This window comes from Arthrobacter sp. P4_H3 (genome assembly GCF_056400885.1).
Genome location: NZ_JBFUKK010000005.1, coordinates 395,483 through 451,150, shown reverse-complemented (window position 1 = coordinate 451,150; position 55,668 = coordinate 395,483). Strand labels below are relative to the sequence as shown.

The window sequence follows — 55,668 nt, the reverse complement described above, 5'->3', positions numbered from 1 at the left end:
GCCGCCGCGCTGGCCGCCGTCGTGGCGCACTCGGTGGAAGTCACCATGCGCAGGGCCGAAGACATCAACGCGCGCGGGCCCGCGCCGGTTCTGTTACGCGTTCGGCAGTCGTGATCAGTTCCTACAACCCCGGAGCCCGCCATGGAAACCGAATTCGCCCAAGTCACCGGCCATGATGTCACCACCATCACCTGCGTATGCGGAAACACTGTGGGCGATGAAGGACTGATCCAGGCCAACTCCGACGGCATGCCGGTCCACCTTGGCGGGGACACGCCAGTGCCTGCAGGACTGGCCGCGTGGCCGGAGGACGAGGACCTCTACACCCTGTGCCCCGCCTGCGGCCGCGTCTACCACGACACCGTTATAGAAGAGACCGGAACCGCGCCAGTGGCCTTCAGAGTGGATGTCGCCGCCGCGCCCATTGCCGATGCCATCCGCATCCACTGGGAGCTCGACACCTAGGCACTGCTGTTTCCGGGATCCATCGACAAGGATATTGGCTGGGAATAGCCTTAGTCCGTCCGGGAATTACCCGGCGATGATGACGGAGAGGTGCCCGAAATGGGAAGCCAGGAGAATGTTGAACTGGTCCGGCGCGGATACGAGGCATTCAGCGCAGGTGACATGGGAACCCTTGGTGAAATATTCGCGGAGGACGCAGTCTGGCACGTCGCCGGAGACGGCGTGCTGTCCGGAAAGAAGGAGGGCCGCGACGCTATCCTGGCCTATTTCGGCGAACTCGGTGCCCGTTCAGGAGGCAACCTGAAGGTGACAGTTGAGGAGATCATCGGCGGGGAAACCAACACTGTTGCGGTGCAACACAACCAGGCAGAGAACGGCGGCCGGGCCCTGGACCAGGACGGCGTCATCGCATTCCGGGTGGCTGGCGGCAAGATCACCGAGGGACGGGAGTTCTTCCAGGACACCGCCAAGGGCGACGCATTCTGGGCATAGCCTCCCATGACGGGTCCCACCGCCGCCTGCCATCATCAGGACCGGCCCCGCTACCGTCTCTGATCCGTCAAACATTCCAGCGTGCAGCTGGGAAGTCGTGGTCTTCCGCCCGTCAGGAAAGGCGACGCCGAAACGGAGGACGCCGCCGCGGCTGCCCTCCGCATTCGGCCTGTAGCCGCCGGGACATGCCGGGGCGGGCGAGGCCTCGGCGGCGGTTCGGGAATGTACACGTAGTGAACACTCTGTTTGCCCGAGACCTGAAGTCACCCCGAACGATGTACCCGAGCTGGCCCAGCTGATCGACACCATCCTCGCCCACGGCTGGCAAACGCTGGAATGTAGCGTGGCACGGAGCGCTCGTAGCACCTGAACCTGTCGCCGAACTTGTTCGCCAGTAGCGACTCCTCACGGAGTACCTGCCGGTGGACGGCGGCCGAAAACGCGAGGGCGGCTATGGTCCACGCCTCATCCCGCATCAGGCCGATCCCCAGGTGAAGGAGGGACCAGCCGACGTACATGGGGTTGCGGCAGAGGGCATAGGGTCCTGAGGTGACCAGCACGCCGGGGTCCGCCAGGCGCGTCCCGCGGGCGGCCGCCCAGGACCAGCCGATTACGAAGCACCCCGCTGCCATGGCGCCGAGGCCAATGACCTGCTGACCGGCAAGGCGCTGCCCGCCGGCGTGTGGCCGCCGCATGCCCGGCCACTCGGTGCCCGGCGCAACGCGGTTTGTCCCGCCGCCCAAGGGCAAAGGCAGTACGCGCTGCAGCAGCAGGCCGGCTGCTATGCCCAGCAGGTTCTGCTCCGGCAGCGGAACATTCGAGGCGAGCGTCCGCCAGGACACGCTAGATCTGCTTCAGTGCCTGTTCCAGGTCCCGGATCAGGTCGTCAACATCCTCGAGTCCTACCGAGAGCCGGACCACGCCGTCGCTCAGCCCGATGGCCGCACGGCCTTCCGGCCCCATGGCACGGTGGGTGGTGGTGGCGGGGTGGGTGATGAGCGACTTCGCATCGCCGAGGTTGTTGGAGATGTCGATGATCCGCAGGGAGTCGAGCAGCGCGAAGGCGGCCTCTTTCGCCGTACGGCCTGCGGACGGCGACAGCTCCAGCGTCAGCACGGTTCCACCGGCTTTCATCTGCTTTGCTGCCAGCTCGTACTGCGGGTGTGACTTCAGCAGCGGGTACTTGACCCAGCTGACGGCGGGCTGGTCCTCAAGCCATTCGGCCAAGCGGAGCGCCGTGGCCGAGGAGTGGTTGACGCGCAGCGCCATGGTTTCCAGGCCCTTGGTCAGTACCCAGGCGTTGAATGCGGAAAGTGCCGGTCCGGTGTGGCGCATGAGCTGCTTGACCGGGCCGTCGATGAACTCCTTGGTGCCCAGGATGGCGCCGCCCAGGACCCGGCCTTGGCCGTCAATGTGCTTGGTGCCGGAGTACACCACCACGTCGGCGCCGAGGTCACCGCAGCGCTGGAGCAGGGGAGTGGCGAACACATTGTCGACCACCACTGTTGCTCCTGCCGCATGCGCCAGTTCGCTGACCGCGGCGATGTCCACGATCTCCTGCATGGGGTTGGACGGTGACTCGAAGAACACGGCGGTCGTCGGCTCTGCCAAGGCGGCCCGCCACTGGTCCAGGTCCGGTCCGTCGACGAACACCGTTTCCACGCCCCACCGCGGCAGGATCTCGTTAAGGATGACGAAACACGAGCCGAACAGCGAGCGTGCAGCCACAACCCGGTCGCCGGCGGCGAGCAAGGCGCCAAGTGCCGTGAACACGGCGGACATGCCGGACGCCGTCGCGAAGCACGCCTCGGTGCCCTCGAGCAGCCGGAGGCGCTCCTGGAAGGTGGCCACCGACGGGTTGCCGTAGCGGGAGTAGACGAACCGTTCGTCCTCGCCCGTGAAGGCGCGCTCGGCAGCTGCCGCGGATTCGTACACGAAGCCGGAGTTAAGGAAGATCGGCTCGGTGGTTTCCTGGAAATTGGTGCGGTCAAGGCCGCCGCGGACAGCCTGGGTGTCGGGGCTCCAGCCGGCGGCGTCGGGGTTGAAGGTCACTTAGTTCTTTCCGAGGTTGGTGGGCAGGCCGCGGTTCTTCCAGCCGTTGACGGTGCGCTCGCCCCAACGGTCCGGTTCGCCTTCGAAGCCTTCAAGGACGTTGTAGGCGGTGAAGCCGGCCTGCGTGGCGGCGATTGCGGCGGCGACCGACCGGGCGCCGGAACGGCAGAGGAATACCAGTTCGACGCCGGTGTCCTCCGGGGCCTGCTGCTTCAGCTGGTCGATGAATTCCGGGTTGGGGATCCCGCCCGGGAAAGTCCACTGGATAAAAAGGGGATCGTTTTCCGTGGCCTTGGTGTCCGGGATGCCGATGTGCGCCCATTCACCCTCGGTGCGGACATCCACCAGGACGGCGCCCTGTTCCAGTTTGGCCCAGGCGTCCTGGGGGCTCAGGTCTCCGGCGTAGCTCACGCGTGCCCCTCGAAAGCGTCGCCGGGGAAGTCGGCGTCGAGGTCGGCGTCGAAGTCGAGCTCGTCCACCGCGGTTGCCACAGCGGCGTCGGCGGCGGCGATGGCCGCGGGCAGGATCACTGCCTGCGCCACGATCACGCTCGTGCCGTTGAAGGTGGCCGCCGGGCTCCCGTGGAGGACGTAGCCTTCGGACAGTGCGGCGGAGATGCGCTCGCAGAAGGTGCGGTCATCGGGGCCGGTGATCAGCCGGTACGCCAGCTTTTCCTGGGGTTGGTCCTGGGCGGCAGCCGGGGCGGCGGCCGGAACCAGTTGGGCGGGGGCGTCAGACACGACGGGTCTCCTTCTCTCACGCTTGCAGCTCGAATTGGTCGATATGCCGAGTATTCACCTGAGGCACCCCGCCGCGAAAGGGAGGGTTGCCGACCGGCCAGTCAGGGCTTGCCACCGGTTCTCATTACTCCCCAAAAACGTAACACTTACGACGGCCGCCTGCACCGCCGTCGTCGTCATCTTCCGTAACGGGACCACGCGCAATGAGCAGTCAACCCGGAGCCTATTGGGGGTCACTTGCGGCCTGTACGTGACCCCGTGTTGCGGTTACAAATGCCGGTGCGGGGAGGATAATGACGGGAGATGAACCGCTGTAACGCCGGATGAAATCAGGCAGCCGTGAACAGATCCAACGGGAATACAGTCAGTCCCATGCTGCACTTCGGTTGGTTTGTGGGTCACGGATTTGGTGTCCAGGGCTGGGGCACTCCCGGTTACGGCATCGGTTACGACTGGAAAAAGCCGGCGCTCTACCAGCACGCCGTGCGGGAATTCGAACGGGCAGGGCTCGACCTGTTCATCATCGAGGATTCACTTACCGTGCCGGACACCTACGGCGGGAGCGCCAAGGTGTCGCTGGCCCAGGCGTCCTTCGCACCCAAGCACGATCCGCTGGCCCTCGTTCCGTACCTGCTCTCCGCCACGGAGCACCTCGGCATTGTTCCCACGGTGAGCGCGTCCTTCTACCCGCCGTTCACAGCTGCGCGGCTGCTGGCGACCCTGCAGCACTTCTCCAACGGGCAGCTGGGCTGGAACGTGGTGACCTCCGGCAGCGATCTTGCCGCGCAGAATTACGGCCTGGACCAGCAGATCGAGCATGACCTCCGCTACGAGAAGGCGGAGGAATTCGTGGACGTGGTGCGCCGGCTCTGGCGCAGTTGGGAGCCGGACGCCATCCTGGAGGACGCGGAAGCGGGCGTCTTCGCGGACCACACGAAGGTCCACCCGATCAACCATGACGGCGAGTTCTTCAAGGTCCGGGGGCCGCTGAACACCGCGCCGCTGCCCGAGGAGCCGGTGCTGGTCCAGGCCGGCGCGTCCCCGAGGGGCAAGGCGTTCGCGGGCGGCAACGCCGACGTCGCCATTGCCCTGGCGAGGGGTGTGGACGGCATGAAGGCCTACCGCGATTCGATCCGCGGCGAGGCAGCCGCGGCCGGGCGGAACGCCGACGACGTCAAGGTGCTCTACGTCCTCAAACCCACCGTGGTGGGATCCCGCGCCGAAGCTGATGAGCTGCGGGAGCAGCGGCGGCAGCTCACGCAGCGCGACATTGACAGCCAGCTGAATTCCATCTCCTACCTCTCGGTGATCGACTTCAAGCAGTTCGACCTCGACGCCCCACTGCCCGAACTCGCCACGAACAGCAACCAGGGCACCCTGGACCATTTCGCCAAGGCCGGTCCGCCCGGGTCCACGCTGCGCCAGCTCCTGCAGGCCCGCAGCGGCGGCGCCGGGGACAGCATCATCGGCACCGCCGAAGACATTGCGGACTACCTCGAGGAGACCGGGGCGCAGGTGGGCGGGGACGGTTTCCTGTTTTCCGGTTTCGTGGACCCGGCCACGGTTCACGGGGTGCTGGACCGCCTGGCACCGGTGCTGCGGCGCCGGGGGCTGCTCCGAACAAGCTATGGCGACGGCGGCTTCCGCCGGAACCTGCTGGACTTCTAGTCCCATGGGCAACGGCAGCGGCAACTTCCTGATCGGCACGGCCCACCTGCGCGCCAGGGACGTCGCGGAGGCAGCGGCCGATCCGGCGGTGAAATTCGTCCTGAGTACGGACGCACTGGAGCTGATCGGGCTCTCGCGTGAGGTGGTGCAGCAGGCCATCGAGTCCGGCCACCGCGTCTACGGCCTCAACACCTTGCTGGGTTCCGGGCGTGACACCGCTGTAGAGGACAAATCGATCCTTGCCTACCAGGTGCAGGTGGTGCGGTACCACAACAGCGGCGTGGGTGACCCCCTGGACCGCGACGAGGTCCGGGCCGTCATGCTGGCACGGCTCCTGGGCTTCAGCCGCGGCGGCTCCGGCGTCCGGCCCGAAACTGCCCGCTTCTATGCCGAAATGCTGAACAGGGGAGTGGTCCCCGCCATCCCGCGCGACGGGTCCGTGGGCTCGGCCGACCTGACCCATCTCGCCGCCGTGGCCGCCGTCGCCATCGGGGAAGGCCAGTCGGTGGCGCCGGACGGGAAGCTGGTGCCCGGCGGGCAGGCCCTTGCGGACGCCGGCCTGGTGCCGCTGGAACTGGCGCCCGGCGAGGCCCTGGCCCTGGTCAGCTCCAACTCCTATTCGATCGGGGTGGGCGCTCTGGTGCTGCACCGGATCCTGCGGCTCGCCGATCTCGCGGACACCGCGCTTGCGCTGTCGCTTGAGGCGACGGCAAGGCACGACGGCGGCGGCAACCTCAGCCCGTTTTCGCCGGCGGTGCAGGCGGCCAAGGCGGTGGACGGCCAGACGGTCACGGCAGGCAATGTCCGGCGGCTGCTCCGGGGCGGATGGCTGGAGGACCCGACGCGGGAGGCGTCAGTGCAGGACGCGCTCTCCTTCCGGGCCGCACCCCAGACCCACGGAGCTTTCCGGTGGCAGGTTACCGCCTTGGAGGACGCTCTGGAGGTGGAGCTCAACGGTCGGGGCGACAACCCGCTCGCCGATGTCGGCTCGGGGCAGATGGTGTCCGGCGGGAACTTCCAGCCCATGCAGCTTGCGCTGGCGTTCGAAGGCCTGCGCCTCGGGCTGGCCCATCTGGGAATCAGCAGCGAACGGCGGATCGCCAAGCTCTACCCGCCGCAGCGGCGCATCCGCCAGCGTCACCTCGAGGCCGCCAGGAACGGAGCCGCGCTGGAACCCGAAGAGCTGCCTGGACTGCTCTGGTACTCGGCGGCGGGCCTGCTGTCCGAGCTCAAGGTCCTCGCTGCGCCGGCGACTCTCGGGGCGCCCACGTTGTCCGCGGATGTGGAAGACCACTCAACGCTGGCTCCGCTGGCCCTCCAACTCCTGGAGCGCTCCGTGGACGCTGCTGAAAAGCTTCTCGCCATCGAGGCGCTCACGGCCGCGTATCTGCTGGGCGGGGCCGAAGCGCGGGCGGTGCGGCCGCTGGGAAAGGGGACGGGCCTCGTCGTCGAGCGCCTTTCGGGCCTGCTGGCCCGGCAGTTGCCGGCGGCGGCGCTGGTGGAAGAGGCGCGCATCGAACTGAACGGCGCCGTAGGCAGCGTGCTGGGCCGTGCCCTGAACGGTGACCATAACGGCGGGGCGGAAAGGTAGCCATGAGCACAATGACAGGCAGGCACGCGGTTCAAGACGCTGATGTTGCGGCGGATGCCGCGGCCGTCCTCGCGCAGGTGGGAAACACACCACTCGTGCCGCTGAACGTCCTGAGCAAGGGCCTCGGCAGCACCGTCTACGTCAAACTCGAATCCGACAATCCGGGCGGCTCCATCAAGGACCGGACGGCACTGAGCATGGTCCGCGCCGCTGAGCGCAGCGGCGAACTCCGGCCGGGGGCCACCATTGTGGAGAGCACCTCGGGCAACACCGGGATCGGGCTGGCGCTGATCGGCGCGCTGACGGGACATCCCGTCGTCGTGGTCACCGGGGACACCATCTCATCCGAAAAACTCGCGGCGCTGTACCGCTACGGAGCCAAGGTGGTGGTGACGGACTGGGCCGCACCGGCGGAGTCACCCGAGAACGCACGGACCGTCGCGGCACGGATCACGGCCGACCTTCCCGGTGCGTGGCGGCCGCAGCAGTTCGACAACCCCGCCAACCCGCTGGCCCACTACGAAGGGACAGCACCGGAGATCTGGGAGCAGACGTCCGGCAAAATAACGCACTTCGTGGCCGGAATCGGCACCGGCGGCACCATCAGCGGGAACGGCCGGTACCTGAAGGAAAAGACGGGTGGCCATGTTGAGGTGATCGCCGCGGATCCTGTCGGCTCGGTGTACAGCGGCGGCCACCCCGGCGAGATCCTGGTGGACGGTGTGGGAAATTCCTGGCCGGAAGCCGAGTGGCCCAAGATCTTCGACCGCAGCATCGTGGACCGTTTCCTGCGCGTTCCCAACAACGAGGTGTACACCACCGAGCACCGGCTGCTGAACGAGGAGGGACTGTCCCTTGGCCCGTCGTCAGGGCTTGCCGTTGCGGCTGCCATGAGGGTTGCGCTCGCCGCACCGCACGGTTCGGTGGTGGTGGCCATAGCCCCCGACGCCGGGAGCAACTACCTGAGCAAGGCGTTCAACCCGGTGTGGCTGGCCGATAACCACATCCATCTGGCCGCGGAATTCGTGGAGGAATAGCTCGCCTGCTTAGCATTACGACTCGGATACAGCTAGAGACAGACAGCCCGTCTCGTTGTACGCTTTTGAAACGTTCGCGGTTCCCGCATCCTCGAATAAGTATGCGGTGTGGTCACGGACGGGTCCCGGGCTCAGCCGGGACCAGCACTTATAAAGGAATAGCCAATGTCAATGGATGAGACTTCTTTTCCAGCATTGACCGATGAAGCATCGACTGGATTCCGGGGACACGAGTCGATCCCGCCATCGGACGTGAATGATCCGACGATCCGCGGACAGGCGTGGGACATCATCGAGTCTGTACTGGATGACGCCACACCGCAGAGCGAATGGGCGCGCGAGCAGTTGCGCAGCCAGATGGAATCGCACCCGGGGAACCCCGAGCGCGCCCTCCTGGAACACTTGATTGCTACCAGGAGCATCACGGAGGAGCCGTCTGACGCTTCCGAGCTGCCCGAGGCCAACCTGCCCAGCCCGGATCTGCCGACGCCCGATGAGGATTACGGCACCACCGTGCTGTTCACCCGGCGGAGCCGGCGCCGCATTGAGGCCATCCTCGGCGACAGGATGCTCCTCACCGCGTTCCAGCCCATCCACGAGCTTTCCAGCCGTAACGTCATCGGCGTTGAAGCGCTGACCCGCTTTGTCAGCGACGACGGCGCCAGCGCGGATCACTGGTTCAACGAAGCCGCAGCTGTGGGCCTCGGCCCGGACCTTGAATTCGCTGCCCTGCAGGCCGCGCTGGTCGCAGCGGAACAGCTGCCGGAGAACGTGTACGTCGCGCTGAACCTGTCGCCTGCCACCTGCCTTGACCCCCGGCTCCGGGCGTTCGTGGAGCAGTCCCAGCTGGCCGTTGACCGGATCGTCATCGAGCTGACGGAACGCCTTGCCGAGGACGAATACGATCCCGTAGTGGCCGCCCTGGCACCCCTTCGGATGCTTGGTCTCCGGGTAGCTGTTGACGGTGCAGGCGCGGGTTTCGGCTCGATGAGCCAGGTCACGCACCTCAGCCCGGACATCATCAAGCTCGACCGCAACCTCATCGCGGGGATCGACCAAGGCGCGGGCCAAAAGACCCTTGGCGCGGCCATGGTCGAGTTCGCCCGGCAGATCGGCGCGGACCTGGTGGCGGAAGGAATCGAAACCCAGGCCGAGCTCGACGCGGTCAAGGAACTCGGGATGACCGCCGGGCAGGGCTACCTGCTGGGCCGCCCGTCGGTCCAGCCGCTCGACTGGGCCGCCTGGCGGACCCCGGCCGAGCACGAGGCATCCATTTCGGGATCCGCCGGCCCGGCAACCTAACCCAAACGGGACGCTCTCTCAGTTTCTGTGGTCCGAAACGGGACGCTCTCTCAGTTTCTGCGGGTTAGTCGGCGCCGAAGAACGGCCGTTTCATGACAACGCGGGGCCAGGCATCCAAACCGTGGGCAGCTTCTTCGGCCACGATCTCACACAGCCCCGCTGACCACCGGTCCTCCGGAACCGGCTCAAAGCCCAGGCGTGAGTAATACGGTCCGTTCCAAGGCACATCCGCAAAGGTGGTCAAGGTGAGCCCTGGGAGGCCGACCCCGGCCGCCCAGCGTCCTGCTTTCTCGATGAGGGCTTGGCCGAGCTGTTTGCGGGTATGAAGGGCATGGACCGAGACCTGCTCGATGTGGGCCCACCCGTCCACCTCACGCACCAGGATGTAGGCCACCGGACGGTCGGAACTGTCCGTGGCAACCCAAGACAGACCCGCATCCGCGTAGGCTGCCAGCCCTTCGGAACTCAAGGGTGCGTCGTCGGCGACGGAGTCCATGCCGAGACCGCGGAAGAGGTCCCCTGCGCTGACTTCGATGGCCTGCATGGTGGTGAGGTCTCCGCGGTGTGCCCTTCGAATCATCACGCCATTTAATCAGGATTAGACCGCGATGAACGGATCCGACGACCTTTCCCGGGATCAAGTGAGAGAGCGTCTGTGTAAACCGTGCAGGAAGTGAGAGAGCGTTGGGGAAATTCGTGCAGGATGTGAGAGAGCGTCTGTATAGTGCCGGCTATGGATGACAAGGCAATTCTGCACCGTTACCTTCGCACCCGGCGCGACGACCTCCTGGGGAAGCTCGACGGGCTGGATGAGTACGACACCCGCAGGCCGCTGACGCCGACCGGCACCAATCTGTTGGGCCTGGTCAAGCATGTGGCCAGCGTGGAACTCGGATACTTTGGCGAGGTCTTCGGGCGCCCCGCCCCCAAGGCGCTGCCGTGGCTGGACGATGACGCAGAGCCCGATGCCGACATGTGGGCCACCCCGGGGGAGACCCGGGAACAGATCGTGGAACTCCACCGGTTCTCCGCTGAGCACAGCGACGCCACCATTGAGGCGCTGCCCTTGGACGCCGCGGGTTCCGTGCCGTGGTGGCCGGAGGAACGGCGGCACGTGACCCTGCACCAGATCCTGGTTCACATGTGCGCCGAAACTGCCCAGCACCTTGGCCACGCGGACATCCTCCGCGAGCTCATCGACGGATCAGCAGGACAGCGGCCCGGGGACCCCAACCTGACCACGCGGGCTCCCCAGGAATGGGCCGCCCACCGGGCCCGGATCGAGGCAGCTGCCCGCGCGGCAGCCGACGAAATGTGAGAGAGCGTCAGGAATAACCCGACGAAAAGTGAGAGAGCGTCCGGGGGGCACTACCCGATCGTGGCGAAGAGCTCGTTGAGCTCGGCGGTCAGCTGCTTGCGCAGTGCGGGCGTACCGATTTCTTTGCCGTCGATGTGGTTCACGGGAGCCAGCAGCCGGATGCTCGAAATCAGCCACACGGCGTCGGCATCAAAAAGGTCCCGGGGTTCCAGCGGGCCGTACCCGAGTTCCCAGCCCGCCGCCTTCGCGGCAGCGAACAGCGCGCCCTGCGACGTGCCCGGGAGGATGCCGCTGTCCAGCTGCGGGGTGATGAGGCGGCGTATCGTGCGGGTGCCGCCGGCGCCGTCGTCGGACGTGTCAAGGTGCGCGAGCAGGACCGTGGACGTGGGGCCTTCGAGGACCCGGCCGTCGGATGATGTGAAGATGACGTCGTCCGCCCCCTGCTTGTGGGCGTAGCGCAGGGCCGCCATGTTCACGGCGTAGGAGAGCGTCTTGGCGCCGAGGAGCAGCCACGGCGCCCGTTCGCCCACCTCGCTGTCGTAGCCGCGGTCCAGCAGGATGACGTCGATTCCGGTCTCCCGCTGGCGCCTTCCTGCCGCCGGAACGGGCGATGCCTGCACCCAGCACGTGGGCGTTGACGTGCCTTCGGTGCCACGGGTGCAGATCAGCTTCACCACCACCTCGTCCTCCTCCGGCGTGCCGGCCGGGTGCTGGGAACGGTACTCGCGAACCGCCGTCCCAATGGCGCGGCGCCAGGCGTCCCCTTCAGGAATCTGCAGGTCCATCGCCACGGCGGAACCTTCCAGGCGCTTCAAATGGGCGTCGAGTTTACGCGGGGTTCCGCCCACGGCCAGCATGGATTCAAAGACGCCGTCGCCGCGGGTGGCGCCCTGGTCGGTGGCCATCAGCTGCGGCTGCGAAGCATCGGCGATCCGGCCATCGTCGAACCGGGGGTCAAGGAATACCAGCACGATGGCCGGGGCAGCAGGAGTCATGCTTCCAGCTTAGCGTCGGCCCGGGATGCCGGCCCGGCGGCTGGCAGCCACAGAGCCCAACGGCGTTCCGTGCGTGTGCGGGATAGGCTGGGCTGAACGCCCGTTCCGGAACCGGTCCTGCGGGTGAGGAACCGTGGGGGTCTAGCCTGTGTTGTGGCCGTTTCCGCTGGCGGGCACCGCGCCTTACTGGCTCGTGCTGGCGCTGAGCATTCTTGACCTGGTCATCCGGGTGCTGGCGCTGGGAATCATTCCCGGCAACCGGCGCCCCACCACCGCCATGGCGTGGTTGCTGGGCATCTTCTTCGTGCCGGCCCTGGGCCTGATCCTGTTCCTGCTGTTCGGAAACTTCAAGCTCTCACGCAAGCGCCGGGCACAGCAGGATGCCGTGAACAAGCGCGTCCGGGCCGGCACGTCCCAGCTGGCCGCCGTCGAAAGCCGCTACAGCGGCCCGGAATGGGTGGCCTCGGCGGCGGAGCTGAACAAGACCCTGGGCTCCCTGCCCATGGTGGACGGCAACAGCGTGGAGCTGCTGCCCGGGTACCCGGACTCCATCAAAGCCATGGCCGCCGCCGTGCGTGAGGCGAAGACGTTCGTCAACGCCGAGTTCTACATCATGAGCACGGACCACATCACCGATGACCTCTTCGGCGCGCTGGAGGAAGCCGCCGAGCGCGGAGTGCAGGTCCGGGTCCTCTTCGACCACCTCGGCACCCTCCGTATCAAGGGCTACCGGAAACTCATCCGGCGCCTCAAGGCGAGCAAGATCCAGTGGCGGCCCATGCTGCCGCTGCGCCCGGTACACGGCCAGTGGCGCCGCCCGGACCTGCGCAACCACCGCAAGATCATGGTGATCGACGGCGAAATCGCCTTCACGGGCTCGCAGAACCTGATCGAGCCCTCCTACAACAACCCCCGGCACCGCAAGGTGGGGCGCGAATGGGTGGAGCTCATGGCCTGCCTGCGCGGGCCCATCGTCACCACACTCAACGTCGTCTTCGCCACCGACTGGCTAAGTGAGACGGACGAGTCGCTCGAAGACCAGCTGGAGCACCGGCCCGAAATGGCGCCGGGCAGGGTCACTGCCCAGGCCGTGCCCAGCGGCCCCGGCTTCATCACCGAGAACAACCTGCGCCTGTTCAACACGCTCATCTACTCCGCCCAGCACAAGATCTCCATCTGCAGCCCGTACTTCGTCCCGGACGATTCGCTGCTCTACGCGGTGACGACGGCGGCGCAACGCGGCGTCGACGTCGAACTTTTCGTCTCGGAAAAGGGGGACCAGTTCCTGGTCCACCACGCGCAGCAGTCCTACTACGAGGCCCTGCTGGAAGCAGGCGTGCGGATCTACCTGTACAAGGCGCCGTTTGTACTGCACGCGAAGCATTTCACCATCGACGACGAAGTGGCCGTCCTGGGCTCCAGCAACATGGACATGAGGTCCTTCTCGCTCAACCTGGAGGTTTCGGTGATGCTCCTGGGCGCGGACATCGTGGCCAAAATGCGTGCCGTGGAGGACACCTACCGGGACATCTCCCGCGAACTGACGCTCGAGGACTGGATGAAGCGGCCCATGGCGGTCAAGTACGTGGACAACGTCGCCCGGCTCACCGCCACCCTGCAGTAAGCGGGCGTCAGCTTTCGGGGAAGCCTGCGCCCAGTGCGGAGAGGACGCCGAAGGCCTTGGTCCGGATTTCGTCGTACTCCTCCTGGGGCGAGGAATCCGCCGTGATGGCGCCGCCGATGCCGAGGCTCAGTTCAGCGCCGCCGGCCCCGTCTGCGCGGATCACCAGGGTCCTGATGGCCACGGCCGTGTCCATGGCCCCGTTCAGCGAAAAGTAGCCGATGGCGCCCGAATAGACCCCGCGCGGCTCCCCTTCGAGCCGGTCCAGGATGGCCATGGTGCTGATCTTCGGCGCCCCGGTCATGGATCCGGCGGGAAAGCATGCGGCAACAGCTTCAGCACGCGGCAGCCCGGGCTTCAGCTTCGCGTCAATGGTGCTGACCATCTGGTGGACCGTGGCATAGCTTTCGATGGCGCAGAGCCTGCTGACCGTCACAGATCCGGCCACGGCGAAGTGGCTCAGGTCGTTGCGGAGCAGGTCCACGATCATGATGTTCTCGGCCCGGTCCTTGGGGGAGGACTCCAGGTCCCGCCGCAGCTGCTGGTCGCCGGCAGGGTCCGCGGCCCGGGGCCGGGTGCCCTTGATCGGCTCGGCGCGCATGCCGCCGTCGGCCGCTATTTTCAGGAACCGCTCCGGGGACGTGCTGGCCACGGTGAGCTCGCCGAACCGCAGGTAGCTGGCAAACGGCGCCGGGTTCTTGCGGCGCAGGGCCAGATACGCCTGCCAAGGATCCAGCCCCTCCGGGCCCTCAACATCGGCACGGACGGCCGTGGTCAGGCAGACTTCGTACGTGTTTCCCTCGGCGATCTCATGCTGGGCGTCGGCGATTTTGGCCTTGTAAGCGTGCTCCGTGTCGCGGCCCGTGAAGGCAGGGGCTGCGATGCTGCCGATTCCGACGGCGGTGCTTGCGGCGGCGGTGCTTGCCGCGCCCGCGGCCGCCGTGACCGCCGAGCGGGCGAGCGCCAGCCACTCCGGGGCGTCGGGTGCCTCCAAGGCGAGGAGCCAGGCGCTTTCCTCGAGGTGGTCAAGGACCACGGCACGGCCGGCGAAGATCATGGCGGCGTCCGGGGTGCTGGAGGGGACGTCGCTGCCGCCCGTTTCGCGCTTGAGCTCGTAGCCGAGGTAGCCCAGCCAGCCCAAGGTGAATTCGCAGTCGTAGCCCTCGGGCGCGCGGACGGCGCGGCGGCCCCACACGCTGTCGAGCCAGCGGAAGAACGGTCCGGCAGTCTCAACCGTGGCGGTGCCGGTGGTCAGCCGGGTCACGCCGGATCGGTGCCGGACGTCCTGGCCGTAGCTGCCGCCGTCGTCCGCCAGTATGCTGAAGCGGCTGCGCTCGGCGGCTGTACCGTCGGTCCGGAGGGAAGAGTCCAGCCACACGGCATTCGGCGAGCGGCCGTAGAGGGCAGCGAAGAGCCGGGCGGCGTCAGGGACACAGTCCAGCCGCTCGGCATGGAGCTGGAGGCCGCGCCGCACGGAGAGCTCGGGCAGCAGCGCGGGGGCGAGCGCGGGAAGGTACTGCAGTGCCAGGAGGACGTCGTCCGGGGCCGTGCCGTCGGCCCTGTTGAGGACCCGGATATCGGCGTTTTCGGGCACCGTATCCGCAGCAAGCCACTCCTCCTCCTGCGCTGCCCAGTGGTCCCAGAATGGTTCGTACGTGCTGCCGTCACGGGCCAGGGCCCGGGTGCGGCGGTCGTCGTCGGAGGACTCCGCCCAGATGACAGCGTCCAGCATCGGACGGGCGGAATCCGCCGCGGCGCCCACACCCTCCACGATGACGATCTCCGCCGGCAGGGTGGTGCGCGCCGGGCCGTCGTAGTGCATCTCCCAGTCCCAGCTGACCCATTCGGCAGCCTCCCCGCGGCTCAGCGGGGCCAGCACGGTGGTGACGTACCGCTCGATGCCCGCCGCCAGCCCGTTCCAGCCCGGGTAGACGTCCTCCAGATGGAACAGCGACACCTTGTGGTGCTCCCGCAGCCGGGCGGCAAGCTCGATGGCGAGGGTGGTTTTTCCTGCGCCGGACCGGCCATCGATGGCAATGATCACGGGTGCAGGGGTCATGAAATAGAGCGTACCTGCTGGCCGGACTGGTTCTGTTGCAGCACTTCCCGGCGGACATGCTCCACGATGCCGGGAACGGCGGCCCTGATGAGGTCCCAGGTGACGTCAAAGTCCGCATGACCGCCGTACCAGGGGTCCTCGATGCCCTGGTCCAGGAGGTCCCGGCCCGCCACAGCCGGATCGAAGCTGCGCAGCATCCGGATCCGCGCCAGCGCTTCGCCGTCAGGGGCGGTGGCCCGTAACCAGCCGTAATGGTCCACGTCGAGGGCCAGAATCAGGTGGCGGTCACGGAACCACTCGGGCCTCCACTCCCGCGCAATGTGCCCGCTGGAGGCGAGTTGGTGGGCGGCGAGCTTGCGGGCGGCCCGGGGATCGATGGGGCGGCCGGCCTCGTAGGCGGTGGTGCCGGCTGAATCCACGACGACGTCGCCGGCGAGCCCCGCTGCTGCGAAGGCCTCGGCCAGCATCAGCTCGGCCATCGGGGACCGGCAGATATTTCCGGTGCAGACCGCGATGATCCGGTATGGGCTCGACATTGAGGACATGGAGCAAGCATGGGGGATGGTGCCCCCTCTTGGCTAGTCACGGCACCTACGCCTTTACCGGCGGGTAAACAATGTTACGGAACGAGTCATATCGGACGCCGCGGAAAGCCGCCGACGGGAATCCCGCTCAGTCTTGTTGGTATTCCATCACGACGGACGCAGACGCATCCTCCACCATCTTGCGGGAAGTTTCACTTCGGCCATTCTCGCCGTATTCTTATTTGGTATACCAAAATAGAGTCCGAGGAGGTAATCAGTGGAGGCAGCACGTCCGCCGAAGAGCGCTAACAAGAGCAGCGATGGGACCGTCGCCGTGTGGGTGCTGGCTGCGCTCGTCCTTGTTTCGATCAACCTGCGGCCTGCCGTCACCACCGTCGCCGGTGTGATGGGGCGGTTCCAGGAAGCCTTTGGGGTTGAAGCCCGGCTGCTGCCGGTCCTGGGGGCATTGCCGGTTCTCGCCTTCGGCATCTCGGCCCCCTGCGGCCCCTGGCTGGCCGGAAAGCTCGGGGCGGGCCGGGCAGTGGCAGCAGCACTTCTGGTGCTGGCCGCGGCCTTGGTCATCCGGGTGTTGGTGCCGGGGATGCTCCTTCCCGGAACATTCCTTGCGGGCGCTTCGATCATGGCGGCGAGCGTGCTGGTACCGCAGATCGTCAAGGCGAACCGCGGCGGCGGATGGTGGACGGGGCTGTGCACCATGGGATTTGGGCTCGGTGCGGCGCTCGGGGCCGGACTGGTCCAGCCATTGCAGGACGCCCTTGGCGGAAGCCTGTCCGGCGCCCTGGCGTTCTGGGCCGTGCCGGCGCTTCTGGCCGCCGTCCTGATCGGCCGCCCCGGCTCGGGGGCAGCGAAGCCGGCAGCCGCCGGGCGGGGAACGCCGCAGGCAACCACCGGGATGCCGTGGTCCTCCGGAAAGCCGTTGTCGTCCGGCGTGCCGTTGCGGAGGCAGCGGACGGCCTGGGCGGTGACAGCCTTCTTCGGGCTGCAGGCCATGCTGTACTTCGCCGGTACCTCGTGGCTGTCCGTGTACCTGGTGTCCCGGGGCCTGGGGTCCGATGCCGGGGCGGGGCTGCTGGCATGGTTCAGCGTGGCCGGGCTTCCGGCAAGCCTGCTCGCGCCCGTGCTGGCAGCCCGCCCGGCGGTCCTCAGGCTCATGGCGCCGGCCTTGGGGATGCTGGTGGCGGCGGCGCTGCTGGGAGTGCTGATGGCTCCGGCGGAGCTGCAGTTCCTGATGGTCGGGCTCCTGGGGATCGTGCAGAGCGCGGGCTTCGGCTTGGGAATGGCCCTGATCGTGCTGCGGTCCGCGGGTCCCCGGAGTGCCGGCGGGCTCTCCGCCATGAGCCAGGGGCTGGGGTTCGCGCTCGCCTCTCTGGGGCCCCTCGGCGCAGGGTTCCTGCACGAGTGGTCGGGCGGTTGGGAAGTTCCTTTCTGGGTGCTTTCCGCCGCGGCGGTGCTCCTGGCCGTCGCCGGCTATTTGGCCGTCCGCGGGCCGCTGGTGACGGCCGGTGCGGCCAATCCGGAGCGACTGGGCGAGCCGGCCGACGTCGTGGGCTTACCCGGACCGCCACGCACGGAAAAGTAGCCGGTCCCTCCGCGGAGGGACCGGCTACTTTGTTGTCCGGGTTCGGCTTAGAGGAGCCGGAGCCCCTCCGCCACAACCTTCCCCCGGTGGAGGACCGTCCGGTCGGTGCCGCGGTCCATGACCGCGGAGGCCACCGTCTCGCCGTCGAGCAGCAGGAGTTCGGCCGGATCGCCGGCCTCGAGGCCGGGGCGGTGCGCCGTGCCCTTGAGCCGCGTCGCCGACGGGTCCAGGACACTGGCGCCGCCGACAGTGGCGATCGCCAGGGCATGCTCGATGAGCTCGTCCCGGCGGAAGCCATGCGTGAAGGCAAGCTGCCACGTCCGGTCGAGCATGTCCGCGTTGCCGTACGGCGACCAGTAGTCGCGCTGGCCGTCCTCGCCCAGGCCCAGCCGCACGCCGGCCTCCGCCAACAGCGGGATGGGCAGTTGTCCGGACGCGGCCGGAGCCACGGACGCCAGGGAGACGTCCAGCTCCGCGAAGGCATCGATCAGCCTGCGGGTGGTGGCCTCGTTGACGCTGCCTAGCTGGTAGGCGTGGGACATGGTCACCTTGCCCTGCATGCCCAGGGCGCGTGTCCTTTCCAGCACCAGGTCCGTACTGAAGACACCCAGCTCGCCGGGCTCGTGGAGGTGGATGTCGATGGGGACCTGGTACTTCTCCGCGAGGCCGAAGACAATGTCCAGGTGCTTCGCCGGATCGCGGTCCAGGCTGCACGGATCAATGCCGCCCATGACGTTGGCGCCGGCCTTAAGGGCTTCCTCCATGAGCGGCACGGTGCCTTCCTCAAGGAGCAGGCCGGCCTGCGGGAAGGCGATGATCTCGACGTCGGCCTGGTCCTTGAACTGCTCCTTGGCGGTGGCCACCGCCTCGAAACGCTCCAGCCGGCAGTCGACGTCCACCTGGGCGTACGAGCGCACGCGGGTGGTGCCTCGCGCGATCATCCGGCCCAGGGTGTCGTTCACCCGTTCCTGCAACGGAACCTCGGCCTGGCGCCAGTTCTTCCTGTCGTTCATCATCATGGCCCACACGCCCGGACCGCCGGTGTGTTCCCGGAACGGCAGGCCGATCCTGGTCGAATCCAGGTGCACGTGGACGTCGGAGAAGGACGGCACCAAGAGCCGGTTCCGGCCTTCCACTACCATCACGTCGCCGGGAACGGCGCGGGCAGGGTCATGGGGCTCGACGCCGGTGATCTGGCCACCTGTGCCCTCACCTACGGTGATAGTCACGTCGCTGAGTGCTTGCCCCCACGGGCGGACGGCGCGGATCAGGGTCTTCAATGTGGTGCTCCTTTGCTGATGGGTCTATTGCACACCGGCCGGGGCCGCGGCTGCCAGTCCTGCGTGGTGGCAGGCAGGGGCGGCCGGGCGGGCCGGTGCGGGGATTTCGCTGATGCAGCGCTGCTGCTGTTCTTCCGGCAAGGTGCCGATCAGCGGGCAGCGGGTACGGAAGACGCAGCCGCTGGGCGGGCTGGCCGGCGAGGGCAGGTCACCGCGGAGCCGGATCTTCACCTGCCGGCGTGCGGCGCGGGGATCCGGCAGTGGCACGGCCGAGAGGAGCGCCCTGGTGTAGGGGTGGGCGGGGTTTCGGAACAGCTCGTCGCGCGGGCCCTGCTCCACGATCTTGCCTAGGTACATCACTGCCACTTCATGCGAGATGTGCCGGACTACGGAAAGGTCGTGGGCAATGAAGATGTAGGAGACTCCGGTGTCCCGCTGGATCTCCTGGAGCAGGTTCACCACCTGCGCCTGCACGGAGACGTCGAGGGCGGACACGGGCTCGTCGCACACGATCACGGACGGATTCAGCGAAATGGCCCGTGCGATGCCCACGCGCTGCCGCTGGCCGCCGGAGAACTCATGCGGGAAGCGGTTGTAGTGCTCCGGCTTGAGCCCCACCTGGTCCAGCAATTCCTTGACCCGGTTCTTGAGGCCGCCAGGAGGATTAATCTTCTGGGCGACCATGGGCGCGGCGATGGCCGTGCCCACCGTCTGCCGGGGGTTGAGTGAGGCGAAAGGGTCCTGGAAGATCATCTGGACCTTCCGCCGGAAGTTATAGAGGTCCCGGCCGCGCAGCTGGCTGATGTCCACGCCGTCGACGACGATCCGCCCGCCGGTGGGATCCAGCAGCCGGGCCACCATGCGGCCGGTGGTCGACTTGCCGCATCCCGACTCACCCACGAGGCCCAGTGTCTGGCCGCGCGCCAAACTGAACGACACGCCGTTGACGGCCTTGACGGAGTGCTTTGCCGCACCCGGCAGGATTCCGCTCTTCAACGGGAAGTGCTTCCGGAGGTTCTCCACCTGGAGAATTGCCTGCTTTTCCATGGCGGTCCTAACGCGAATTCCGGATGGTGAGGATTTGGGGGTCGCTCAAATGGCAGCGCTTGCCGTGGCCGTCCTCGACCACAAGGTCCGGCCGCCGGCTGGCGCACACGCCGTCCCCGGCGAGGTCGGCGTAGTCGCACCGGGCGCTGAAGATGCAGCCCTTGGGGAGGTCCAGGAGCGACGGCGGCTGGCCGGGAATGGGGGTCAGCCGGCTCGCGGGGCTGTTCAGGGTGGGCATCGAATTGAGCAAGCCCAAGGTGTAGGGGTGCCGGGTGTCGTAGAAGATCCCGTCCACGGGCCCCGATTCGACGCACTGCCCGCCGTACATGACCAGCACGGAATCGCAGACCTCGGCAACCACTCCGAGGTCGTGGGTGATGAGGATGAGGGCCGAATTGGTTTCGTCCTGCAGCCCGGACATGAGGTCCAGGATCTGCGCCTGCACGGTCACGTCCAAGGCAGTGGTGGGTTCGTCGGCGATCAGCAGTTCGGGCTCGCAGATCAGGGCCATCGCAATCATGGCGCGCTGGCGCATGCCACCGGAGAAGTGGTGCGGGTATTCGTCGTAGCGCTGTTCGGGGCTGGGGATGCCCACCCTGCCCAGCATGTCGACAGCGGCCGCACGGGCCTGCTTTTTGGTCGCCTTGTTGTGGACCAGGTACGCCTCGGCGATCTGGTGGCCCACCGTGTAGAACGGGTGCAGGGCCGAGAGCGGATCCTGGAAGATCATCCCGATGTTCCGGCCGCGGAGCCGGCGCATGGCGGACTCAGGCAGCGTGACGAGGTCTTTACCCTGGAACAGCGCATGGCCGGTGACCTGTGCCGAGGTGCCCTTGAGCAGGCCCATGAGCGCCTGGCTGGTGACGGACTTGCCGGACCCGGATTCGCCCACGATGCCCAGCGTTTTGCCGCGCTCCAGCGAGAAGTCCATGCCGTTCACGGCGGAAACCACGCCATCGTCGGTGGGGAATTTTACGGACAGGTCCCGGACCTCAAGGAAAGCGTCCGACGCCGGTCCCGGGGTCCTGCGGTCGCTGCGGGGATTGGTGTGCAGCTGGGTCATTGGAGCCTCACTCGGGGATCGATGGCGGCATAGGCGAGGTCCACAACGACGTTCGCCACAATGACGAAGAAGGCCGCCAGCATGGTGATGGCCAGGGTCACGGGCAGATCGCCGGAAATGGCGGCGCGTACGGCCGTGAAGCCCAGGCCGGGGACGGAGAAGATCTGTTCGGTGAGGACGGCCCCGCCCAGCAGCAGGCCGATATCCATGCCGAGCATCGTGACCACGGGCGTGATTCCGGCCCGGACGCCGTGCTTGAAGGTCACTGTCCGGGGTGCCAGGCCTTTGGCGCGGGCGGTCCGGATGAAGTCCTCGCCGAAGGTCTCGATCATGTTGGTCCGGGTGACGCGGATGTAGGAAGCGCTGAACAGGACGGCCAACGCGATCCACGGCAACAGGTAGTTGGCCACCCACGCCATGGGTCCCTGGGGGCCGAAGGGACTGTTGATCTCGTTGGTGGTGAAGGGAAGCAGATGTAGCTGGTTGACGAACACCAGCAGCAGGAACAGGCCGGTGACGGGGATGGGCAGCGAGACACCTACGGAGGCCGCACCCACAATGAACTTGTCGGTCGGGGATCCCTTGCGCAGCGCGGCGAGGAGCCCCAGCCCGACGCCGGAAACCGTCCACAGTACCAGGGCGCCAACCGCCATGGACAGGGTGTAGGGGAGCGAGCGGCCGATAATGTCCGCGACGTTCTCGTTGGTCTGGAAGGACTTGCCCAGGCAGGGCCACTCACACAGGGACTGGGCTCCGGGAGCCCCGATCGTCCGCGACGAGAAGAGCCCGCGCATGTAGTCCGCGTATTGGACCAGGAACGGCTGGTCCATGCCCAGGGCCACCCTGGCCTCGGCCACGCGCTCGGGCGTGCATTCCTGCCCGCAGGCAGCCGCCGCAGGGTCTGAGGGACCAAGCTGGAAAAGCGTGAAGGTGATGAAGCTGACCGCGGTGAGCAGCAGGACCAGCGATCCGGCCCGGCGAAGAATGAAAGTGATCATTGTGGTGGTTGCGGGCCGCCCGGTGGTCCGGGCGGCCCGCTTCTCCTTCTGGACGAGGCCTGGTTAGTGCTCGACGCCGACGATTGAGAGGTCGATGCCGCCGAAGAAGTAGCCCACCTGGGCATTGCGGACGTTGGAACCGACCACGCTGTTGGTGTGGCTGCGGATGAGCGGGATGATCGGGTACGTCTTCAGGGCGGTACCGAAGGCCTCGGACCACTTCTTGCCGAGTTCCTCGGAGCTGCCGTCGGTGCTGCGCAGCTCGAACATGGCCTTGGAGACCTGCGGATCGAAGTAGCGGGAGGTGTTGGAGAAGCCGTAGCTGGTGCCGTCGTTGTTCGGGCCCAGGAGGGGGTCGGCTGAAGTGCGCACCGATGCCGGGTCGGCGCCGCCGCACCAGCCCGAGCGACCCAGGTCAGGGAGCTGTTCGCTGGCCATCATCGAGTAGTAGTTCGGCGCCGGAATCGGAACGAGTTCCACGTCGATGCCCAGGGCCTTCAGGTTCTGCTGGACCACGGTGCCCGTGTTCTTGTAGGCATCGCGGTTGTTGGCGTAGCCGTACGTGAGCGTCTTGGGGTAGTCCTTGCCTGCCAGGAGCTTCTTGGCTTCCTCCAGCTTGGGTTTGCCGCTGGGGTCGAGTTCCAGGTCCGTTGCGACATAGCCGCGCATCTTGGCATTCAGCGGGCTCTGGGTGAGTTCGCCGAAACGTCGTCCGCCGTACTGCACCAGGATGGACTGGCGGTCCAGGGCCAGCGCAATGGCCTTGCGGACGTCGGGGTCGGCGATTTTCTGCGTGTTCAGGCTCAGGACATCGTTGCAGCCGAGCAGCCCGGAAGCCACCCGGTCCTTGACCTTGGCATCGGCCAGCTTGGCCGAGTCGGAGGTCTGCAGGGCGCCGTTGGAATCCAGGGTGATGGCGTTAGGGTCCGAATCGGCCAACAGCTGCTGGCTGATGGTGGCCTGCGATGTGGACAGCGAGAAGCTGAAGGTGTCCGGCAATGCCGAGCGGTTGGGGTCCGTGGCGGGATCCCAGTGCGGGTTTCGAACGAGTTTGAGGGACTTGCCGCGGTTGTACGTCTCCACCATGTACGGGCCCGAGGACACCGGGTGGTTGGTGTAATCCAGCTTGCTGTCCTTGCCCTGGGGGACCGGCGCCGTGTTGGAGCGTGAGGCCAGCGCCGGGAACTCAGCGAACGGCTTCTTCAGGTGGAACACCACGGTGCGCTCATCGGGGGTTTCAACAGCCTTGAGCACAGCGGCAGGATCCTTGTAGGGGCCCTTGTACCCGCCGGCGTCGAGCGCTGCATTGAGTTCCTGCGGCGCCTGAGTGTAGACGTCCTGCGCGAAGGTGCGCTCGATCCCGTACTTGATGTCGGCGGAGGTGATGGGACTGCCGTCCTCGAATTTCACGCCGTCCTTCAGCGTGAAGGTCCAGCTGAGTCCGTCGGCGGAGACCTTGCCGGTGTCCGTCGCGAGGTCCGGAACAACAGTGGGCGGCTGCCCGGCGGTTTCCTTGGCCATGGTCAGTGTGCGGTAGTACAGCTGGCCGACATTGGCCGTCTGGACGTAGTTGCTGTTGCCGGGGTCCAGCGTCTGGAAATCGGAGGACATCAGGACGTTGATGTTGCCGCCCTTGCTGCTGAAACCGGCCTGGACAACGTTGGGCGCCAGTTCGGTGACCGACTCGGCGGGCTTGGCGGCGCCGGTCTGGCTTTGGCCTGCACCGCAGCCCGTGGCGGCCATGGCGATCAGCACGGAAAGCGCCAGTGCTCTCGTGGGGGTTTTCATGATGCTCCTCTTGAGGTTGGGTGAACGGAGGTGTGCGGGGATTGGGATGTGGCCGGCTGATGCCTGCGGGGGATCAGTGCCGGGAGGCTTTGGGATCCAGGGCGTCGCGGACGGCGTCGCCGAGCAGGTTGAACGCGAGGACGGTGACGATGAGCATGGCTCCGGGAACGGCAAGGAACCAGGGGTCACTGAGGTACCAGTTGCCGGACTGGGCGGCGTTGAGCATCTGGCCCCAGGACGGCGTGGGGTCCTTGACGCCGACGCCGAGGAAGGACAGCGCCGCTTCGGCGGAGATGTTCGTGGGGATCAGCATCGTGGCGTAGACCAGGACCACGCCCATGACGTTGGGAATGATCTGGCGGAAAAGAACACTGATGTGCGAGGCGCCAAAGGACCGTGCTGCTTCCACGAATTCGCGTTCCCGCAGGCTCAGAACCTGGCCCCGGACAATGCGGGCGAGGTATGCCCAGCCGAAGAAGCCCAGGATGATCACCAGCGAGGCCATGGGCAGGAAGCTGCCTTCGCCCAGCGGCGTATCACGGAGCCTGGACTGCAGGATGGGCGTCAGGGAGAGCACCAGCAGCAGGTGCGGAAATGCGAGGAACAGGTCCATGATGCGGCTGATGATGGCATCAGTCTTGCCGCCGAAGTAGCCGGCCGCAGCGCCGAGCACCGTTCCCAGGACCACGGAAACAGCCGTGGACAACAGGGCGATGGTGAGGGAGACCTGTCCGCCATAGGCAAGCCTGGCGAACAGGTCGCGGCCCAGGCCGGGTTCGACACCCAGCCAGTGCTGCGCGGACGGGTACATGTAGCCAGGGAGCGGCAGGCCCGGAGTCTGGAAATCGTCCAGCACTTCCGGGCTCGTGTTGGAGGTGAAGGGGTCGTTGCCAGACAGGGCGCTGAGCGCCGGGGCGAGGAGGGCGAACAGCATGATGGCCACCACGGCGCACAGGCTCAGGAGGGCAATCTTGCTCCGGCGGATCCGCAGCCAAGCGGTGGCCAGCAGCGACCGCGCCTCGGTGGGGGCGACGTTACCGGACATCCCGGACCGGGCCGGTCCGCTATTCCGGCCGGCCGGTGTGCCGTCGCTGGCGGGGGAAGGGCTCGCGGCGCCGGCTTCGGCGGTGGACTGTAGCTGGGTCAACGGGGACTCGTTTCGTGGTCCGTGGAGCAGGCTCCGGAACTTTTGTATACCAAAAAAATAGTAAGGCAACTCGAATGCGATGTAAATCACAGGCCTTTGCGGATGTTCTGGAGTTCCGGACACTTCTCCCGGATTCGCAGGCATCGGAGGTGCTCGTTGCTCGCCTGAGGCGGTGTGCGCGGAAGCCCGGCATGATTCGCAGGCCACTGCCGAGGCAGCCCTTTCCGGCCTGATGAGCGACAAATTGACTGAAAACGGCGACAAAATGCCGCTTTTGGAATACCAAAGCTTAGACTGTGCTGGACATCATCAGAGAAAGGGTCCCGTTGATCACGAAAATTACCGCCCGGCACGTCCTCGGCCACGAAGACGGCGGCCACGTTCTCCTGGAGGACGCCTGCGTGGTCTATCGGGATGACACCATCGAGTTCGTCGGCCGGGAGTACCGGGGTTTCGTCGATGATGAACGTCACCTGGGCGAGGCGCTCCTCATGCCCGGCCTGATTGACCTCGACGCACTGGCGGACGTGGACCACCTGCTGCTGGACAGCTGGGCCGGCCCGGAGCTTGCCGCCGGCTACCAGTGGTCCGAGGACTACTTCCGCAACCGCCGGGCCGATGTTTTTACGGCCGGGGAACGCCAGCAGATCCGCGAGTATGCCCTGATCCAGCTGGTCCTGCACGGCATCACCACGTATATGCCCATTGCCTCTGAAGTCCATTCCGGGTGGGCGGAGACCTTCGACGAGATCGCGGGGATGGCCCGCACCAGCCGGCGGCTGGGGCTGCGGGGGTACCTTGGCCCGGCGTACCGCGGGGGCGTGAACGTGCTCCGTGGGGACGGCGAACGCTCCGTGCTGTTCGACGACGGCGAGGGAGCGGCCGGGTTCGCCGATGCCGTGCGGTTCCTCGACTTTGCACGCGGGCTGGCCGATCCTCTAGTGCAGGGCGTGCTTCTGCCCTGCAGGATCGAGACCCTCGGATCCGATCTGCTGAAGGCCACTGCACAGCTTTCAGCGGAGCGCGACGTGCTGGTCCGGCTGCACTCCCTGCAGGGCCTGGTGGAACGCAGGATCATCCAAGACGCTCACGGAGTGACGCCGCTGGAGCTCATCGAACAGGCCGGCCTGCTCAACGAGCGGCTCCTTATTCCGCACGCCACCTACACGGACCGCAACCCCGCGGTCCACGGCGAGGACCGGGGCGAGTTGGCGAAGCTGGCGGACTCGGGCGTGAGCATCATCCACTGCCCGCTCACGTCCATGCGTTACGGCAGTACCCTGGACTCGTTTGGGGCATACCGGGAGGCGGGAATCAACATTGCGCTCGGTACCGATTCCTTCCCGCCGGACCTCATCCGGGGTATGGATGCCGGGGTCCAGCTGGCGAAGCTCCTGGCCGGGGACACGGGCGCAGGGGATGTGGCCGGATACTTCGACGCCGCCACGCTGGGTGGTGCCCGTGCGCTCCGCCGTCCGGACCTGGGGCGGCTGGAAGCGGGTGCCCAAGCGGACCTGGTGGCCTTTTCACTCGCTGATTTCCGCGACGGCGTCAGGGATGACCCGCTGCGAACGCTCCTGCTGAACGGAACCGCCCGCCAGGCCGTGCTGTCCGTGGTTGCCGGGAGGACCCTGATGGCGGACGGTGAGATTGACGGCGTCGACCTCGGATACTGGCGCCGCAGGGGGCAGGAACTCTTCGACAAAATGAAGGCCGCATACACGCTGCGGGACGCGTCACGCAGGAGCACGGCCGAGCTGTTTCCGCCCGTGTATGCTCGGGTGGAACACTGAGCGGGGTCGTGCCTCCGGCTCCGGAGGTGCCTGTATGGAGGGGAATGCGAACGTGGCCAAGCCTGTGCCCGAAACGCTGAACGGCCGCGACGACGAAGCCCGGGCCGAGCACGTCTACCAGCTGGTCCTCGAAGGCATCGTGGCCGGAAAATATGAGCAGGGCATGCGGCTGCGCGAACGCGAACTCTCCGAGGTCTATGACGTTTCACGGATTCCGGTCCGGGAAGCCATCCAGCGACTGCAGCAGGACGGCTTCGTGGAGACGTTCCCGCGCCGCGGCGCGGTGGTGCGCCGGCTGACCCTCACCGACGTCAACGAGCTGTTCGACGTCAGGCTCTGCCTGGAGACTTTTGCTGCGCGGATGGCAGCCATACGGGTGTCCGGGGGCGAGTCCGGCCGCCTGCTTCAGGAGTTGCTGGACGAAACCCGGGACGCGATCGACGGCGGGCGGACGGACGACGTCGTGCGGCTCAGCGCAGAGTTCCACGCCGAAATCGTCCGGCTTTCCGGCAGCCGCCTCCTCATTGAATCGGTAAAACCGCTGTTTGGGCGGATGCGCTGGATCTTTGGCCTCGCGCACAACCGCAGCAACGAACTCCAGCGGGACGAACACATGGAGCTGTGCAATGCCATCCTTGCCGGCAAAGCGGATCTGGCGTATTCACTCGCGTACTCGCACATCGAGCTTGGCCGCGAGCCCGTCCTGGCAGGGCTGGCCCAGACGCTGGAACCCTGACACCGGCTCCGTTGCCGGCGGTGTGAAACTTCATTACTGATCCGGTCAAATTGGCTGTTTGCGGGAACAGACTAACGGACCTCTCAGTTATGAGTACTGAGGATAAAAAATGAGCACTACGTGTACGGCACTTGTCATTCCGGTCCGGTTGGACGAAGCCCTACGAACCGTGGCCATCGACGCCACTCCGGATGTCTTGCGGGAGTTGGTTGGGGGACATCTGGAGTCCGTAAGCCGCGGCGACTGGCATGTTTACCTCAACGCCGAAGGCCACTCCATGAACCTGCCGCCGAACATCCGGGCAGCCCAACTCATCCACGAGGCGGGGCTCGACCTCTCGGACGCGGCCCGCGGAACAGCTGTCTTCCTTGGCCGGACCGGTCCCGGCGGCGAAGCTGACGTCCCCGAACACCTGCTGCGGCGGGCCGCGGAAATGTTCGGATCCCCGCTGGCGGCATAGGGGCAGGGTGCGGGGCGGCCCCGCGCTTCAGGCTGCCCGGACGAGCGGGAGCTCGTCCCAGTTGGTGGTGTACCGCGGCGAGAGCATGCTGCGTTCCATGGACCAGTCGGGTCCGCCCCGGATGCCGGCATGGCCCAGGCCGACGGAACCCCGTCCGTACTTGCGGCTGATGTCCTCCAGTAAGGTTCCGATGCCGCGTTCCTCATGCGGGTTCGCGAATACCGGCAGCGGCGCCTGCCGTCCGCTGGGGCGGAGGTCGGTGACCATGATGCCGGCGCGGACGTACTTGATGCCTTCCTGGATCCGGGGGAGCAGCGCATGCGAGGCCTTCGTGAGCAGCACCGGATCCGCGGTGGGCAGGGGAAGCGTCACGGTGACACTCGGGTATGACGTATCCAGCGGGTTGTAATGCGAGGTGCCGGCGAACGCATTGAGGACCTTGGCCTGGAGCCCGTGTTTGGCCAGGCGGGCGCTCGCCTGCTGCGCATACACGCTCATGACTTGGCGCAGGTCCGCCGCAGTAGTGATGGGCGTTGAGAAGGACCGGCTGAAGATGAGCTGGTCACGTCCGATGCGCTCTTCTTCCATGGGGATGCAGGGAGTGCCCTGGAGTTCCAGGACCGTGCGCATCAGCACCACGGAGAAGCGCTCCCGGATCCGCACCGGATCGGCGTTGGCAAGGTCGAGGATGGAATGGATACCCAGGCCGTTCAGGCGCTTGGTGAGCCGGCCGGCCACACCCCAGAGTTCCATGACCGAGAGCCGGCTCATCAGCGCTTCGCGGGCCTGGGCAGGCATGGCATCCCAGTGGCACACGCCGTTAAGGCCGGGGTTGTTCTTCGCCCATTTGTTGGCCAGCTTCGCGAGGGTCTTGGTATTGGCAATCCCCACGCAGACCGGCACCCCGACGTTGCGGCGGACAGCCGCCTTGATGGTGTGGCCAAGCCGCAGGAGCTCGTACGGGCTGCCTTTTACTCCCAGGAAGGCTTCGTCGATGCTGTAGACCTCCAGCCAGGCCGAGTACCTGCCCAGGAGCTCCATGACACGCGAGCTGATGTCGCCGTAGAGCTCGTAGTTGCTGGACCGGGCCACCAGCCCCCATTCCTTCACGCGGGGCGCGATCTTGAACCACGGCTCGCCGACGGGGATGCCGAGGGCCTTGGCCTCGGGGGACCTGGTGACCGCGCAGCCGTCGTTGTTGGATAAGACAACCAGGGGGCGGCCTTCCAGCGACGGGTCGAAAGCGCGCTCCGCCGACGCGTAGAAACAGTTGACGTCCACCAGGGCAATCCGCCGGCCCGTGTCCGGCGCGCGCGCGTCAGACATGGTGCAGGCACCGCGTGGCGACGCCCCAGATAACAAGATCCGACAGGTCTGGAACGCGGATGTCCGGATACCGGGGGTTGTCCGCCTGCAGCACTACTCCGGATGCTGTGATCCTCAGCCGCTTGATGGTCAGCTCGCCGTCCAGGACGGCGATGACCACCGATCCGTCTTTCGGGTCCAGGGCGCGGTTGACGATGAGTTCGTCGCCGTCGCTGATCCCGGCCCCCTCCATCGAGTCCCCCGATACCCGCACGACGTAGGTGCTGGTGATGTCCTTGATGAGGTGTTCGTTGAGATCGATCCGGCCGTCAAAGTAGTCCTGCGCCGGCGAGGGGTAGCCCGCCGCGACCCGTACCGGGGAGATCAGCACCGACAACAGGGAAGTGCCCGCATCTATCACACGGGGACCGATAACTATGCCCACAACACACCTTTATTCGAATATATGTTTCCTTCAGCCCTTGGCTGGATGTCTTTGACGTAGCCTACGGGCGGCCTACGACAGTCACCCACGGCTCGTCGGAAGTGTTATCTGGAGTGTTGTCCACGAGTTCACGGTTCAGTCAATTTGGCCTGTTAGACCGGATGCCAGCACATGAGTTCGTTTCCAAGGAGCCGCCATGCCCTGGTCCGTTCAACGAGTGATCCAGCACGAAGGGGAGGAATCCTGGACCGTCATCGACCCCTCGTACGACGTTGTGGCTCCAGTGGACCGGTTCCTTGCTCATTTGGAAGCCGTGGACAGATCGCCCGGGACGGTCAGGTCTTATGCCTTCGATCTGCGGGACTTCTTTACGTTTCTCGAGCAGGCCCAGGTGCGGTGGCAGGACGTGCAGTTGGAGGACTTTGGCCGCTTTGCCAACTGGCTGGGGCTCGCTCCCGCCGAGCGATCGGGACAACTGCGGCGTCTGACGCGCCGGGCGGAGCATTGTTCGGCGACGACGATCAACCGCAAGTTATCTGCGGTCGGATCGTTCTACCAGTTTCATCAGCAACACGGGGCGAGTTTCGAATTCTTGCCGCTGTCGCGTCGGCGTGGCAGCGGCGGATCGTGGAAGCCGTTGCTTGCCCACCTTGGCGGTTCGGCCCGGCCGGGGAAGGAGCTGAAGCGGAGGGCGTCGGCCCGGATACCGCGGACGCTCAGCCCGGGTCAGGTTTCGGTGGTCATGGAGGCGTGCGACCATCAACGGGATCGATTACTTTTCGCCCTGCTGGCTGGATCCGGGATGAGGATCGGCGAAGCACTTGGACTACGGCATGAGGACATTGACGCCGCTGAGTGCATCGTCAGGGTGCGGGCACGGCGGAACGCCAACAACGCCAGGGCGAAGACTGGCGACCGTGACATTCCAGTCCAGCCCGGTCTGGTGCGGATGTTCGCAGATTACCTGTTCGACGAATACGGGACGCTGGATTGCGACTATGTGTTCGTGAATCTTTGGGCGGAGCCCGTGGGCCGTCCGATGACTTATCAGGCGGTCCTTGATCTGGTCGCCCGGCTGCGGGCCCGTACGGGGTTTCACTTCACACCGCACCAGTTCCGCCACACGTATGCCACGGACCTGCTTCGCCGGAACGTCCCGTCCGAGGTGGTCCAGAAACTCTTGGGCCACTCGTCGGTCGCGACCACGATCGACACCTATTCCCACCTCGAGATCCGGCACGTGCGGAAGGCGCTGGCATCGGCGGGCTGGCTGCCTGACAGGCCGGAGGCCGACGGCGACACTCTCGCTCCGCTGAAAGGGGACGGTCGATGACCCGGCGCGAAATCAGAGGTGGTTCCACCGGCCCGGGCGACGCCCTGCCTCGGATGCGCCTTGCGCTTTCGCCACGGTTTGATGCCGCTGTGATTGTGCTCGATGACACTGAGCTGGCGGGAAACCTGTTCCCGCTCTGCAGCATTGGCGGGTGCGCCCGGTTCCTAAGTACCAAGCAGTTGTGTCAAACGCACCTCTACCGGTGGAACAAACTCGGCCAACCCGGTCTCGACGAATTCCGGGCCCAGTCCGGGCCAGCAACAAGGCCTGAAAGGTTGGATCTGGGCGGCTTGCCGGAAAGGCTCCGCATCGAGCTGGCCTTGGCGATCCAGCTCCTGGCTTCCAGCCCGAGGGATCGGCAACGGTTCCGGTTGCAGGACCTCCGCGGCCTGCTCGGCAGGCTGAGACAACGGGAAGCAGGGTCGTTACTGATCGATTCCGGCGATCAAATCACCGAGCTTCAGGGTGCTTCTTCGGCGGTGCGGCGGGCGTATGCGGCTCTTTCCTCGGCTCTGGAACAGTTTCTGGAACCGCCCAATGCGTCCTCTGAGTTCGAGCGCGATGTCTGGCGGCTGGAGGTCATGGGGTTCAGGGGCAGGACCGGCCAGCAGGGCAGGTTGCGGTTCAGCACCATGCCGCAGCCGTGGCTGAGGCTGCTCGCGAAGCGGTTCATGCGCTGGCGGATCTCCACCGGGACGAGTTATTCCCAGCTCAACCGGGATATGACTGCCTTGCAGCGGCTGGCGGACGCTTTCACCGAACATGCCGGTGCCAGCGGCGCGGTGCAGGACTTCACCAGGGAAAGCATCGAGGTCTACCTCAACCTGTTGCTTCGACTCCGCCTCAGTCCCGCCAGCCGCAGCTACTCCCTGAGCTCGACTGCCTTGTTCCTGCGGGCGGTCCGCGAAAACAACTGGGAACCGGCGCTGCCGCCATCTGTCGGGATTCGAATGGGAGACCATCCGCGCCGCCCGGCGGCACTGCCTCGGGCACTTCCGGAGTTCGTCATGGCCCAAATCGAGGACACCAAAGCGCTCGAGCAGTTGGAGCAGCCGCACCGGCTCATGATGCAGATACTCATCCGCACAGGGCTACGCCTTTCCGATACATACCGCCTGGAAATCGACTGCCTCCTCAACGACAACCAGAACGCCCCCTACCTGCGCTACTTCAACCACAAGATGTCCCGCGAGGCGACATTGCCGATCGACGACGAACTCGCTGCCGCGATCACCCAGCAGACAACTGTCGTCCGAGCCGTCATGCCGGAAGCCCGCTACCTTGCCCCGGCCCCAATCTCCACAAACGGCGACCGGCCATGGAACCCCGGAACCGCCGCCGGCCACATCCAGGCCTGGCAGACGACGATCGGGCTCCATGATGAACAGGGCCGCCCGTTTCGCTTCACCGCCCACCAGCTTCGCCACACCTACGCCACACGGCTCATCAACGCCGATGTCCCGCAGGAAGTGGTCCGCCGCTTGCTGGACCACGAATCCCACGAGATGACCGCCCGCTACGCGCGGCTCAAGGACGAAACCGTCCGCCGGCACTGGGAACAAGCCCGGAAGATCAACATCCACGGCGAAATCCTCCGCCCTGAGCACGATGACGCGATCAATGACGCGGCCTGGATGAAAGAAAACCTGGGGCGGGTCACCATGGCCCTGCCCAACGGGTACTGCGGGCTGCCACTGCAACAGGCCTGCCCCCACGCCAACGCATGCCTGACCTGCCCGGTCTTCGTCACCACCCCCGACTTCCTGTCCGAGCACTTGAACCATCTACGCTCGACGAAACGGCTCATCGCCCAGGCCGAGACGGCAGGGCAAACGCGAGTCGTCGAAATGAACCGACACGTCGCGGCCAACCTGGAAAGCATCATCGGCACTATCCAAAGCACCGGGGACGGGAGCAGTAACGATGCGAACTGACAACACCCACCACCTCCTGGCCGCTGCACGCCAACGATCAGACAAGGCGCGTCAACAAGTGGAGGAGGCGCTCAAGCAACTGGACCAAACCACGCACGCCGCAACCGTTAGCGAGCTCGCCCGGACAGCGGGCGTGTCACGCTCCTGGCTTTACACCCAGCCGCACCTGTTGGAGCAGCTCCAGCAGCGGACCCGACCGGGCAGAAAATCCCCAACCGCGTCGTCTGTTCGGGCGTCCGAGGCATCCATGCACCGACGGCTTCAGCTTGCCCACCAACGCATCCGGCAGCTGACGGACGAGAACCGCCGTCTGCAGGATCGGCTGGCACGGGCGCATGGAGCGCTGCGCGAGGCCCGGCGTTGACGTCGCAGTAGTCCCCGCGTCTCCGTGCTCTTGATCGTGCACAGTCCTGGCCTGTGAATCGCAGCGGTTTTTGGCGTCGTTCTATCTGCGGGTGTCCGGGTCGTCGCAGCGCCGGCAAGGATTATCGTCGCGGCTCTGGCGCAGGGCATGCGACTTCCTGAGCTTGAGGGTTACTCGATTGTCACCGAGCGAACTCGCAAGCGAACTTTCTTAGCGCAGCGGATCAGTACTGGGAGCGGTATCGCCAGAGGTGGGGTAAGTGAAGGTCAGGCCCGAAGGCGTCCACAACGTCCTTGAGCGTCTCGGGGCCTCGGCTGTTGCTGAAGACCACGTCGTGACCGGCCTTCACTACGTGACCGGCTATGGCGCGGGAGAGCGTTCCCTCACCTACCATTCCGAACTTCATGGGCTTGTTCCTTCGCTGGTTGGGGCTGCCCGGCCCACCGCCATCCGTGCGTGCCGGGGGCGGTGAGTCGGCATATGAGCGTGTGATCTGTGTCGCAGAAGGCCGGGGGCCTGGCCGGGAGCCCGCGATGTGAGCGGTTGCGTCACTCGCCGCCTGTGCGGCATCGGGTCGAGGAGTGGGGCGTGCGGGGACTCGATCTTAGAGATCGAGTCCCCGGACCGGTCGCCGGATTGGTCGATCTGGTCCCGCGGGCCCGTTACTCCCTTGTTGTCTCGGCCGGTCCGGATCGGGAGCGGCGCTTTGACGTGGGTTCAGCCGAGAAACTTAATGCTGAGGGAGAAGTTCTTCTGCCGCTGGGCCTGACCGAGAAGCAGCAGACCCGCTCCTTCCAACCAGTGCGCGGTCTTTAGGTTACCGGTGTCCAGCGGGCGCAGTCCGAGGCTCTCGACGAACGAGGACACGGACGCCTTGGCGTTGGCGTCGTCACCGGCGATGAGCACATCGAGGGGGCGGCCCTCGACCTCACCGGAGGCGAGGACGCCGCCGAAGAGCGTGTTGAACGCCTTGACGAGATGCGCGCCCGCAGGGGCGGCCTTGGCGATCTCCTGTGCGGCGGAGCTGTCGTCGGGGGTGACGAGCGCGGTGAACGTGGTGAGATCGAAGGGGTTGGTGATGTCGACGATGACCTTGCCGGTCAGCGCGTCCCCGTACTGGCTGACAATGGATGAGGCGCTGGCGTACGGCACAGCCAGGATGACGATGTCACCGGTGAGCGCGACGCTTGCGATCGTCCCTGCTGTGGCGTTGCCGCCGAGTTCCCCGGCCAGGGCGGCGGCCTTGGTACCGTCACGGCCGACGACCTGGACGCTGTGGCCGGCAGCGACCGCCCGGGTGCCGAGAATTCGGGCCATGGTTCCGAGACCGATGATACTGATGCTGCTCATGATGTGTGCCTGCTTTTCATAGTCGGAGCTGAAGTTGTGTAACGGGGTGGGAGTCGGTCAGACGTGCGCTGCGGTAGCGCGTTCGGCCGCCTGGGCAAGGCGGACGACGACGGACTTGAGTTCGGTGGAGATCTCGCTGTCGTCGAACGGGTGGGTGTCGGCGAACCGTGTCAGCGAGTCGGGAATGGAGAGGGTGATGTCCTCAATCACGTTGGCCTGCGCGGCTGTGGCTGCCTTCCGGGCATCTTGGTGTGCCCAGACGCCGCCGTACTGGCCGCCCGAGGCGCCGATGACGGCGACGGGCTTTCCGGAGAGGGCGCCGGCTCCGTAGGGGCGGGAGAGCCAGTCGATGGCGTTCTTCAGAACGGCGGACATGGTGCCGTTGTACTCGGGGACGAAGAGCAGGAGGGCATCGGCACGCGCGGCGGACTCCCGAAGCGCTGCGGCGTGCTGCGGGATGCTCCCCTCGCTGTCGAGGTCCTCGTTATAGAAGGGCACCTGATCCAGGTTTTCCTGTATGGACAGCTCGACTCCCTCAGGCGTGAGCTTGGCGGCGGCCTGGGCGAGCTGGCCGTTGTGTGATCCGGCGCGTACGGAACCGACGAGGGCAAGGATGTGGATTGACATGGCGTCTCCTGGTGCTGCTTGGTGAGGCACGCGTCCGGGCGGACGGTGCTGGTTCAGGGTGAGGGGCTCTGTGTGGAGCGGGGCGGGCCGGGCGGCGGAGCGATCTGCCTCCCGGCCTGGCAACCTGCGCCTGCGACAGGCGCGGGTTCGGCTGGGCGCGTGGCTTATGCAGTCAGGGACAAGGCGGCCACGGTTGCCACGGAGACCAGGCCCAGGACGGCGGGTGCCATCGCCGGGCCCCGGGTCTTGGGGTTGGCGTAGTCGCCGGCGCGGCGGTGGTAGGCGATCGCTCCGGCGAACACGACGGCCAGGCCGGCAGCGGCCGCGATACCGAGCGGGTGCCAGAAGACTCCGACCGCCAGTCCGATCGCCGCGGCGGCCTCGGCCAAGCCGATGAACCGGGTGAGGGAGGCGCTGGCGCCCATGTGTTCCTGCAGTTGGCGCGGGATATCGCCCTTGAGCCTGATCTTCGGGATGCCCGCGCCCAGTGCGGCGAGGGCCAGTAGAGCGCTGAGAACGATGGCTGTGATGGTCACGGCAAAACCTCCAAGTAGTTTATGTGTTAACCAAACTGTAGGCGCCAAATGGTTAACATGTCAACCATGGGGTAACGTGGCAGGTATGAGTGATCAACGTTGGCTGGACGACCGGGAGCAGCGTGCCTGGCGCAGCCTGATGACGATGCAGGCCGACCTGTCCCAGTACATCGAGAGGCAACTGCGCCAGCGCAGCGGTCTGTCGAGCGCCGATTACCAGGTGCTGGCCCACCTGTCGGAGGCACCGGAGGGCCGGCTGCGGGCATTCGTGCTCGGCGACCTTCTGCGCTGGGAGAAGAGCCGGCTCTCGCAGCATCTGACCCGGATGGAAAAACGCGGTCTCGTGGGCCGTGAACGCTGCGCGGCGGACCAGCGCGGCGCCGTCCTGGTCATCACGCCGCAAGGTCGCGAGCTCATCGAGGCTGCCGCCGCGCCACACGTGAGCGACGTGCGCAAGGTTCTGATCGACCACCTCACGCCGGAGCAGCTCGACCTCATCTGCGGACTCGGCGACCAGGTGCGGGCGCGACTGGCAGAACTCGAACAGGAATCATGAGCGCTGGCTGCCTCCACGCGTAAGCATCCGTTCATGGGTTGGGCGGCCGGCCTAGTCCTGACCCGTCCACAGCTCGTCACCATCGCTGTGGTGATACATGCGCCGAATGGCTCCGCTCGTAACGATCCAGGCGATGCTTCCATCCGGTGTGACTTCATCGACCCATCCTGCCGTGTGGGGCGGGGTCTGGCTGCGGGTCCACACCTTCTCGCCGGTGACCAGTGTGGTCCAGTCGGTGGCTAGGACCAGCTTCCGTCGTGAGGTTCCTGACTCCGGCCTCGCCAGCAGCAGGGAATGGTCGCCTGCGCTTGCAAGTGTGTGTTTGTGGTGCAAAAGAGGGGCTCCTTCTGATCCGGCGCGAGTGCGCGAGTGTGCTGGCGGAAACGCCAGCGGAATGAGCCCGGAATCCCCGCCTCTGGGATTGTTTGTCCAGAGACGGGGACCTGATGGAATCTGTGCCGATCTTTTCCATCCAGTGTCTGTTTGTTGCCGATCGGGGACGCCGGGTTGTTGGGTCGGTCAGCGTACGAGGACGGGTTTTTCGGCGTTGGTGGCTGCTGATTTGAATCGGCGCGCTGTGACGATGATAACTGCGGTGACGCCGAGAACTGCGGGAATAGTCAGGAGCACGAAATTCATCTGTAGGGGAAGGCCCGACGCGACCAGAGCGCCTCCGAGAATGGGACCTGCTATGGCGCCGATTCTCCCTGTGCCGGTGGCCCAGCCGACGCCGGTGCTGCGGATGTGGACCGGGTAGAACTCCACTGCGAAGGCATGGATGATGGCCAGGATCCCGATCACTGCGGCTCCAGCAGTGAACAGAAGGACATTTAGCATGAACGCGTTGGGCTTTATGGACAGAAGGACTAAGGACACGATGGCCAGGGCGAAGTAGCCAACGAGGGTCTTGCGGTAGGAGGTCCGTCCGGCGATCCAGCCGCCTGCGATTGAGCCGAACAGGCCGCCGGCGTTGAGGATAACGAGCGTCCACATGGCAGGGCCGAGCTCGAAGCCGGCGTTTTGCATCAGCTTGGGCAGCCAGGTGTTCAAGGCGTAGCTGAGGACCATCGTCATGATGAAGAAGACCCACATGAGTGAGGTCGCCAGGGCGTTCCCGTGAGTGAAGAGCTGCGCGATGCGGGACTTGCCGGAGGCCGGGGTCGGGAGTGCGATTACTGTATTCGGACTCCAGCTGGGTTCGATCTGCTTCATCACCGCGTCCAGGCGTTCACGCTGGCCGACGTGGGCCAGGTATTCCGGGGATTCAGGAAGGTGCTTGAGCACTACGGGCACCAGCAGGATGGACAAGCCGGCCACATAAAACACTCCGCGCCAGCCCAGTACCGGCTCGATGTAGATGGCCAGCAGCGCTGCGCCGACTCCTCCAACTGCGTAGAACGCCGAGACGGTGGCTACGAAGAACGCCTTGGACTTGGTGGGAGAGAGTTCTCCCGTGAGCGCCATGAAGTTTGGAACCAACGCGCCCAGGGCCACGCCTACGACGAAGCGCAGCGCACCCAGTACCAGCGGGGTGTCGGCGAACGCGCACGCGAACGCAGCGATACTGGCGAGGATCAGCCCGGCGACAATGAGTTTGCGGCGGCCGTACTTGTCAGCCAGTGGTGCGACCACGAGCCCGCCGGCGAACATGCCGGCAAGGGCCATGGAACCCACGACGCCGAGGGTGACGGGGTCAGTGCCCCAGTCCTTCATCAGGTGGGGGATGACGGAGCCAAAGGATACAAGGTCGTATCCATCGGCGATCATAAGCAGGGCGCAAATAGCGGCTGCCTTGAGGTGGAAACGGGAGATTTTGGCGCTGCCGACGACGGTGGCGACACTGATTTGGGACATGGGGATTCCTTGGGAGGGGAGTTCCACCGTGCGGGGCGCGCGGTGGGGGCCGGCCCAGCCTCAAAGGGCCGGCAAATTGCGTGATTAGTTTTGGAGCTGTGCTGCTTTGAGTGTGTTGCGGAGAAGTTCGGCGATCGTCATCGGACCGACACCGCCGGGGACCGGGGTGATCTTTGACGCGATCTTGCTGACGGCGTCGAAGTCGACGTCACCGATGAGCCCTTCTGCGGAACGGTGGATGCCGACGTCGATCACGACAGCCCCTGCGGAAATGTGTTCAGCGCCGATCAGGTGGGGAACACCGGCAGCGGCAATGACCACCTCGGCCTGGCGCGTGACGGCCGCCAGGTCCTTCGTCTTCGAGTGCGCGATGGTCACTGTGGCGTTCCTTTGCAGCAGGAGCTGGGCCAGCGGTTTTCCGACTAGGTCCGAGCGCCCGACGACAACAGCGTTGGCGCCCTGCAACTCAACACCCTCGTCCTCGAGCAGGGAGATGACTCCCTGCGGCGTGCACGGCAGCAGCCCTTCCACGCTGCGTGCCAAGCGCCCGGCGCTGGTCGTCGTCAGCCCGTCCACGTCCTTTTCCCAAGGGATCCGGTCGATCAGGGCTTTGGCATCCAGATGCGAAGGGAGGGGAAGCTGGAGCAGGATGCCCGAGACCGCGGGGTCGGCTGCGAGTTCGTCCAGTGCCGCAGCTACCTGTTCCTGGGTGGCATCCTTTGGCAGCCGGCGGTGGAGGTCCTCGATGCCGGCCTCCTTGGAGAGCTTGCGTTTGCTGCCTACATAGACCTCTGAGGCCGGGTCATCCCCGACCAGAACGGTCGCCAGACCGATGGGCCGGCCCGTGGAACGTTTGAAGCTTTCCACGTCGGCGCGCAGCTCTTCCCGGATCTTCTTGGCGAGTGCTTTGCCGTCGATGATGTGTGCTGTCATGGTCAGAACACAATCGTTGTGTTGCCGTCGCGCATGACCTTGTCCTGGCAGTGCCACGTGACCGCACGGGAGAGTACGCTTCGTTCGACGTCGGCTCCGAAGCGCATCAGCTCCGGGGTCGATTCACGGTGGGAGACGCGGATGACGTCCTGTTCGATGATCGGTCCCTCATCCAGGTCCTTGGTCACGTAGTGGGCCGTCGCTCCGATGATCTTGACCCCGCGGTCCTTGGCTTTCTGGTACGGTCCGGCGCCGATAAACGCGGGCAGGAACGAGTGGTGGATGTTGATCACCGGGACCTTGACTTCGTCGAGGAATTCCGCGGAGATGATCTGCATGTAGCGGGCAAGGACTACGAGGTCCACGTTGCCGTTCAGGAGTTCCAGGTGCCTGCGCTCTGCGTCCTTCTTATCCCCGCTAACGGGTACGTAGAAATAGGGGATGTCGAACGGGCGCACCTGGTCAGCCAGATCCGGGTGGTTGGAGATGACCATGACGATGTCCATGGGGATTTCCCCGCGGCGGTGCCGCCACAACAGGTCCAGCAGGCAGTGGTCGGTTTTGGATGCGAAGATCGCGACCCGCTTGCGCTTGGATGTGTCAGTGAGTTTCCACTCCATCTGCAGCGGTTCGGCGAGTTTTGTCTGGATGTCCGCTTCCAAAGTCTCCCGCTTAGCGGCGAACCCGGGAAGGTGGAAGACCGTGCGCTGGTACAGCGTGCCGTTTTCGGGCCCGGTGGTGAACTGGTCGAGGGATACGATGTTCGCCCCGTGGGCACCGAGGAGCTGGGTCAGCTTGGCGACGATTCCGGGCTGATCGGGGCAGCTGACGTTAAGGCAGCCAATATCGGCGGTGCCGCCAGTTGCGGCGGGCTTGGCCGGGAGGGTGGTGCTAGACAGTTGCAAGGAGATCACCTCGTGACTTGTCGGTCTTGTAGGGGGCCGGGCGGACGATGGCCCGGATCGCTTTTTGGGGGTGGCCCGGGGCTCCCCATATGACGGTTACCTCGGTGCCGGGCTCGGCGTGCTCCACATCGACGGTTGCCAGCGAGAGCATCTTGCGGAAGTAGTAGGAGTATCCGCGTGATGTCGCGACCCCGACGAGCTGGCCGTCGATCTCGACCCGGTCTGCCCACATGAAACCTCGCTGGTCACGGGGCATTTCCATGAAGTCGTAGTGGTCCCCTTCATGGAAGAGGGATGCCTGGACATCGGCGACGTCCTCGCCGTTCCACTCAAGGGTCCGGATGACCCTGTTCGGGAATGCCTTTTCGGCGGTCAATGCAACGCGGCCAAGGAACTCATGTTCGGTGTTGACGACCTTGCCCCATCCCAGTTCCACCGGGCTGCGGTAGTACTCGCTGATGTCGTGACCGTCGTAGCTGCCCGCGATGTAGGCAGGCTGGGCGAAAGCCGGCATCGCGGCACGGAAGTACTCCAGGTACTCGGCCATGTCTTCGTCGAAGATGGCCGGGATGTAATCCGTGGCGATGGTGGGGAAGCAGGCCTCAAGGTGGTTGATAAGGGCGACCCGGCCGCCCAGTTTACGGATGCCGTGGTCTTTGCCGGCTTCGAGGACAGCGTTGTAGATCTTCTGGGAAATTTCCTTGGGTCCCTGAAGTTCGAAGCCGACCTCACCTGCCATGCCCTGGCGCAGTGCGTAGATACTGTGCCCGGCCACGGTGATGGGCACGACGTGCATGTACTTTGCTTCCAGGAGGTCCCGGGAGTCGGTGAGCTCGTGCAGAACTTTGACGGCGTTGGGGCCGGAGACCTGGAAAATGAACCAGTCCTCTTTGGTTACCTGCGCGTCGTAGCCGCCGCGTTCCAAGTTGAATGCGGCCCAGAAACCGCCGCGGCCATGGACTACGAATTCTTCCTCGCCAAAGCGGGTGAGGACGCCTTCATGAATGACTTTGCCGTCCTTGTTCGTGTGGATCGCGTGCTTGGACTGGCCGATGTCGAACTTCTTGTAGCTGTTCACGGTGATGTCGGAAAACAGCCGGAGCGCGTCGGGACCGGTGAACCGGTGCTGCCACAGGAAGGACCAGTCGCCGATGTAGCAGGTCTCCTTCCACGACATGCTCTCGTCAAGCCAGTTCGTGTACTCCGGCTGCCCGAAGCGGCTCCACGCGTAAGTCTCCGGTGCCGTGCGCATTGAGTCGACGGTGTACTTCATCGTTGCCACCTCTAATAGCTAGGTCGGCCAAAGGCTTGTTGTCTGCTCGGAGTGCCGGCTGACCGGATATCAACTTTGACCTGGTCGTTCTGTGGTGTAGATCACCACTTCTTCAAGGCTAGATTTCCCAGCGATATTTAGCAAATAGAATATAGATATGCCGATATAGATACTCTCTATACAGAGCAGGGGGAATCCTCTAGCCTTGCTGTATGGACGAACCGGGCAAGTATGATCTGAATCTTCTGCGGGTTTTCCTGCTTGTATACGAGACACGCAGCGTCACCGAGGCCGCGGAAATCCTGGCCATCAGCCAGCCATCCGTGAGCTATGCGTTGTCGAAGTTGCGCAAACTCTTCGGAGATCCGCTTTTTCACCGCGGACCGAAGGGCCTGGAAGCGACACCGACGGCAAGTGGTCTCTATCCGGAATTGAGCCAGTCACTCCGGATGATCGACTCAGCGGTTCAAGGCGTCTCCGAATTCGATCCTGCCAGCACGTCCCACCGGTTTCGGCTCATGATGACCGACCTCGGCCTCATGGCACTGTTTCCTTACATCGTTTCGGCCGTGCTGGAGGCCGCGCCGAATGTTCGTCTCGACGTCATACCGCTGGATATCTCCCAGCTCCACGATCGACTACGGCGCAACGAAATCGATGCGGCCATTGGGATCCCGGCAATGCTTGAGGGCGACGTGCTGAGTGAGCACCTAATGGACATGCCCTACGTGGGCGTCTGTGCCAGGACGCACCCGCGCATCTCCGACACCCCATCGATGGAGGAAATCGCCGCTGAAAAACATGTTGTCGTGTCGAAGGCGTTGGGGCACGAGCACGTCGTACACAGGCTGGCCGAACTGGGCGTCCGTGACTCCGTCACCATCACCCTCCCAAGTTTTGCCGTGGTGGCGCAGACCCTTGCCGTGACAGACCACATCAGCGTCGTACCCAAAGCCCTCGCCGACATCATCGAGTCCCACGGATCGGTCCGCCAGTTTGCGCTCCCTTTCAACATCGCACCCGGCCGCGTCACCCTGTACACCTACCGACGCGACGTTCCATCTCCTCCCGTGGACTGGCTCCGTGAAATAATCGCCACGTCCCTGACGCAGTACCCCTACCCGAAGTACGTCAGAGGGGCTGCCTTACGTGGCGTGCAGCAAGCAATAGCAGTCGACTAGCCGGCCCGGAAGCCCGCGTGTCCGAGCCGTTGGACCTCTAAGTGGCGGATTGTGGACATGCACCAGCCGTCAGCACACCCAGCAGGGCGCCCATCTCGAGAAACTCCCTGGCCGGTTGTGAGGCCCGGCCATGATCCGCAGCCGAACCATGGCCGACCCTGGCCATACGCTCCAGCCATGAAAACTATGAAGAAGGCATGCCCGCTCTGCCACGGGGCGGCACGTCAGCCCTGTCCAGGCGCGTGGGTCTGGACCACGCATGAACGTGCTTCAACCTTCTCCATCTTGGCGTCAAGGACACCTGTCTAGGCAGTAAAACCGCAGTTCAGACGCCCCAAACCCACCCCAGGCTAATGGGAACATATGTTCGATAACTTCAGTGTAGACCCTGGCCCGGACATTGCAGAGACTCCGCTGGCTTGACCACGTCCTGTTCCGCCGGACCCGGGAGTGCTTCACTGGAAGATACGACGCCGGCCACAGCGGCCTTTCGCCGCAGTTGGAGGTACCCGGATGCGCAAGATCATCCTGATGATGTCGGTCTCCCTGGACGGATTCTTCGAGACGCCCGACCGGGACATCAGCTGGCACCTGGTAGATGACGAACTCCTCCGCCACGTGAACGAGCAGTTCCGGACAATGGGAGCCTTCATGTTCGGGCGGATCACCCATGAGCTGATGACGGGGTACTGGCCCACTGCCGACCAGGATCCGGACATCTCGGCCCCTATGCTCGAGTTCGCCGGGATCTGGCGGGACATGCCCAAGTTCGTGTTCTCGCGGACCCTCACGCAGGCGGGCCGGGACGCCACGGTGATTCACGACGTCGTTCCTGAACAGATCGCGGAACTGAAGGCGCAGCCCGGCGGTGACATCGCCCTTAGCGGCGCCAACTTGGCCGCCACTTTCATGCGGCACGGACTGATCGACGAATTCCGAATCCTCGTCCATCCCGTGGTCCTGGGGCAGGGCCGGCCGCTCTTCGAGGCCCCTGACGTCCGGATGGACCTCAGGCTCAAGGGGACGCGGACGTTCGGTAACGGTGTGGTTTTGCTTCATTACTTGAGCGACGGCGCCTGAGGGTCTGCCCGGGCATGACCGTTTGCCGTATGACTTGCCAGGCTCTCCGCGCTCATGCCTACGGTGGGGTGATGCGAACCACGATCGCGGTGCTGGCCGCGCCGCTCCTGCTTCTGAACGCGAACGGTGTCGCGGAGGCCCAGGAGGCAAAACCGCCGGAGCCCACCACGATCATCAAGTGCGAGGAAGCGGCGACCGGCGGCACGGCACCGCTGTACGACGGCAAGTCCGCGTCGTACATGTACGACGAGCGCTTCAAACCGGGGCCGGGTCTGACCGCCCAAGAGCTCAGCGACCATACGCCTCAGGGTGTTGCCTGGTGGAAGAACTGGGACGGCAAGGGCAATGACCTGCTGCTCGTAACAACCTACGGCACGGGCAAGGCACACATCGTCGGCCTCGATCCGAAGGCTCAGAACAAGACCGTGGGGACCGTCGACATCGAGCCGAGGAACGGCACGGAGCAACAGACCCACGCCGGTGCCCTGGCGCTGAACGACAAGTGGGTATTCGTCGACGGACCCAAATCAGGCGACTGGCACATGATCCGCAAGTACAGCCTGACCGATCTCAGGAAGGCGATGACGGCGGGAAGCGGCTCCGTCAAGCCCGCCGGCGAAGACCGCAAGGTCTACGGCGCGTCCTTTATGACCATCGACGGCGGCCATCTGTACGCGGGCAAGTTCAGCAAGGAAAGCCGCGACTGGATGTACAGCTACACGATTACGGACGACGGATCCCTGACCTTGGACAGGAAGGAAGACGGCAACGGCTTGCGCTGGGAGGTGCCCCAGTGGACACAGGGCGTTGCAGCCGCCGAGGGACGCTTCCTCTTCAGCACCTCGAGCGGCCGCAAGTACCGCAGCAACCTCTACGTCACGGACAAGGCCGAAACGAACCTCGACAGGGCCTCCGTACGGTGCTTCCGCGCGCCGAGCATGGCGGAAGGGATCACCGCCACACCGGATGGCGAGGCGTACCTGCTGTTCGAATCAGGTTCGTACAAGTACAACGCTTCCAGCGGGGATCCTGCGATCAACGTGATCGACGGCGTGCACAGGGCCAAACTCAGCACCTTGACGTCCTTGCCGGGTGACAAGGTCCGTCTGGGAACCCTGCACAGCGTCGAGCAGGAGGACATCTTTGGCGATGACGAAATCCAGATCAAGGTCGAGGATCAGAACCTGGGAAAGTCCGTGCAGATAGCCGGGGGCGACAAGACGGACATCGACACGACAATCCAGTTCACCGGCAAGGTTTCAGTGAAGCTCTATGAAAAGGACGTCGAAGGTGACGACTACCTGGGCCGGCAGGTCCTCGAACCCGGCAGCGACGACGGGATTGTGGAGTTCACGAAAGACGGCGCCAGGTATCGGCTGAGCTACAAGATGACGTGAGCGCTCGGTAGGGTTTCGCCCATGAGTACGCCGTGGAGGGTCCGTCAGGCACGCGTCGAGGACGCTGCCGGGATGGCGCGCGTGAATGTGCGGTCGTGGCGTGAGACGTACCGCGGGCTGATGGCGGATCACGTCCTTGACGACCCGGCGTTGCTGGCCTCCCGGGAACGGTTCTGGACGGCCATGCTCAGCGATGAGCGCTTCCGCGCGAACCGCGTCGCGCTGGCCGAGCGCGACGGCGACGTGATCGGGATCGCGATGGCGGGGCCCGCGCAGGGCTCCGGGGCGCAGCGGGGCACGCAGCTCTATGTGTTGTACGTCGTCGCGGCGGAGCATGGGACCGGTGCGGGGGCCGTCCTCCTGGATGCCGTCATCGGCCCGCACGATTCGGCAGCGCTCTGGGTCGCTGATCCGAATCCCCGGGCGCAGGCGTTCTATCGCAAGCACGGGTTCGTGGCGGACGGGACCGTTGACGTGGAGGACGGCGTGCGAGTGATCCGCATGGTGCGGATCCCCTCCGGGCCGGTCTAGCATCAGTCGTCGAAGACATGCCAGCAGATGGCGCTCCGCCGTTGTTGATCGTCGAGAACGAGTTCACGCACGGCGGCAGGGAGGTGCGCCCGCTGCCACTCCCGTTCCCTGGCCCTGGCCTGCGCTGCATCGTCGGACGGGACGCCTGCGCCGGTTGCCCTGATCGCGTACGCAGCAGCACCCAGGTCATGGGCGGCGACGTGAGCCACCGCAACCGCCTGGCCCGCCGACAGTGCAGCGAACTTCGCGGGGTCGGGCATCCCGCGCGCCGCGGCGTTCGCCTGGAAAGCAGCCCGGTGCGCATCACCCATGGGCACCTCACCGCGGATCCAGGCCCGACCGACACCGATGGCATCGCGTGGCCGGCTGTCACCTGGCTGATGCTCCTCGAATAGATGCAGCACGTGCTCGGCGCACAGGAGGGCCCAGTCAGCCAACAGCTGGTGGTGTTCGTCCGTCAGAGTTCCCCCGCGGCGGATGGTGATCAGCCGGGGGTCACGCTCTTTCGGGAGGATCGGCACAGTCCCATCCTAAGGTGCATTGCCCAACGGAACCGGGGCTTTGAGCGCCAGGCTTTTTAGTGGATCACCCGATAGCGCACGTGGGTGACGAGGCCGGTACCGCTCACTTCCGTCGGCTCCAGCCTGACGTTCGCGACGCCGTCGAGCAGCCGCTCGCCCGCCCCCAGGATCATGGGCGAAGTATGGAGCCGCAGCTCGTCGATCAGCCCTGCCGAAAGGTATTGCTGGACAGTCTGTGCTCCGCCGGCGATTGCCACGTCCTTGCTGCCGGCGGCTTTCCGCGCCTGGGCCAGCGCCGATTCGATCCCATCGGTCACGAAGTTGAAGGTGGTGCCGCCCTGCATCTCAAGAGGCTCGCGTGCATGATGGGTGAGAACGAACACCGGTGCGTGATAGGGCGGCTCCTCGCCCCACCATCCCCTCCAGTCCGCATCCCACGCCCCGGGTCCGGGCCCTGCGAACATGTTCCGTCCCATGATGAAGGCGCCGGCCGCGAGGATGCCTTCGAGGGCGGCGGCGTTGGCCTCGGGTTCTTCAAACTGCCACCTGTGCAGGAGCTCTCCGCCCTCGCCCAGGGGCTCCGCCACGCTTTGGTTCGGGCCGGCGAGGAATCCGTCGAGGGAGATGGTCAGATCGCACGTGACTCGGCTCATGCGCCCATCATGCCACCACTCGGCGGTCCGGGACCGGCTGAGCGTCCAGTAGTTAACCCGGGGGCGGAGACCACCGGGGAAAGCGGGGCCGAGGTTATTTTCGTCACGGTTTCTGCGTCCTGCCGGGTTCCGGGTTTCGCTGCCCCCATACTGAGATTGACGCGGTGATTTCCGGCGCCAAACCAGTCAGGAGGAAGAGCATTGAATACTGTGATGACCGTAGTGACGAACGAGTATTTCCCTGCTGCGGCGGTGCTCTTCGGCGTTGTGATTTTTTGGACGGTGGCCCTCTTCGGCGGCCTGTCACTCCTCAGCACCAACCAGCCCCCGATCGCCACGCTCACGTGGCTGCTCTTCGTCTACGCCGCAGCGGTTCTTTCGCCCCTGGCAGGACTGCTGGCCATGGTTGACCTCCTCCGCCGCTGGCTCCGGAACCGCCGTTCCGCCCGTGCCGAGGGGCGCGTGGCCGGAACCGAGTCCGCCTAAGCGAACCGGAGAAAACGGGTAGCGTCCACTCGCCCGTTGCGGGGTGGAATCTCCTAAAATTGTTATGGGGCCGGCGGCGAAAAAGCCCGCTGAGACCCGGGCTGTCCCCAGTCGCCGTCGGCCCTTCCGACCGGCGCGCTTTTGTCCAGGGCAGGACTCCCGGTGGTGGTTCCTCACGCCCGCGGAATGCCTGCGTTGCAGACAGCGACTGCGGTATTCTGGTTCCGGGTTATGCAGGCAGCCTCCGGATACTTCGCTGAGGACGTCCCATGGGCCCAGAATTCCTCGTCACCGCTTCCCCCGCGGGATTTCCCGCGGCTTCTGCCCCTTCCGCCGTTCAGGTGATTGCCGCAGCTGCAAGACCTGCCCCGGGGGCCACGTGAATGCGGGGCGCGGCCGCCTTGCCGGGATCGCGGAGCGGCGCATCTTCAGGTCCTTTGACTCGTTGTGGTCCGTTCCCACCGATGAGCTCGAGGCACTGGCGGACCTGCTGAAGGATCACTGCAGCACCCCCGGGCCGAACCACGCCGGCGTGGTGAGGCCCGTGGTCATGGCCGAGCTGGCACGGCGGAGCGGGACCGACTGCCAAAGGCGCCCGCGCCCGGACGGTTCGGAACACTAGCGGGTCCATGGCGCCAGGGCCGAAACGCCGGCGGCGGCCTCATTCAGGCAGGCCGGCACCCCACAGCGCCTTGCGGAGCAGGGCCTTGAGCTGGGCCGACTCCTCGGCGGGCAGGCCGTCGAGCACTTCCGCTTCAGCCCTGCGGGCAGCCTCGCCGGCCTGCTCGAGCAGCTTTCCCCCCTTGGCGGTGGCCGTTACGGTCTTGGCGCGGCGGTCCTGCTTCCCGGGCGCCCTCACTACGAGCCCGCGCTTCTCCAGCTCATCCACCAGGGCCACAATCTGGCTGGGATCCAGGCTGAGGAAGTCCGCCATTTCGCGCTGCGTCGGCTCCAGTCCGCTGTTTGCCAGGATCAGGACCGAGTAGGAACGTTCTTTGAGGTCGAACTCGGCCAATGCCCTGTTGTTCAGCACGGACCCCGCGGCATGCAGCTTGGCCAGCAGGAAGCCCAGGTCCTGGCTGATGGACGCGGCCACAAGCTTGTGCGCCTGTTCGGTCCGCTGACCGCCCTGTGTCTCGATCGTCATGGCCAACTCCAATGATCCTCAAAATAAATCGTTGACATTTTCAACTATCCATATTTTCATGGATACAGAACAGCATCCCACGCCGACGGCCAGGATGCACAAGGTCAGCTAGCAAAGGAGCAGCCATGAGCCTGTCAGGCAAAGTAGCAATCGTCACCGGAAGCGGTCGGGGCCTGGGCCTGGCCTACGCCCGGGAACTCGCCCGCCAGGGTGCCGCCGTCGTCATCAACGACGTCGACGCCGAGGTGGCTGCGGAAGCAGTCCGGACCATCGAAGCCGACGGCGGGAAAGCCGCCGCCGTCGTTGCTCCGGTCGGAAATACGGAGGTTGCCAAACAGCTGGTGCAGGCAGCCGTCTCGGAGTTCGGCCGCCTGGACATCCTGGTCACCAACGCCGGCATCCTGCGGGACAAGAGCCTGCTGAAGATGACCGACGAGGACTTCGACGCCGTCATCAACGTCCACCTCCGCGGCACCTTCACGTGCGTCCGGGAAGCGTTCGCCTACTTCAAGGAGAACGGCATCGCCGGCCGGATCATCACCATCGGCTCGCCCACCGGGCAGCGCGGAAACTTCGGCCAGACCAACTACGCCGCCGCCAAGGCCGGCATCGTTGGCATGGTCCGCACCTGGGCGCTGGAAATGAAGAAGGCCGGCGTGACCGCCAACGCCGTCATCCCGGTGGCCGCCACGGCCATGACCAAGACGGTCCCCTACTTCCAAAAAGCTGTGGAAGCAGAGGAGCGCGGTGAGGCCATGCCGGCTTTCTTCCGCCACGGACTCGGTTTCGGAACGGCCGACGACGTCTCCGGACTGGTGGCCTTCCTCGCCTCCGATGAGGCGGCCGGCATCACGGGCCAGGCCATCGGCGCCGGCGGCGACCGGCTGCAGCTCTGGACCCATCCCGAGGCCGCGGCCACCGAATACCGCGAGGGCGGCTGGCGCTATGAGGACCTCGTAACGAACTTCGGCCCGCTCTTCGGCGGCAAGCTGCAGTCCGTGGGCGAGGAATTCCTCCCGCTGCCCGAGGAACTGCAGCCGGAGGCACAGCCTGCCGCAGCTCCTGCGAAGGTCGGCTAGCCATGGCTGCTGCCCGCTACGAGCTCGGCATTGACGCCTCGACGCTCGACGCGATCGACATGCACGTCCACCTCGAAGTGGACGGCCACGGCCATGAGTCCTTGCCGCCGGCCCTCACCGAGGCTTCCGCCAAGTACTTCAAGTCCGAGGACCGCACCCCCTCGCTGGACCGCATCGCCGAGATCTACCGCGGACTGAACATGGCCGCCGTCGTGTTCACCGTGGACGCCCGCACCCAGCTCAAGCACGAACCCAACAGCATTGAGGACCTGATCGCCGGCGCCGCCCGGAACAACGACGTGCTGATCCCCTTCGGCAGCGTGGACCCGCGCACCGGCGCCGAGGCGATCCAAGGGGCCAAACGCCAGGCCATCGACCTGGGTGCCCGCGGCTTCAAGTTCCACCCCAGCCTGCAGGGCTTCGACCCCTCCGATGAACAGTTCTATCCCCTGTGGGAGACCCTCCAGGAACTGGGCCTGCCAGCCATCTTCCACACCGGGCAGAACGGCATGGGCGCAGGCCTTCCCGGCGGGTACGGCATCAAACTGGCGTATTCCAACCCGCTCCTGCTGGACGCCGTGGCCGCGGACTTCCCGGAACTGCAGATCATCATGGCCCACCCCTCCGTGCCGTGGCAGGACGAGGCCAACTCCATCGCCACGCACAAGGCCAACGTGTTCATCGACCTCTCCGGCTGGTCGCCCAAGTACTTCCCGGAGTCGCTGGTGCGGCTGTCCAATTCCGTGCTGCAGGACAAGGTCCTGTTCGGCACGGACTTCCCGCTCATCACGCCACAGAAATGGCTGGCCGCGTTCGCGGACCTTCCGCTCAAGGACGAGGTCCGGCCGAAAATCCTCAAGCACAACGCCGTGCGCCTGCTCGGACTGGACGGCTGAGATGAGCACGACGACGGCGGAACCCGCCGTGGGTGCCGCGGAACGCCTCTACGAAGTGGCCGACTACTACGACGCCGAGTCCCTCCTCACCGGGGCGGAACGCCGCGTGCTGGGACGGCTGCGGAGCTTCCTGGACCGGGAAGCGCAGCCCCTGCTTGCCGAGTACTGGGAGCGGGGCGAGTTTCCGCAGCAGCTCGCGCAGCCGCTGATCGACCTGGACCTGATGGAGCCCGCTGACCTCACAGGTACGGGTCCGGGCCGCGGGGCGGCCAGCGGCATCTACCAGGGCTTCCGGATCTTCGAGCTGGCCCGCACCGACGCGTCCCTGGCCACCTGGTACACCTCCCAGGCCGGGCTGTTCCGGACAGCCATCCGCGTGGGCGCTTCGGCGGAGCAGCAGGCCGAATGGATGCCGAAGGTCATCGACTTCTCGCTCAAAGGCGTTTTCTCGCTCACCGAACCTGACTCCGGTTCGGACATCGCCGGCGGACTCTCCACCAGCGCCCGCCGCGAGGGGGACTCCTGGGTCCTGGACGGCGCCAAGCGCTGGATCGGGGGAGCCGCCACGGCTGACGTGCTCGCGGTGTTCGCCCGCGACGCGGCCGACGGGCAGGTCAAGGCCTTCCTCGTTGACCGGCAGGCGGACGGCGTGACGCTGGAGAAGATCCACGGCAAGACAGCACTGAGGATGATGCAGAACGCCCACATCACCCTCGAGCGCGTCCGTGTTCCCGAGTCCAGGCGCCTGCACAACGTGAACTCCTTCAAGGACGTGGCCGCGATGCTCCGGGCCATGCGGTCGGACGTCGCCTGGATCGCCACCGGCATCCAGGCCGGCGCGTTCGAAGCCGCCCTGCGGTACGTCACGGAACGCCGACAGTTCGGCCGCCCGCTGGGATCCTTCCAGCTGGTCCAGGAAAAACTCGCCCGGATGCTCGGCAACGTCACGGCCTCCCTGTCCCTGGTGGTCCGGCTCACCGAACAGCAAGCCAAGGGCATCTACCGCGACCAGGACTCCGCCCTGGCAAAAATGCAGACATCCCTGCTGATGCGCGAAACCGTGGCCCTGGCGCGCGAAGTGGTGGGCGGCAACGGCATCACCCTCGAAGCCGACGTCGCCAGGTTCCACGCCGACGCCGAAGCCGTCTACTCCTACGAAGGCACCCACGAAATCAACGCGCTCATCGTGGGCCGCGCCCTCACCGGCGAAAGCGCCTTCGCCCGCTGACGCAGCACCGCACCGCCGTTGTACTTCCGCAACTCCAAAAACCCACAACAGGAGGCACAGATGCCCAATCTCGTCGTCGACTTCGACAAACTGCTCACGCTCGCCGGAACCGACCTCGGCGTGACGGAATACCGCGAAATCACCCAGGAACAGATCAACAAATTCGCCGACGCCACCGGCGATGACCAGTGGATCCATGTGGACCCCGAACGCGCCAAGGACGGCCCGTTCGGCGCCCCGATCGCCCACGGCTTCCTCACGCTCTCGCTCATCATCCCGTTCTGGGGCGAGCTGTTCGACGTCGACGGCGTCACCACCAAGGTGAACTACGGCCTGGACAAGGTCCGTTTCACCTCGCCGGTGAAGGTGGGCTCGCGGATCCGCATGCAGGCCACTATCGCCGAAGTCACCGAGGTCAAGGGCGGCGCCCAGATCAAGGTGGCCAACACCATCCAGATTGAAGGCCAGGAACGCCCCGCCGTCGTGGCCGAATTCCTGGCCCGCTTCTACAAGTAGGCCGCTCCTGCAAAAGCAGTCCGCTTCAAAAGATCCACCGCTCCTGCAAGTAACCAATCCCGTTTTGTCCCTCTGTCCTAAGGAACAGCCATGTCCGGACTCACTCAGCTCCAAGCCATGGGTACTGCCGAACGCCGCAAGGAAGCGCGCACGGTCATCGCCTCCAGCTATCTGGGCAGCACCATCGAGTACTACGACTTCCTCCTCTACGCCACGGCCGCCGCGGTGGTCTTCCCCAAGGTCTTCTTCTCCGGAATGGACGACTGGGTAGGCGTGGTGGCCGCCTACGGCACCTTCGCCGCCGGCTACGTGGCACGCCCGCTCGGCGGCATCATCTTCGGCCACTTCGGTGACAGGCTGGGCCGCAAGGGAATGCTCATCGTGTCCATGCTGGTCATGGGCGTGGCCTCCACCCTGATCGGCCTGGTCCCCGGTGCATCCGTGGCAGGTCCGTGGGGCGCCGTGATGCTGGTCATCCTCCGCGTCTTCCAAGGCATCGCCGTCGGCGGCGAATGGGGCGGAGCCGCCCTGATGGCGCTGGAACACTCGGAGTCGGGACGGCGGGGCTTTGCGGCGTCGTTCGTAAACGCCGGTGCGCCGACGGGCGCCGTGCTGGGCACCTTCATCATGGGCGCGTTCTCTTCACTGCCGAACGACCAGTTCCTCGCCTGGGGCTGGCGCGTGCCGTTCCTCCTCTCCTTCGTGCTGCTGGGCGTGGGCATGTTTGTCCGCCTGAAGGTCTCCGAGAGCCCCATCTTCAAGGCCGCGCTGGAACAGGAGAAGCGGGAGCAGGCCGACGGCTCGCAGCCGACCGGCGGCGCCGCACCGGCCCGCCGTGAAATTCCCCTCCTCCAGGTGCTCCGCCGCCCCAAGACGCTGGTCTTCACCATGCTGGCCGGAGCCGCGGGGTTCGCCCTGCAGGTGGTGCTGGCAACGTTCGCGGTGACGTTCGCCGTCTCCAAGGGCGCCGACCGCCAGGGCGTGCTTTACGCCTACGCCGCCGCCTCACTGGTGTCCATCGTCTTTGTGGTCCTGGGCGGCAGGCTCTCGGACAAGCTGGGCCGGCGGCCGGTGATGGTGGGCGGACTCGTGCTGTTCATCGCCTACCTCGTGCCGATGTTCCAGCTGCTGTCCTCCAACAACATCATGCTGATCTTCGTGGCGTTCGCCGTGGGCCTGATGATCCACTCCACGCTGTTCGGCCCGCTGGCGGCCTTCGTCTCCGAACAGTTCGGCACCACGTCCCGCTACACGGGCGCGTCGCTGGGCTACCAGCTGGCAACGCTGCTCGGCGCAGGGTTCACGCCCGGCATCGTGGCGCAGATCTTCAAGGATTCCGGCCAGAACACCGGTTCGGTCGTGTGGTACCTGGCCATCATGTCGGTGGTGTCGATCGTCTTCATCCTGCTCACCCGGGAACCCAGGAACAACGATCTCGAGACTGTCCGGCCCTGATCCGGCCGCCAAGGACTACCGTCTAATTAGAAAGGATTTGCCGTGGAAAATTTTGGCATCGGCTCGTGGCTGCAACGGCGCCGCCCGAAGTCGGGCAACAAGACAGCAATCATCGCCGGGGACCGGGAGCTCAGCTACGAGCAACTGGCCGAACGCTCCATCCGGCTCGCCAACTCCTTCCGGGACCGCGGCGTGGGCCGCGGGGACCGGGTGGCCTACCTCGGGGAGAACGATCCGTCCTTCCTGGAGGCACTTTTCGCCTGCGGCACCCTGGGCGCCATCTTCGTCCCGCTCAATACACGGCTGGCCCCGCCCGAAATCCAGTTCCAGCTGCAGGACTGCGGTGCCGTCCTGCTGGTGCACGCGGATAGCCTGTCGGAACTGGCGGTCCGCGGCGGTGCGGGGACCGCGGTGCGCCGGCGGATCGCCGTCGACCGTTCCCCGGGTGCCGCCCCGGCGGAAAGTGAAGAGGAAGGCACGACGGCGGCGGCCGAGGACTACGAGGACGTCGTCGCGTCCGGCGCGGAGGTAGCCCCGGACGAGCCGGTGGGCCTGGACGACGGCGCCATGATCCTCTACACCTCGGGAACCACCGGGCATCCCAAGGGCGCCTTGCTGACCCACGGAAACATCACCTGGAACTGCATCAACGTGATTGTCGATTTCGACTTCGCCTCCACGGACGTAGCCCTGATGATCTCCCCGATGTTCCACGTGGCGTCCCTGGACATGGGCGTCCTGCCCACGTTGCTGAAGGGCGGCACCGTGGTCCTGGAGCCCAAATTCGATCCCCTCCGGACCTTGCAGCTCATCGAACGGCACCGGGCCACCACCATCAGCGGGGTGCCCACCACCTACCAGATGCTCTGCGAACACCCCGCCTGGGACGCCACGGATCTCAGCTCCCTGAACAAGCTGACCTGCGGCGGGTCCGCCGTGCCGCTGCGCGTTCTGGATGCCTACGAGAAGCGCGGGTTGCGGTTCTCGAACGGCTACGGGATGACTGAGACGGCACCGGGCGCCACCACGCTGCCGGCGGCACGGTCCCGGGACAAGGCCGGATCGTCCGGACTGCCGCACTTCTTCACCGAGGTCCGGATAGCCGACCTCGCCGGACCTGAGGCGGAGCCGGCGGTGCCGGGCACAGTGGGGGAGATCCAGATCAAGGGCCCCAACGTCATCCACGAATACTGGAACCGGCCCGACGCGACGGCCGATTCCTACACCGGGGACGGCTGGTTCAAGTCCGGCGACATGGGCTACAAGGATGATGGCGGCTTCGTGTTCATCTCGGACCGGCTCAAGGACATGATCATCTCCGGCGGCGAGAACATCTATCCGGCCGAGGTGGAGCAGGCCATCACGGAGCTCGACGCCGTCGGCAGTGTGGCGGTGATCGGTGTGCCGGATGAAAAATGGGGCGAAGTGCCGCGGGCCGTGGTGCTCCTGCGGGACGGTGCACAGCTGAGCGAAGAGCAGCTGCGGGCACACCTGGACGGCCGCCTGGCCCGCTACAAGATTCCCAAGTCGGTGGTGTTCGTAGACGAGATGCCCCGGACGGCGAGCGGCAAGATCCGGAAAGCGGACCTGAGGAAGCTCACGCCCGCGAATGGGCAGCTGCAGTAGCGCGAACGGGCACTTGCGGCCCCGCGCAGTAGCGCGAACGGGCACGTGCGGCCCCGTCCCGGGCCGGGAATAATCTTCGTAGCTAGAGACTTGAGTCAATTGCACTCAACTTTACCTACGGAGGGTACATGCCAACGTTTTTTGGACCTGCCGGTACCGGCAGCGGTTCGTTTGACGAGTTCCTTGCGCGCTACCTGCAGGGCCAGCGCGCAGCCCGGTCCGGGCGCCCCACGGACATCACCCGGCTGCTGAGCCGCCGCACCCACGAAGTGCTCTCGCTTGCCGGCCAGTTCGCCGTGGACCTCGGACACGGCGATGTCGATGCCCTGCATATCCTGCGGACGATGGCCGGGGCGGAGCCGGCCACCAGCTACGTGCGCCGCGCCGGGGCCGACCCCGCGGCAGTGGCCAGGGCGGCTGAAGAGCGCCTGCCGGAGAAGTCCGGCCGGGCGGCGACAACCGCTCCTGCGCTGACACCGTCCGCGCAGCGCGCCCTGCTCGATGCCTACCAGGTGGCCCGGGCGTTCGGGTCAACCTACATCGATCCGGAGCACCTGTTCTTCGCCCTGGTGCTCAACCAGGACGCCCCCGCCGGGCAGGTGCTCGCCGCGGCAGGCGTCACGCCGGAGTCCTTCCAGGCCGGGGCACGCGAGGCTGCCGGCACCGATCCGTCCGGAGCCG

The 55,668-nt window shown here is 65.7% G+C and carries 58 protein-coding genes and 1 riboswitch (2 of these 59 only partly in view); of the genes, 30 read left to right on the top strand and 28 right to left on the bottom strand.

Annotated elements, in window-relative coordinates; translation table 11 throughout:
• The 3 genes from AC1DRE_RS10250 to AC1DRE_RS10240 form a co-directional block, all read left to right on the top strand.
• Positions 1–114, top strand: the end of a protein-coding gene (locus AC1DRE_RS10250) for a glutamate--cysteine ligase 2 (RefSeq protein ID WP_476984525.1). 1,137 nt of this gene lie to the left of the window's left edge; the window shows 114 of its 1,251 coding nt (coding positions 1,138–1,251); its start codon lies off the left edge, out of view; it ends in the stop codon at positions 112–114.
• 27 nt (positions 115–141) lie between these two features.
• Entirely contained in the window at positions 142–465 is a 324-nt protein-coding gene (locus AC1DRE_RS10245; protein ID WP_476984524.1) for a hypothetical protein, read from the top strand.
• A gap of 99 nt (positions 466–564) precedes the next feature.
• Positions 565–957: a nuclear transport factor 2 family protein gene (locus tag AC1DRE_RS10240; RefSeq protein WP_476984523.1), complete on the top strand. Its 393-nt coding sequence runs from the start codon at positions 565–567 to the stop codon at positions 955–957.
• A 263-nt stretch (positions 958–1,220) separates the two neighbouring features.
• On the opposite strand, the gene AC1DRE_RS10235 is transcribed toward AC1DRE_RS10240, so the two are convergent.
• The 4 genes from AC1DRE_RS10235 to AC1DRE_RS10220 are packed head-to-tail and all read right to left on the bottom strand — an operon-like array spanning position 1,221 to position 3,749.
• Complete coding sequence (locus AC1DRE_RS10235; RefSeq protein ID WP_476984522.1) at positions 1,221–1,799, bottom strand: methyltransferase family protein; 579 nt, start codon at positions 1,797–1,799, stop codon at positions 1,221–1,223.
• Position 1,800: 1 nt separating this feature from the next.
• A complete protein-coding gene (locus AC1DRE_RS10230) occupies positions 1,801–3,009 on the bottom strand; it encodes an O-succinylhomoserine sulfhydrylase (RefSeq protein ID WP_476984521.1) in 1,209 nt (402 codons plus the stop codon).
• Positions 3,010–3,420, bottom strand: a complete 411-nt coding sequence (locus tag AC1DRE_RS10225) for a rhodanese-like domain-containing protein (RefSeq protein WP_476984520.1) — start codon at positions 3,418–3,420, stop codon at positions 3,010–3,012.
• Positions 3,417–3,749 carry a DUF1737 domain-containing protein gene (locus AC1DRE_RS10220; RefSeq protein WP_476984519.1) on the bottom strand — a complete coding sequence of 111 codons (333 nt, stop codon included), beginning with the start codon at positions 3,747–3,749 and terminating at the stop codon, positions 3,417–3,419. Before AC1DRE_RS10220 ends, AC1DRE_RS10225 begins: the two co-directional genes overlap by 4 nt.
• Before the next feature lie 13 nt (positions 3,750–3,762).
• A riboswitch (SAM riboswitch) is annotated at positions 3,763–3,878 on the bottom strand.
• Positions 3,879–4,121: 243 nt separating this feature from the next.
• Here AC1DRE_RS10220 and AC1DRE_RS10215 point away from each other — a divergent pair.
• The 4 genes from AC1DRE_RS10215 (at position 4,122) to AC1DRE_RS10200 (ending at position 9,347) form a co-directional block, all read left to right on the top strand.
• Positions 4,122–5,417, top strand: a complete 1,296-nt coding sequence (locus AC1DRE_RS10215; RefSeq protein WP_476984518.1) for an NtaA/DmoA family FMN-dependent monooxygenase — start codon at positions 4,122–4,124, stop codon at positions 5,415–5,417.
• A gap of 4 nt (positions 5,418–5,421) precedes the next feature.
• Positions 5,422–7,008, top strand: coding sequence for an aromatic amino acid ammonia-lyase (locus AC1DRE_RS10210; protein WP_476984517.1), 1,587 nt, complete (start codon positions 5,422–5,424; stop codon positions 7,006–7,008).
• A gap of 2 nt (positions 7,009–7,010) precedes the next feature.
• Positions 7,011–8,045 (top strand): PLP-dependent cysteine synthase family protein, encoded by a 1,035-nt coding sequence (locus AC1DRE_RS10205; protein ID WP_476984516.1) that lies wholly within the window; start codon positions 7,011–7,013, stop codon positions 8,043–8,045.
• Positions 8,046–8,297: 252 nt separating this feature from the next.
• Entirely contained in the window at positions 8,298–9,347 is a 1,050-nt protein-coding gene (locus AC1DRE_RS10200) for an EAL domain-containing protein (protein ID WP_476984515.1), read from the top strand.
• A gap of 64 nt (positions 9,348–9,411) precedes the next feature.
• Here AC1DRE_RS10200 and AC1DRE_RS10195 read toward each other — a convergent pair whose 3' ends face one another.
• A complete protein-coding gene (locus AC1DRE_RS10195) occupies positions 9,412–9,927 on the bottom strand; it encodes a GNAT family N-acetyltransferase (protein ID WP_476984514.1) in 516 nt (171 codons plus the stop codon).
• A gap of 153 nt (positions 9,928–10,080) precedes the next feature.
• Here AC1DRE_RS10195 and AC1DRE_RS10190 point away from each other — a divergent pair, with 153 nt between their 5' ends.
• Positions 10,081–10,665, top strand: a complete 585-nt coding sequence (locus AC1DRE_RS10190; RefSeq protein WP_476984513.1) for a DinB family protein — start codon at positions 10,081–10,083, stop codon at positions 10,663–10,665.
• A gap of 50 nt (positions 10,666–10,715) precedes the next feature.
• Here AC1DRE_RS10190 and AC1DRE_RS10185 read toward each other — a convergent pair whose 3' ends face one another.
• Positions 10,716–11,660, bottom strand: a complete 945-nt coding sequence (locus tag AC1DRE_RS10185) for an aminodeoxychorismate lyase (protein WP_476984512.1) — start codon at positions 11,658–11,660, stop codon at positions 10,716–10,718.
• A 148-nt stretch (positions 11,661–11,808) separates the two neighbouring features.
• Here AC1DRE_RS10185 and cls point away from each other — a divergent pair, with 148 nt between their 5' ends.
• Entirely contained in the window at positions 11,809–13,284 is a 1,476-nt protein-coding gene (gene cls, locus AC1DRE_RS10180; RefSeq protein ID WP_476984511.1) for a cardiolipin synthase, read from the top strand.
• A gap of 7 nt (positions 13,285–13,291) precedes the next feature.
• Here the strand turns inward: cls and pabB are convergent, their stop codons facing one another.
• Positions 13,292–15,340 carry an aminodeoxychorismate synthase component I gene (pabB, locus tag AC1DRE_RS10175; RefSeq protein ID WP_476984510.1) on the bottom strand — a complete coding sequence of 683 codons (2,049 nt, stop codon included), beginning with the start codon at positions 15,338–15,340 and terminating at the stop codon, positions 13,292–13,294.
• A complete protein-coding gene (locus AC1DRE_RS10170) occupies positions 15,337–15,885 on the bottom strand; it encodes a low molecular weight protein-tyrosine-phosphatase (protein ID WP_476984509.1) in 549 nt (182 codons plus the stop codon). The genes pabB and AC1DRE_RS10170 overlap by 4 nt, the downstream gene beginning before the upstream one ends.
• A 256-nt stretch (positions 15,886–16,141) precedes the next feature.
• Between AC1DRE_RS10170 and AC1DRE_RS10165 the strand changes: the two genes are divergently transcribed.
• Positions 16,142–17,464, top strand: a complete 1,323-nt coding sequence (locus AC1DRE_RS10165) for an MFS transporter (RefSeq protein WP_476984508.1) — start codon at positions 16,142–16,144, stop codon at positions 17,462–17,464.
• Positions 17,465–17,511: 47 nt separating this feature from the next.
• On the opposite strand, the gene AC1DRE_RS10160 is transcribed toward AC1DRE_RS10165, so the two are convergent.
• The 6 genes from AC1DRE_RS10160 to AC1DRE_RS10135 form a co-directional block, all read right to left on the bottom strand.
• A complete protein-coding gene (locus AC1DRE_RS10160) occupies positions 17,512–18,744 on the bottom strand; it encodes an amidohydrolase family protein (protein ID WP_476984507.1) in 1,233 nt (410 codons plus the stop codon).
• 24 nt (positions 18,745–18,768) lie between these two features.
• Positions 18,769–19,791 (bottom strand): ABC transporter ATP-binding protein, encoded by a 1,023-nt coding sequence (locus AC1DRE_RS10155; protein ID WP_476984506.1) that lies wholly within the window; start codon positions 19,789–19,791, stop codon positions 18,769–18,771.
• 7 nt (positions 19,792–19,798) lie between these two features.
• Complete coding sequence (locus tag AC1DRE_RS10150) at positions 19,799–20,854, bottom strand: ABC transporter ATP-binding protein (protein WP_476984505.1); 1,056 nt, start codon at positions 20,852–20,854, stop codon at positions 19,799–19,801.
• Entirely contained in the window at positions 20,851–21,852 is a 1,002-nt protein-coding gene (locus AC1DRE_RS10145) for an ABC transporter permease (RefSeq protein ID WP_476984504.1), read from the bottom strand. The genes AC1DRE_RS10150 and AC1DRE_RS10145 overlap by 4 nt, the downstream gene beginning before the upstream one ends.
• 63 nt (positions 21,853–21,915) lie before the next feature.
• A complete protein-coding gene (locus tag AC1DRE_RS10140; protein ID WP_476984503.1) occupies positions 21,916–23,640 on the bottom strand; it encodes an ABC transporter substrate-binding protein in 1,725 nt (574 codons plus the stop codon).
• 73 nt (positions 23,641–23,713) lie between these two features.
• Positions 23,714–24,787: an ABC transporter permease gene (locus tag AC1DRE_RS10135; protein ID WP_476984502.1), complete on the bottom strand. Its 1,074-nt coding sequence runs from the start codon at positions 24,785–24,787 to the stop codon at positions 23,714–23,716.
• Positions 24,788–25,113: 326 nt separating this feature from the next.
• On the opposite strand from AC1DRE_RS10135, the gene AC1DRE_RS10130 reads away from it, so the two are divergent.
• From AC1DRE_RS10130 to AC1DRE_RS10120, 3 genes are all read left to right on the top strand, one after another.
• Complete coding sequence (locus AC1DRE_RS10130; protein ID WP_476984501.1) at positions 25,114–26,580, top strand: chlorohydrolase family protein; 1,467 nt, start codon at positions 25,114–25,116, stop codon at positions 26,578–26,580.
• Between the two features lie 34 nt (positions 26,581–26,614).
• Positions 26,615–27,316: a GntR family transcriptional regulator gene (locus tag AC1DRE_RS10125; protein WP_476984500.1), complete on the top strand. Its 702-nt coding sequence runs from the start codon at positions 26,615–26,617 to the stop codon at positions 27,314–27,316.
• A 109-nt stretch (positions 27,317–27,425) separates the two neighbouring features.
• Positions 27,426–27,776, top strand: a complete 351-nt coding sequence (locus tag AC1DRE_RS10120) for a DUF3846 domain-containing protein (protein ID WP_476984499.1) — start codon at positions 27,426–27,428, stop codon at positions 27,774–27,776.
• 27 nt (positions 27,777–27,803) lie between these two features.
• Here the strand turns inward: AC1DRE_RS10120 and AC1DRE_RS10115 are convergent, their stop codons facing one another.
• Positions 27,804–29,102 (bottom strand): Y-family DNA polymerase, encoded by a 1,299-nt coding sequence (locus AC1DRE_RS10115; protein ID WP_476984498.1) that lies wholly within the window; start codon positions 29,100–29,102, stop codon positions 27,804–27,806.
• Positions 29,095–29,526: a LexA family protein gene (locus AC1DRE_RS10110; RefSeq protein ID WP_104174766.1), complete on the bottom strand. Its 432-nt coding sequence runs from the start codon at positions 29,524–29,526 to the stop codon at positions 29,095–29,097. Before AC1DRE_RS10110 ends, AC1DRE_RS10115 begins: the two co-directional genes overlap by 8 nt.
• Positions 29,527–29,722: 196 nt before the next feature.
• Here AC1DRE_RS10110 and AC1DRE_RS10105 point away from each other — a divergent pair, with 196 nt between their 5' ends.
• From AC1DRE_RS10105 to AC1DRE_RS10095, 3 genes are all read left to right on the top strand, one after another.
• Complete coding sequence (locus AC1DRE_RS10105; RefSeq protein ID WP_476984497.1) at positions 29,723–30,859, top strand: site-specific integrase; 1,137 nt, start codon at positions 29,723–29,725, stop codon at positions 30,857–30,859.
• 290 nt (positions 30,860–31,149) lie between these two features.
• Positions 31,150–32,793 (top strand): tyrosine-type recombinase/integrase, encoded by a 1,644-nt coding sequence (locus tag AC1DRE_RS10100; protein ID WP_476984496.1) that lies wholly within the window; start codon positions 31,150–31,152, stop codon positions 32,791–32,793.
• Positions 32,783–33,157: a DUF6262 family protein gene (locus tag AC1DRE_RS10095; RefSeq protein ID WP_146072352.1), complete on the top strand. Its 375-nt coding sequence runs from the start codon at positions 32,783–32,785 to the stop codon at positions 33,155–33,157. The genes AC1DRE_RS10100 and AC1DRE_RS10095 overlap by 11 nt, the downstream gene beginning before the upstream one ends.
• A gap of 223 nt (positions 33,158–33,380) precedes the next feature.
• On the opposite strand, the gene AC1DRE_RS10090 is transcribed toward AC1DRE_RS10095, so the two are convergent.
• The 4 genes from AC1DRE_RS10090 to AC1DRE_RS10075 form a co-directional block, all read right to left on the bottom strand.
• A complete protein-coding gene (locus AC1DRE_RS10090; protein ID WP_476984573.1) occupies positions 33,381–33,551 on the bottom strand; it encodes an NAD(P)-binding domain-containing protein in 171 nt (56 codons plus the stop codon).
• A 323-nt stretch (positions 33,552–33,874) separates the two neighbouring features.
• Positions 33,875–34,507: an NADPH-dependent F420 reductase gene (locus AC1DRE_RS10085; RefSeq protein ID WP_476984495.1), complete on the bottom strand. Its 633-nt coding sequence runs from the start codon at positions 34,505–34,507 to the stop codon at positions 33,875–33,877.
• A 57-nt stretch (positions 34,508–34,564) separates the two neighbouring features.
• Positions 34,565–35,134 (bottom strand): NADPH-dependent FMN reductase, encoded by a 570-nt coding sequence (locus AC1DRE_RS10080; RefSeq protein ID WP_476984494.1) that lies wholly within the window; start codon positions 35,132–35,134, stop codon positions 34,565–34,567.
• A 164-nt stretch (positions 35,135–35,298) separates the two neighbouring features.
• Complete coding sequence (locus tag AC1DRE_RS10075; protein ID WP_168709310.1) at positions 35,299–35,670, bottom strand: DoxX family protein; 372 nt, start codon at positions 35,668–35,670, stop codon at positions 35,299–35,301.
• A gap of 85 nt (positions 35,671–35,755) precedes the next feature.
• On the opposite strand from AC1DRE_RS10075, the gene AC1DRE_RS10070 reads away from it, so the two are divergent.
• Complete coding sequence (locus tag AC1DRE_RS10070) at positions 35,756–36,226, top strand: MarR family winged helix-turn-helix transcriptional regulator (protein WP_476984493.1); 471 nt, start codon at positions 35,756–35,758, stop codon at positions 36,224–36,226.
• 51 nt (positions 36,227–36,277) lie between these two features.
• Here AC1DRE_RS10070 and AC1DRE_RS10065 read toward each other — a convergent pair whose 3' ends face one another.
• The 5 genes from AC1DRE_RS10065 to AC1DRE_RS10045 all read right to left on the bottom strand — a co-directional run bounded on the left by AC1DRE_RS10065 (position 36,278) and on the right by AC1DRE_RS10045 (position 41,191).
• Positions 36,278–36,559 carry a hypothetical protein gene (locus AC1DRE_RS10065; protein ID WP_476984492.1) on the bottom strand — a complete coding sequence of 94 codons (282 nt, stop codon included), beginning with the start codon at positions 36,557–36,559 and terminating at the stop codon, positions 36,278–36,280.
• 186 nt (positions 36,560–36,745) lie between these two features.
• On the bottom strand, positions 36,746–38,080 hold the full coding sequence (locus AC1DRE_RS10060; protein WP_476984491.1) for an MFS transporter: 1,335 nt from the start codon (positions 38,078–38,080) through the stop codon (positions 36,746–36,748).
• A gap of 84 nt (positions 38,081–38,164) precedes the next feature.
• Positions 38,165–39,013 (bottom strand): bifunctional methylenetetrahydrofolate dehydrogenase/methenyltetrahydrofolate cyclohydrolase FolD, encoded by an 849-nt coding sequence (folD, locus tag AC1DRE_RS10055; RefSeq protein WP_476984490.1) that lies wholly within the window; start codon positions 39,011–39,013, stop codon positions 38,165–38,167.
• 2 nt (positions 39,014–39,015) lie between these two features.
• The gene (gene purU, locus AC1DRE_RS10050) at positions 39,016–39,912 is read right to left on the bottom strand and encodes a formyltetrahydrofolate deformylase (RefSeq protein WP_476984572.1); all 897 of its coding nucleotides are present in this window, start codon (positions 39,910–39,912) and stop codon (positions 39,016–39,018) included.
• Positions 39,905–41,191 (bottom strand): glycine cleavage T C-terminal barrel domain-containing protein, encoded by a 1,287-nt coding sequence (locus AC1DRE_RS10045; RefSeq protein WP_476984489.1) that lies wholly within the window; start codon positions 41,189–41,191, stop codon positions 39,905–39,907. Before AC1DRE_RS10045 ends, purU begins: the two co-directional genes overlap by 8 nt.
• Positions 41,192–41,403: 212 nt before the next feature.
• Between AC1DRE_RS10045 and AC1DRE_RS10040 the strand changes: the two genes are divergently transcribed.
• The 4 genes from AC1DRE_RS10040 to AC1DRE_RS10025 all read left to right on the top strand — a co-directional run bounded on the left by AC1DRE_RS10040 (position 41,404) and on the right by AC1DRE_RS10025 (position 45,380).
• A complete protein-coding gene (locus tag AC1DRE_RS10040) occupies positions 41,404–42,372 on the top strand; it encodes a LysR family transcriptional regulator (RefSeq protein ID WP_476984488.1) in 969 nt (322 codons plus the stop codon).
• A gap of 513 nt (positions 42,373–42,885) precedes the next feature.
• Complete coding sequence (locus AC1DRE_RS10035) at positions 42,886–43,452, top strand: dihydrofolate reductase family protein (RefSeq protein ID WP_476984487.1); 567 nt, start codon at positions 42,886–42,888, stop codon at positions 43,450–43,452.
• A 71-nt stretch (positions 43,453–43,523) separates the two neighbouring features.
• Positions 43,524–44,849, top strand: a complete 1,326-nt coding sequence (locus AC1DRE_RS10030; protein WP_476984486.1) for a hypothetical protein — start codon at positions 43,524–43,526, stop codon at positions 44,847–44,849.
• Between the two features lie 21 nt (positions 44,850–44,870).
• Positions 44,871–45,380 carry an N-acetyltransferase family protein gene (locus AC1DRE_RS10025; protein ID WP_476984485.1) on the top strand — a complete coding sequence of 170 codons (510 nt, stop codon included), beginning with the start codon at positions 44,871–44,873 and terminating at the stop codon, positions 45,378–45,380.
• A 2-nt stretch (positions 45,381–45,382) separates the two neighbouring features.
• Here the strand turns inward: AC1DRE_RS10025 and AC1DRE_RS10020 are convergent, their stop codons facing one another.
• Together AC1DRE_RS10020 and AC1DRE_RS10015 are read right to left on the bottom strand one after the other, a co-directional pair.
• Positions 45,383–45,901, bottom strand: coding sequence for a putative immunity protein (locus AC1DRE_RS10020; protein ID WP_476984484.1), 519 nt, complete (start codon positions 45,899–45,901; stop codon positions 45,383–45,385).
• A 56-nt stretch (positions 45,902–45,957) separates the two neighbouring features.
• On the bottom strand, positions 45,958–46,554 hold the full coding sequence (locus AC1DRE_RS10015) for a dihydrofolate reductase family protein (protein ID WP_476984483.1): 597 nt from the start codon (positions 46,552–46,554) through the stop codon (positions 45,958–45,960).
• 213 nt (positions 46,555–46,767) lie between these two features.
• On the opposite strand from AC1DRE_RS10015, the gene AC1DRE_RS10010 reads away from it, so the two are divergent.
• Together AC1DRE_RS10010 and AC1DRE_RS10005 are read left to right on the top strand one after the other, a co-directional pair.
• A complete protein-coding gene (locus AC1DRE_RS10010; protein ID WP_251042273.1) occupies positions 46,768–47,040 on the top strand; it encodes a hypothetical protein in 273 nt (90 codons plus the stop codon).
• Positions 47,041–47,419: 379 nt separating this feature from the next.
• Positions 47,420–47,662 (top strand): hypothetical protein, encoded by a 243-nt coding sequence (locus tag AC1DRE_RS10005; protein WP_476984482.1) that lies wholly within the window; start codon positions 47,420–47,422, stop codon positions 47,660–47,662.
• A gap of 39 nt (positions 47,663–47,701) precedes the next feature.
• On the opposite strand, the gene AC1DRE_RS10000 is transcribed toward AC1DRE_RS10005, so the two are convergent.
• Positions 47,702–48,187, bottom strand: coding sequence for a MarR family winged helix-turn-helix transcriptional regulator (locus tag AC1DRE_RS10000; protein ID WP_476984481.1), 486 nt, complete (start codon positions 48,185–48,187; stop codon positions 47,702–47,704).
• Positions 48,188–48,312: 125 nt separating this feature from the next.
• On the opposite strand from AC1DRE_RS10000, the gene AC1DRE_RS09995 reads away from it, so the two are divergent.
• The 7 genes from AC1DRE_RS09995 to AC1DRE_RS09965 form a co-directional block, all read left to right on the top strand.
• Positions 48,313–49,266, top strand: coding sequence for an SDR family NAD(P)-dependent oxidoreductase (locus AC1DRE_RS09995; RefSeq protein WP_476984480.1), 954 nt, complete (start codon positions 48,313–48,315; stop codon positions 49,264–49,266).
• Between the two features lie 2 nt (positions 49,267–49,268).
• Positions 49,269–50,162 carry an amidohydrolase family protein gene (locus AC1DRE_RS09990; protein WP_476984479.1) on the top strand — a complete coding sequence of 298 codons (894 nt, stop codon included), beginning with the start codon at positions 49,269–49,271 and terminating at the stop codon, positions 50,160–50,162.
• Between the two features lies 1 nt (position 50,163).
• Positions 50,164–51,390 (top strand): acyl-CoA dehydrogenase family protein, encoded by a 1,227-nt coding sequence (locus tag AC1DRE_RS09985; protein WP_476984478.1) that lies wholly within the window; start codon positions 50,164–50,166, stop codon positions 51,388–51,390.
• Between the two features lie 60 nt (positions 51,391–51,450).
• Positions 51,451–51,906: a MaoC family dehydratase gene (locus AC1DRE_RS09980; RefSeq protein ID WP_104174745.1), complete on the top strand. Its 456-nt coding sequence runs from the start codon at positions 51,451–51,453 to the stop codon at positions 51,904–51,906.
• Between the two features lie 90 nt (positions 51,907–51,996).
• Positions 51,997–53,361, top strand: coding sequence for an MFS transporter (locus AC1DRE_RS09975; RefSeq protein WP_476984477.1), 1,365 nt, complete (start codon positions 51,997–51,999; stop codon positions 53,359–53,361).
• A gap of 42 nt (positions 53,362–53,403) precedes the next feature.
• Entirely contained in the window at positions 53,404–54,987 is a 1,584-nt protein-coding gene (locus AC1DRE_RS09970; protein WP_476984476.1) for an acyl-CoA synthetase, read from the top strand.
• Positions 54,988–55,115: 128 nt separating this feature from the next.
• Positions 55,116–55,668 carry the 5' end (the start) of an ATP-dependent Clp protease ATP-binding subunit gene (locus AC1DRE_RS09965; RefSeq protein ID WP_476984475.1) on the top strand. The gene runs 2,027 nt beyond the window's last position, so only the first 553 of its 2,580 coding nucleotides appear in the window; the start codon lies at positions 55,116–55,118; its stop codon lies off the right edge, out of view.

Bases quoted from the DNA above. Each gene is read 5' to 3' on its own strand.
- AC1DRE_RS10245 (WP_476984524.1), top strand. From the start codon at position 142: ATGGAAACCGAATTCGCCCAAGTCACCGGCCATGATGTCACCACCATC.
- AC1DRE_RS10240 (WP_476984523.1), top strand. From the start codon at position 565: ATGGGAAGCCAGGAGAATGTTGAACTGGTCCGGCGCGGATACGAGGCA.
- AC1DRE_RS10215 (WP_476984518.1), top strand. From the start codon at position 4,122: ATGCTGCACTTCGGTTGGTTTGTGGGTCACGGATTTGGTGTCCAGGGC.
- AC1DRE_RS10210 (WP_476984517.1), top strand. From the start codon at position 5,422: ATGGGCAACGGCAGCGGCAACTTCCTGATCGGCACGGCCCACCTGCGC.
- AC1DRE_RS10205 (WP_476984516.1), top strand. From the start codon at position 7,011: ATGAGCACAATGACAGGCAGGCACGCGGTTCAAGACGCTGATGTTGCG.
- AC1DRE_RS10195 (WP_476984514.1), bottom strand. From the start codon at position 9,927: ATGATTCGAAGGGCACACCGCGGAGACCTCACCACCATGCAGGCCATC.
- AC1DRE_RS10190 (WP_476984513.1), top strand. From the start codon at position 10,081: ATGGATGACAAGGCAATTCTGCACCGTTACCTTCGCACCCGGCGCGAC.
- AC1DRE_RS10185 (WP_476984512.1), bottom strand. From the start codon at position 11,660: ATGACTCCTGCTGCCCCGGCCATCGTGCTGGTATTCCTTGACCCCCGG.
- pabB (WP_476984510.1), bottom strand. From the start codon at position 15,340: ATGACCCCTGCACCCGTGATCATTGCCATCGATGGCCGGTCCGGCGCA.
- AC1DRE_RS10170 (WP_476984509.1), bottom strand. From the start codon at position 15,885: ATGTCCTCAATGTCGAGCCCATACCGGATCATCGCGGTCTGCACCGGA.
- AC1DRE_RS10155 (WP_476984506.1), bottom strand. From the start codon at position 19,791: ATGGAAAAGCAGGCAATTCTCCAGGTGGAGAACCTCCGGAAGCACTTC.
- AC1DRE_RS10150 (WP_476984505.1), bottom strand. From the start codon at position 20,854: ATGACCCAGCTGCACACCAATCCCCGCAGCGACCGCAGGACCCCGGGA.
- AC1DRE_RS10145 (WP_476984504.1), bottom strand. From the start codon at position 21,852: ATGATCACTTTCATTCTTCGCCGGGCCGGATCGCTGGTCCTGCTGCTC.
- AC1DRE_RS10140 (WP_476984503.1), bottom strand. From the start codon at position 23,640: ATGAAAACCCCCACGAGAGCACTGGCGCTTTCCGTGCTGATCGCCATG.
- AC1DRE_RS10125 (WP_476984500.1), top strand. From the start codon at position 26,615: ATGGAGGGGAATGCGAACGTGGCCAAGCCTGTGCCCGAAACGCTGAAC.
- AC1DRE_RS10120 (WP_476984499.1), top strand. From the start codon at position 27,426: ATGAGCACTACGTGTACGGCACTTGTCATTCCGGTCCGGTTGGACGAA.
- AC1DRE_RS10115 (WP_476984498.1), bottom strand. From the start codon at position 29,102: ATGTCTGACGCGCGCGCGCCGGACACGGGCCGGCGGATTGCCCTGGTG.
- AC1DRE_RS10105 (WP_476984497.1), top strand. From the start codon at position 29,723: ATGCCCTGGTCCGTTCAACGAGTGATCCAGCACGAAGGGGAGGAATCC.
- AC1DRE_RS10095 (WP_146072352.1), top strand. From the start codon at position 32,783: ATGCGAACTGACAACACCCACCACCTCCTGGCCGCTGCACGCCAACGA.
- AC1DRE_RS10090 (WP_476984573.1), bottom strand. From the start codon at position 33,551: ATGGTAGGTGAGGGAACGCTCTCCCGCGCCATAGCCGGTCACGTAGTG.
- AC1DRE_RS10085 (WP_476984495.1), bottom strand. From the start codon at position 34,507: ATGAGCAGCATCAGTATCATCGGTCTCGGAACCATGGCCCGAATTCTC.
- AC1DRE_RS10080 (WP_476984494.1), bottom strand. From the start codon at position 35,134: ATGTCAATCCACATCCTTGCCCTCGTCGGTTCCGTACGCGCCGGATCA.
- AC1DRE_RS10070 (WP_476984493.1), top strand. From the start codon at position 35,756: ATGAGTGATCAACGTTGGCTGGACGACCGGGAGCAGCGTGCCTGGCGC.
- AC1DRE_RS10060 (WP_476984491.1), bottom strand. From the start codon at position 38,080: ATGTCCCAAATCAGTGTCGCCACCGTCGTCGGCAGCGCCAAAATCTCC.
- folD (WP_476984490.1), bottom strand. From the start codon at position 39,013: ATGACAGCACACATCATCGACGGCAAAGCACTCGCCAAGAAGATCCGG.
- AC1DRE_RS10045 (WP_476984489.1), bottom strand. From the start codon at position 41,191: ATGAAGTACACCGTCGACTCAATGCGCACGGCACCGGAGACTTACGCG.
- AC1DRE_RS10040 (WP_476984488.1), top strand. From the start codon at position 41,404: ATGGACGAACCGGGCAAGTATGATCTGAATCTTCTGCGGGTTTTCCTG.
- AC1DRE_RS10035 (WP_476984487.1), top strand. From the start codon at position 42,886: ATGCGCAAGATCATCCTGATGATGTCGGTCTCCCTGGACGGATTCTTC.
- AC1DRE_RS10030 (WP_476984486.1), top strand. From the start codon at position 43,524: ATGCGAACCACGATCGCGGTGCTGGCCGCGCCGCTCCTGCTTCTGAAC.
- AC1DRE_RS10025 (WP_476984485.1), top strand. From the start codon at position 44,871: ATGAGTACGCCGTGGAGGGTCCGTCAGGCACGCGTCGAGGACGCTGCC.
- AC1DRE_RS10015 (WP_476984483.1), bottom strand. From the start codon at position 46,554: ATGAGCCGAGTCACGTGCGATCTGACCATCTCCCTCGACGGATTCCTC.
- AC1DRE_RS10010 (WP_251042273.1), top strand. From the start codon at position 46,768: ATGACCGTAGTGACGAACGAGTATTTCCCTGCTGCGGCGGTGCTCTTC.
- AC1DRE_RS10000 (WP_476984481.1), bottom strand. From the start codon at position 48,187: ATGACGATCGAGACACAGGGCGGTCAGCGGACCGAACAGGCGCACAAG.
- AC1DRE_RS09995 (WP_476984480.1), top strand. From the start codon at position 48,313: ATGAGCCTGTCAGGCAAAGTAGCAATCGTCACCGGAAGCGGTCGGGGC.
- AC1DRE_RS09990 (WP_476984479.1), top strand. From the start codon at position 49,269: ATGGCTGCTGCCCGCTACGAGCTCGGCATTGACGCCTCGACGCTCGAC.
- AC1DRE_RS09985 (WP_476984478.1), top strand. From the start codon at position 50,164: ATGAGCACGACGACGGCGGAACCCGCCGTGGGTGCCGCGGAACGCCTC.
- AC1DRE_RS09980 (WP_104174745.1), top strand. From the start codon at position 51,451: ATGCCCAATCTCGTCGTCGACTTCGACAAACTGCTCACGCTCGCCGGA.
- AC1DRE_RS09975 (WP_476984477.1), top strand. From the start codon at position 51,997: ATGTCCGGACTCACTCAGCTCCAAGCCATGGGTACTGCCGAACGCCGC.